This window comes from Streptomyces sp. S465, from assembly GCF_026898115.1.
Classification (GTDB): domain Bacteria; phylum Actinomycetota; class Actinomycetes; order Streptomycetales; family Streptomycetaceae; genus Streptomyces; species Streptomyces luomodiensis.
Genome location: NZ_CP114036.1, coordinates 1,483,727 through 1,541,397 on the forward strand (window position 1 = coordinate 1,483,727; position 57,671 = coordinate 1,541,397).

General features: G+C 73.8%; 38 protein-coding genes (2 of these 38 running past the window's edge). 13 read left to right on the plus strand and 25 right to left on the minus strand.

The annotated features are described in order from the left end of the window. From N6H00_RS06295 to N6H00_RS06310, 4 genes are all read left to right on the plus strand, one after another. On the plus strand, positions 1–961 hold the 3' portion of the coding sequence (locus N6H00_RS06295) for a GcvT family protein (protein WP_268970570.1). 1,505 nt of this gene lie to the left of the window's left edge; the window shows 961 of its 2,466 coding nt (coding positions 1,506–2,466); the start codon falls outside the window, past its left edge; it ends in the stop codon at positions 959–961. A gap of 68 nt (positions 962–1,029) precedes the next feature. Further along, positions 1,030–2,187 (plus strand): aromatic ring-hydroxylating oxygenase subunit alpha, encoded by a 1,158-nt coding sequence (locus N6H00_RS06300; RefSeq protein WP_268970571.1) that lies wholly within the window; start codon positions 1,030–1,032, stop codon positions 2,185–2,187. Positions 2,188–2,370: 183 nt separating this feature from the next. Beyond that, on the plus strand, positions 2,371–10,995 hold the full coding sequence (locus N6H00_RS06305; RefSeq protein ID WP_268970572.1) for an Ig-like domain repeat protein: 8,625 nt from the start codon (positions 2,371–2,373) through the stop codon (positions 10,993–10,995). 122 nt (positions 10,996–11,117) lie between these two features. Next, positions 11,118–12,014: an Ig-like domain-containing protein gene (locus tag N6H00_RS06310; protein ID WP_268970573.1), complete on the plus strand. Its 897-nt coding sequence runs from the start codon at positions 11,118–11,120 to the stop codon at positions 12,012–12,014. Positions 12,015–12,024: 10 nt separating this feature from the next. On the opposite strand, the gene N6H00_RS06315 is transcribed toward N6H00_RS06310, so the two are convergent. The 8 genes from N6H00_RS06315 to N6H00_RS06350 all read right to left on the minus strand — a co-directional run bounded on the left by N6H00_RS06315 (position 12,025) and on the right by N6H00_RS06350 (position 24,916). After that, the gene (locus N6H00_RS06315) at positions 12,025–17,805 is read right to left on the minus strand and encodes a hypothetical protein (RefSeq protein ID WP_268970574.1); all 5,781 of its coding nucleotides are present in this window, start codon (positions 17,803–17,805) and stop codon (positions 12,025–12,027) included. Between the two features lie 53 nt (positions 17,806–17,858). After that, positions 17,859–18,731, minus strand: a complete 873-nt coding sequence (locus tag N6H00_RS06320) for a hypothetical protein (RefSeq protein ID WP_268976856.1) — start codon at positions 18,729–18,731, stop codon at positions 17,859–17,861. Positions 18,732–18,984: 253 nt separating this feature from the next. Next, positions 18,985–20,526, minus strand: a complete 1,542-nt coding sequence (locus tag N6H00_RS06325; RefSeq protein ID WP_268970575.1) for a hypothetical protein — start codon at positions 20,524–20,526, stop codon at positions 18,985–18,987. 130 nt (positions 20,527–20,656) lie between these two features. Continuing rightward, positions 20,657–21,718, minus strand: a complete 1,062-nt coding sequence (locus N6H00_RS06330) for a DUF2891 domain-containing protein (RefSeq protein ID WP_268970576.1) — start codon at positions 21,716–21,718, stop codon at positions 20,657–20,659. Further along, positions 21,715–22,359: a pyroglutamyl-peptidase I gene (pcp, locus tag N6H00_RS06335; RefSeq protein WP_268970577.1), complete on the minus strand. Its 645-nt coding sequence runs from the start codon at positions 22,357–22,359 to the stop codon at positions 21,715–21,717. Before pcp ends, N6H00_RS06330 begins: the two co-directional genes overlap by 4 nt. A gap of 10 nt (positions 22,360–22,369) precedes the next feature. After that, positions 22,370–23,338, minus strand: coding sequence for a DUF979 domain-containing protein (locus tag N6H00_RS06340; RefSeq protein ID WP_268970578.1), 969 nt, complete (start codon positions 23,336–23,338; stop codon positions 22,370–22,372). Continuing rightward, a complete protein-coding gene (locus N6H00_RS06345) occupies positions 23,335–24,057 on the minus strand; it encodes a DUF969 domain-containing protein (protein ID WP_268970579.1) in 723 nt (240 codons plus the stop codon). The genes N6H00_RS06340 and N6H00_RS06345 overlap by 4 nt, the downstream gene beginning before the upstream one ends. Positions 24,058–24,196: 139 nt before the next feature. Further along, positions 24,197–24,916 carry a GntR family transcriptional regulator gene (locus N6H00_RS06350; RefSeq protein WP_268970580.1) on the minus strand — a complete coding sequence of 240 codons (720 nt, stop codon included), beginning with the start codon at positions 24,914–24,916 and terminating at the stop codon, positions 24,197–24,199. 229 nt (positions 24,917–25,145) lie between these two features. Here N6H00_RS06350 and N6H00_RS06355 point away from each other — a divergent pair, with 229 nt between their 5' ends. The 3 genes from N6H00_RS06355 to N6H00_RS06365 are packed head-to-tail and all read left to right on the plus strand — an operon-like array spanning position 25,146 to position 27,639. Then, positions 25,146–25,934 carry a LamB/YcsF family protein gene (locus tag N6H00_RS06355; RefSeq protein ID WP_268970581.1) on the plus strand — a complete coding sequence of 263 codons (789 nt, stop codon included), beginning with the start codon at positions 25,146–25,148 and terminating at the stop codon, positions 25,932–25,934. Next, complete coding sequence (locus tag N6H00_RS06360; protein ID WP_268970583.1) at positions 25,931–26,695, plus strand: 5-oxoprolinase subunit B family protein; 765 nt, start codon at positions 25,931–25,933, stop codon at positions 26,693–26,695. The genes N6H00_RS06355 and N6H00_RS06360 overlap by 4 nt, the downstream gene beginning before the upstream one ends. Continuing rightward, a complete protein-coding gene (locus N6H00_RS06365) occupies positions 26,692–27,639 on the plus strand; it encodes a biotin-dependent carboxyltransferase family protein (RefSeq protein WP_268970584.1) in 948 nt (315 codons plus the stop codon). Before N6H00_RS06360 ends, N6H00_RS06365 begins: the two co-directional genes overlap by 4 nt. On the opposite strand, the gene N6H00_RS06370 is transcribed toward N6H00_RS06365, so the two are convergent. From N6H00_RS06370 to N6H00_RS06395, 5 genes are all read right to left on the minus strand, one after another. After that, positions 27,636–27,902 carry a WhiB family transcriptional regulator gene (locus tag N6H00_RS06370; RefSeq protein ID WP_268970585.1) on the minus strand — a complete coding sequence of 89 codons (267 nt, stop codon included), beginning with the start codon at positions 27,900–27,902 and terminating at the stop codon, positions 27,636–27,638. The two genes, N6H00_RS06365 and N6H00_RS06370, sit on opposite strands and share 4 nt — an antisense overlap. 178 nt (positions 27,903–28,080) lie before the next feature. Continuing rightward, positions 28,081–31,689 (minus strand): hydantoinase B/oxoprolinase family protein, encoded by a 3,609-nt coding sequence (locus tag N6H00_RS06375; protein WP_268970586.1) that lies wholly within the window; start codon positions 31,687–31,689, stop codon positions 28,081–28,083. Between the two features lie 258 nt (positions 31,690–31,947). Then, positions 31,948–33,177: a glycosyltransferase gene (locus tag N6H00_RS06385; protein WP_268970587.1), complete on the minus strand. Its 1,230-nt coding sequence runs from the start codon at positions 33,175–33,177 to the stop codon at positions 31,948–31,950. Between the two features lie 91 nt (positions 33,178–33,268). Then, the gene (locus tag N6H00_RS06390; RefSeq protein ID WP_268970588.1) at positions 33,269–34,435 is read right to left on the minus strand and encodes a glycosyltransferase family 4 protein; all 1,167 of its coding nucleotides are present in this window, start codon (positions 34,433–34,435) and stop codon (positions 33,269–33,271) included. 262 nt (positions 34,436–34,697) lie between these two features. Then, a complete protein-coding gene (locus tag N6H00_RS06395; protein ID WP_268970589.1) occupies positions 34,698–36,122 on the minus strand; it encodes a HEAT repeat domain-containing protein in 1,425 nt (474 codons plus the stop codon). A gap of 313 nt (positions 36,123–36,435) precedes the next feature. Here N6H00_RS06395 and N6H00_RS06400 point away from each other — a divergent pair, with 313 nt between their 5' ends. Further along, positions 36,436–37,920, plus strand: a complete 1,485-nt coding sequence (locus N6H00_RS06400) for a PP2C family protein-serine/threonine phosphatase (RefSeq protein WP_268970590.1) — start codon at positions 36,436–36,438, stop codon at positions 37,918–37,920. A 115-nt stretch (positions 37,921–38,035) separates the two neighbouring features. On the opposite strand, the gene N6H00_RS06405 is transcribed toward N6H00_RS06400, so the two are convergent. Then, positions 38,036–39,541, minus strand: coding sequence for a DNA-binding protein NsdB (locus N6H00_RS06405; protein WP_268970591.1), 1,506 nt, complete (start codon positions 39,539–39,541; stop codon positions 38,036–38,038). 247 nt (positions 39,542–39,788) lie between these two features. On the opposite strand from N6H00_RS06405, the gene N6H00_RS06410 reads away from it, so the two are divergent. Beyond that, the gene (locus N6H00_RS06410; RefSeq protein ID WP_268970592.1) at positions 39,789–40,892 is read left to right on the plus strand and encodes an aminoglycoside phosphotransferase family protein; all 1,104 of its coding nucleotides are present in this window, start codon (positions 39,789–39,791) and stop codon (positions 40,890–40,892) included. Between the two features lie 163 nt (positions 40,893–41,055). Next, a complete protein-coding gene (locus tag N6H00_RS06415) occupies positions 41,056–43,095 on the plus strand; it encodes an N-acetylmuramoyl-L-alanine amidase (RefSeq protein ID WP_268970593.1) in 2,040 nt (679 codons plus the stop codon). A gap of 20 nt (positions 43,096–43,115) precedes the next feature. On the opposite strand, the gene N6H00_RS06420 is transcribed toward N6H00_RS06415, so the two are convergent. Both N6H00_RS06420 and N6H00_RS06425 read right to left on the minus strand, forming a co-directional pair. After that, positions 43,116–43,616, minus strand: coding sequence for a hypothetical protein (locus tag N6H00_RS06420; RefSeq protein WP_268970594.1), 501 nt, complete (start codon positions 43,614–43,616; stop codon positions 43,116–43,118). 50 nt (positions 43,617–43,666) lie between these two features. Further along, complete coding sequence (locus N6H00_RS06425) at positions 43,667–46,594, minus strand: ATP-binding protein (RefSeq protein WP_268970595.1); 2,928 nt, start codon at positions 46,592–46,594, stop codon at positions 43,667–43,669. 251 nt (positions 46,595–46,845) lie between these two features. On the opposite strand from N6H00_RS06425, the gene N6H00_RS06430 reads away from it, so the two are divergent. Then, the gene (locus tag N6H00_RS06430; protein ID WP_268970596.1) at positions 46,846–48,003 is read left to right on the plus strand and encodes an isoafricanol synthase; all 1,158 of its coding nucleotides are present in this window, start codon (positions 46,846–46,848) and stop codon (positions 48,001–48,003) included. 156 nt (positions 48,004–48,159) lie between these two features. Here the strand turns inward: N6H00_RS06430 and N6H00_RS06435 are convergent, their stop codons facing one another. The 5 genes from N6H00_RS06435 to N6H00_RS06455 all read right to left on the minus strand — a co-directional run bounded on the left by N6H00_RS06435 (position 48,160) and on the right by N6H00_RS06455 (position 52,573). Further along, on the minus strand, positions 48,160–48,405 hold the full coding sequence (locus tag N6H00_RS06435; RefSeq protein WP_268970597.1) for a DUF397 domain-containing protein: 246 nt from the start codon (positions 48,403–48,405) through the stop codon (positions 48,160–48,162). Positions 48,406–48,500: 95 nt separating this feature from the next. Then, positions 48,501–49,667 (minus strand): thiolase domain-containing protein, encoded by a 1,167-nt coding sequence (locus tag N6H00_RS06440; protein ID WP_268970598.1) that lies wholly within the window; start codon positions 49,665–49,667, stop codon positions 48,501–48,503. Further along, positions 49,664–50,731, minus strand: coding sequence for a thiolase domain-containing protein (locus N6H00_RS06445; RefSeq protein ID WP_268970599.1), 1,068 nt, complete (start codon positions 50,729–50,731; stop codon positions 49,664–49,666). The genes N6H00_RS06440 and N6H00_RS06445 overlap by 4 nt, the downstream gene beginning before the upstream one ends. Beyond that, positions 50,732–51,691 (minus strand): Zn-ribbon domain-containing OB-fold protein, encoded by a 960-nt coding sequence (locus N6H00_RS06450; RefSeq protein ID WP_268970600.1) that lies wholly within the window; start codon positions 51,689–51,691, stop codon positions 50,732–50,734. It lies immediately after the preceding gene. A 75-nt stretch (positions 51,692–51,766) separates the two neighbouring features. Further along, positions 51,767–52,573, minus strand: a complete 807-nt coding sequence (locus N6H00_RS06455) for a crotonase/enoyl-CoA hydratase family protein (protein ID WP_268970601.1) — start codon at positions 52,571–52,573, stop codon at positions 51,767–51,769. 162 nt (positions 52,574–52,735) lie between these two features. Here N6H00_RS06455 and N6H00_RS06460 point away from each other — a divergent pair, with 162 nt between their 5' ends. Both N6H00_RS06460 and N6H00_RS06465 read left to right on the plus strand, forming a co-directional pair. Further along, positions 52,736–54,364: an acyl-CoA synthetase gene (locus N6H00_RS06460; RefSeq protein WP_268970602.1), complete on the plus strand. Its 1,629-nt coding sequence runs from the start codon at positions 52,736–52,738 to the stop codon at positions 54,362–54,364. Between the two features lie 35 nt (positions 54,365–54,399). Continuing rightward, the gene (locus N6H00_RS06465) at positions 54,400–54,957 is read left to right on the plus strand and encodes a GNAT family N-acetyltransferase (RefSeq protein ID WP_268970603.1); all 558 of its coding nucleotides are present in this window, start codon (positions 54,400–54,402) and stop codon (positions 54,955–54,957) included. 133 nt (positions 54,958–55,090) lie between these two features. Here N6H00_RS06465 and N6H00_RS06470 read toward each other — a convergent pair whose 3' ends face one another. From N6H00_RS06470 to N6H00_RS06485, 4 genes are all read right to left on the minus strand, one after another. Beyond that, positions 55,091–55,693, minus strand: a complete 603-nt coding sequence (locus tag N6H00_RS06470) for a chorismate mutase (RefSeq protein WP_268970604.1) — start codon at positions 55,691–55,693, stop codon at positions 55,091–55,093. Between the two features lie 152 nt (positions 55,694–55,845). Beyond that, positions 55,846–56,292 carry a DUF2267 domain-containing protein gene (locus N6H00_RS06475; protein WP_268970605.1) on the minus strand — a complete coding sequence of 149 codons (447 nt, stop codon included), beginning with the start codon at positions 56,290–56,292 and terminating at the stop codon, positions 55,846–55,848. Between the two features lie 49 nt (positions 56,293–56,341). Next, on the minus strand, positions 56,342–56,767 hold the full coding sequence (locus tag N6H00_RS06480; RefSeq protein ID WP_268970606.1) for an Hsp20/alpha crystallin family protein: 426 nt from the start codon (positions 56,765–56,767) through the stop codon (positions 56,342–56,344). A gap of 87 nt (positions 56,768–56,854) precedes the next feature. Beyond that, positions 56,855–57,671, minus strand: the 3' portion of a protein-coding gene (locus N6H00_RS06485) for an acyl-CoA synthetase (RefSeq protein WP_268970607.1). The gene runs 755 nt beyond the window's last position; the window shows 817 of its 1,572 coding nt (coding positions 756–1,572); its start codon lies beyond the right edge, outside the window — the gene reads right to left on this strand; it ends in the stop codon at positions 56,855–56,857.

Below are 57,671 nucleotides of genomic sequence, written 5' to 3' on the forward strand. Positions count from 1 at the left end.
CGACATGACCCCGCTCAAGCGACTGGAGGTCACCGGGCCCGGCGCACTCGGCTTCCTCCAGCGCATGACCACCAATCAGCTCGCCAGGAAACCGGGCGCGGTCACCTACACGCTGATGCTGGACGAGGGCGGGGGCATCCGCAGCGATCTGACCGTCGCCCGGCTCTCGGAGCACCACTTCCAGGTCGGCGCCAACGGCGAACCGGACCTGGACTGGCTGCTGCGCCATGCGCCCGATGACGTGCGGATCGCCGACATCACCCCCGGCACCTGCTGTATCGGCGTCTGGGGTCCGCTCGCCCGGGACCTGGTCCAGCCGCTGACCCGCGACGACTTCTCGGCCGAGGCGTTCGGCTACTTCAAGGTCAGGCGGACCTACCTCGGCCATGTCCCGGTGACCGCGATGCGGCTGTCCTACGTCGGCGAACTCGGCTGGGAGCTGTACACCACCGCCGATATGGGTTTGCGGCTGTGGGACACGCTGTGGGAGGCGGGCCGGCGCCACGGCGTGATCGCCGCCGGGCGCTCGGCCTTGGGCAGCCTGCGGCTGGAGAAGGGCTATCGCGCCTGGGGCCATGACATGACCACCGAGCACGATCCCTACGAGGCCGGGGTCGGCTTCGCCGTCCGGATGGACAAGGGCGACTTCATCGGGCGTGCGGCGCTCGAGGGCCGGGGCGAGGAGACGGTGGCGCGCAGGCTGACCTGTCTCACCCTGGACGACCCGGCCGCGATCGTCCTGGGCAAGGAGCCGGTGTACGCCGATGGTGTCGCGGCCGGCTATGTGACCAGCGCGTCCTACGGCTACACCATCGGCCGGACCGTCGCCTACGCCTGGCTGCCCGCCGCGATCGCCGTGCCCGGCACCGCCGTCCACATCGAGTACTTCGGCGAGAAGGTCCCCGCGACCGTCGCCGCCGAGCCCCTCTTCGACCCGCGCATGGAGCGTATCCGCCGCTGACGCGAGCGCACGCCCTCGAGCTCTTCGACCCCCGCCGGCCGACCGCCGCGCCCCTTGAGGAGATTCCCATGACTGTGGCCCCCGAGTCCCCCGCCGCCACGACCCCCAGTCTGCTCACCACGCTCCCCGGCCGCTGGTACACCGCTCCCGGGGTCTTCCGGCGGGAGCAGCGGCACCTGTTCGAGGCCATGTGGTTCTGCGCGGTGCGGGCGGCCGAGCTGGACCGGCCGGGTGCGTTCCGTACCGTGCCGGTCGGCCGGGAGAGCGTGCTGATCACCCGCAACCGCGGTGGCGAGCTGCGGGCGTTCCTCAACATCTGCCGTCACCGCGGCGCCCGGCTGTGCACCGAGGAGTCCGGTGTGGTGCGGCGTTCCCTCCAGTGTCCGTACCACGCCTGGACCTACGACCTGGACGGCAGGCTCACCGCCGCCCCCAACCTGCGGAAGATGCCCGATATCGACCGGACCGAGCGCGGTCTGATCCCGGTACGGCTTCGCGAATGGCTGGGATATGTCTGGGTCTGCCTGGCCGAGGAGCCACCGTCGTTCGAGGAGACGGTCGTCGGGGCGGTGGCCGAACGGCTCGGCGACGCGGAGTCGGTGGAGCGCTACGGGGTGGCGGGGCTGGCGCTGGGCCGCCGGATCTCCTATGACGTCCGGGCCAACTGGAAGCTGATCGTCGAGAACTTCATGGAGTGCTACCACTGCGCGACCATCCATCCCGAGCTCACCGAGGTACTGCCGGAGTTCGCGGACGGTCTCGCGGCGCAGTACTTCGTCGGGCACGGCGCCGAGTTCGCCGAGGACGCCCGGGGGTTCACGGTGGACGGCAGCGAAGGGTTCGGCCGGTTCGCGGGGATCGCCGAGGAGCAGGACCGCCGCTACTACGCGATCACCGTACGGCCGCAGGTCTTCGTCAACCTGGTGCCCGACCACGTGATCATCCACCGGATGTTCCCGCTCGCCCCCGATCACACCGTGATCGAATGCGACTGGCTCTACGCTCCCGAAGTGGTGGTGTCGGAGCGGGATCTGTCGAAGTCGGTGGAGCTGTTCCACCGGGTCAACGTCCAGGACTTCGACGCCTGTGAGCGCACCCAGCCCGCGATGGACTCCCGCGCCTACCGCGCCGGCGGGGTGCTCGTCCCCAGCGAACACCACATCGGCGCCTTCCACCGATGGGTGACCGACCACGTCCCGGCTCCGGAAACGGAGGAATGCCCGTGACGGAGCTCTTCACCGGCGCGTCGGGGCCGTGCCGCGAAGGCGCGCGCTGCGCCATTCGGGTGACCTCGGGTCAGGAACATTGCCCGCCTCCCACCGGAATGGGTTACTGAATCCATCCGATTCCGGTGGGCTGCCCATCCTTATCCGGCGGAGTGGACGACGCCTTGCCAGATCGGAACCGTCATGCCCTGTCGCCCGTGCGGACTCGTCATCGTCACCGACCCCGGTGAGAACTGCATCGCCGTCATCGATCCCGAGTCGCGCAGGTTCGTGCCCACGCTCCGCGCGCCGATCCCGGTCCTGGCCCGGCGCATGACCGATCGCCTGGTGGTGCGCACCGCGGCCGACGGCCTCGACGCGCTGGCGGCCTTCCACAGCGGCGCCCTGCTGGACGCCCTCGCCGGCGCCCCGGACCGGCCGGCGCACCGCCCGGTCGCCGGGTCCGCCGCTTCCCTGGACGCCCCGGGGCTCCTCAACCAGTTCGCCGGAATCTTCCCCGACCAGGGGCCCTACAGCGGCGGCACCCTGGTGACCATCATCGGCAGCCACTTCTCGGGCGCCACGGCCGTGTTCTTCGGGCACCGCCGGGCGGCCGGCTTCTCCGTCCTCGACGACCAGACCATCCTCGCGGTGAGCCCCTCGGGGACCGGAGCGGTTCCGGTCCAGGTCACCACTCCGGGCGGTACGGCGCCCATCGGTTACTTCTTCTACATCCCCTGGCCCACCCTGACCGGTATCACGCCCCTGGCCGGTCCGATCGGCGGGGGCAACGTCGTCGAGCTCACCGGCGCCCATCTGAACACCGCGCGGCTGGTGCGCTTCGGCGATTCCGTCGCCTTCCCCACGGCCGTCTCCGACCAGCACCTCATCGTGACCGCTCCTCCGGCCGCGGGGGCCCGCACCGTTCCGGTGTACGTCATCACCGTGGGCGGAGTGAGCAACCGGCTGCTCTACACCTACGCCGCCGTCCCGGTCGTCAGCGGAGTCAGTCCGGCCACGGGGTCGGTCGCCGGCGGCGACACCGTCGTCCTGACCGGCACCGGGCTCAGCCAGGTCACCGCGGTCACCTTCGGCGGCGTCCCCGTGGCGTCCTCCCGCTCGTACTCCGACACCCTGCTCGTCGTGGTGACACCGCCGGGCGTCCCCGGGCCCGCCGACATCACCGTCACCACCGCCGGGGGCAGCGTGACGGTGCCGGGCGGCTTCGACTACAAGGCGCCGTCGACGACGGCCGTCACCTCCGCGCCCGACCCCGCCGTGGTCGGCCAGCCGGTGACCTTCACCGCCGTGGTGACGGGCGTCCCGCCCACGACGGGCACCCCCACCGGCACCGTCACCTTCGACTTCGGCGACGGCACCCCGACCGTGACCGCCCCCCTCACGGACGGCACGGCCACGGTCGGCCACGTCTATGCCGCGCCATCGGCCACCCCGTACCCCATCACCGCCGCGTACAGCGGCGATCCGTACCTCACGGCCTCCACCGGCCTGGACACCCAGACCGTCGGGGCGGCATCGACCACCACCACGGTGACCTCGGCTCCCGATCCGTCCGTGCCCGGACAGCCGGTCACCTTCACCGCCCGGGTGGCCCCCGCGCCGCCGGGGGCCGGTGCGCCGACGGGGACGGTGACGTTCGACTTCGGCGACGGCACTCCGACCGCCACCCTGCCGTTGGCGAGCGGGGCGGCGACGGCGACCCACGCCTACGCGGACGTCTCCGGGAGCCCGTACACCGCCACCGCCACCTACAGCGGCGACGCCGACTTCACCCCCTCCACGGGGACGGACAGCCAGACCGTCGGCCAGGCGGGGACGGCCACCGCCGTGGTCTCCTCACCGAATCCGTCCCTCGCCGGACAGCCGGTCACCGTCACCGCCACGGTCACGGCCGTACCTCCCGGCGCGGGCATCCCCTCCGGCACCATCACCTTCGACTTCGGCGACGGCACCCCGACCGCCACCCAACCGGTGTCCACCGGCACGGCAACGGTCATCCACACCTACCCGGACGCCGCCGGCAGCCCGTACACCATCACCGCCACCTACAGCGGCGACACTGACTTCACCCCCTCCACGGGGACGGGCACCCAGACCGTGGGACAGTCCGCGACGACGACCGCCGTGGCCACCGCGCCCGACCCGTCGGCGGTGGGCGAACCGGTCACCCTCACCGCCACGGTCACCGCCGTACCACCCGGCGCGGGCACCCCCACCGGCACCATCACCTTCGACCCCGGCGACGGCACCCCACCGGTCACCGCACCGGTCGTCGCGGGCTCCGCCACCACCACCCACACCTACCCGGACGCCGCCGGCAGCCCGTATGCGGTCACCGCCGCCTACAGCGGCGACGCCAACTTCCTGACGTCCCTCGGCACCGGCTCCCACACCGTCCAGCCCGCCGCCACCGAGACCACCGTGACCACCGCGCCCGACCCGTCGGCGGTGGGCGAACCGGTCACCCTCACCGCCACGGTCACCGCCGTACCACCCGGCGCGGGCACCCCCACCGGCACCATCACCTTCGACCCCGGCGACGGCACCCCGCCCATCACCGCACCGGTCCTCGCGGGCTCCGCCACCACCACCCACACCTACACCGACACCACCGGCAGCCCGTACACCGTCACCGCCACCTACAACGGGGACACCGACTTCACGTCGTCCAGCGGCTCCGACGCCCACACCGTCGAACCGGCCGCCACCACCCTCTCCGTCGCCTCCGTGCCCGAACCCTCCACCGTGGGCCAGGAGACCACGTTCATCGCGAAAATCATCCCCGGGACTCCGGAGGCGGGTTCACCCACGGGCACGGTGACGTTCGAGTTCAGCGACGACACGCCGCCCGTCACGGCGCCCGCCACCGGTGGCACGGCCACGGTCACGCGCACCAACCCGGACGTGGCGCAGAGCCCGTACACGGTCGTGGCCACTTACAGCGGCGACCCCAACTTCCAGCCGTCCACGGCGACGGACACCCATCAGGTCGTCCAGGCCGGGTCGACCACGCTGGTGACCGCCGCACCGGCGCCCTCGGTCACCGGCGAGCCGGTGTCCTTCACCGCCACCGTGGCGGCCGTCCCACCCGCCTCGTCCACGCCCACCGGCACGGTCACCTTCGACTTCGGCGACGGCACTCCGCCCGTGGCCGCCTCCCTCTCCGACGGTACGGCGACCACCGGCCACGCCTACACCAGCGCGGCGGGCAGCCCGTACCCGGTCACCGTCACCTACGGCGGGGACACCGACTTCTCGGCGTCGACCGGCACGGTCCTGCACGCCGTCGACCCGGCCAGGACCACCACCACGATCACCGCCACGCCCGACCCGAGCGTCACGGGCGAGGTGGTCACCGTGACCGTGACGCCGACCGCGCCCGGGGCGGGCACCCCGACGGGCCCGGTCACCTTCGACTTCGGTGACGGCACCCCGATCGTCACCGCCCAGCTCGTGGCCGGTTCGGCCACCGTCACCCACGCCTACACCAGCACGGTCGGCAGCCCCTACACCATCTCGGCCGAGTACGCCGGCGACGCCGACTTCGCCCCGTCCGAGAACACCCTCGTGCACACCGTCGCACCGGCCGCGACCACCACCACGGTGACCTCGTCGCCGAATCCGTCGGCGGTGGGCCAGAGCGTGACGCTGATCGCGCGGGTGGCACCGGTGCCGCCGGGCGCGGGCGCGCCCACCGGCACCGTCACCTTCGACTTCGGCGACGGCACCCCGACCGCCACCGCGCCGGTCGCCGGCGGGATGGCCACGACGACGCACACCTACGCCGCCACCGCGGGCAGCCCCTACACGATCACCGCCGGCTATGGCGGGGACACCGACTTCGCCGCCTCCACCGGGACCACCGTCCAGCAGGTGGAGATGAGCGTCTCCGCCACCTCGACGACGGTGAGCTCCGCTCCCGATCCGTCCGTCGTCGGTGAGCCGGTGGCCGTCTCCGCGACCGTCGCGGCCGTCCCGCCCGCCGCGGGCACCCCCACCGGCACGGTCATCTTCGACTTCGGCGACGGCACCCCGACCGTGACCGTCCCGCTCACCGGCGACACGGCGACGACCAGTCATGTGTACACCGCTGTCCGCGATCCCCACACGATCATCGCCGTCTACAGCGGGGACGCCGACTTCACCGGCTCCACCGGCACCGACACCCAGACGGTCACCCCGGCCTCGTCGTCGACGACGGTGAGCTCCGCACCGGATCCCTCCGTGACGGGCGAACCGGTCACCTTCACCGCGACCGTCACCTCGGACCAGGCCGGGGCCGGCACCCCGACCGGCACGGTGACCTTCGACTTCGGCGACGGCACCCCGGCGGTGCGGGCGCCCCTCGACGACGGGACGGCGACCGCGACCGCCGTGCACGCCTACCTCCACACCTCCGGCAGCCCGTACGCCGTCACCGCCGCCTACAACGGGGACGCGAGCTTCACCGGCTCCACGGGCACCGACACCCAGACCGTGACCCCGGCGGCCACCGCCACCACCGTCTTCTCCTCACCGGACCCATCCGCGGCCGGCCAGCCCGTGACCATCATCGCGAACGTCGCGACCACCGCCCCGGGCACGGGCACCCCCACCGGCACCGTCACCTTCGACTTCGGCGACGGCACCCCGACCGTCACCGCCCCCACGGTGGCCGGGGTGGCGACGGTCACCCATGCCTACACGGAGACCTCCGGCAGCCCGTACACCATCACCGCCGGCTTCGCCGACGACGGCGACTCCGCCCCCTCCACCGGCACCGACACCCACACCGTGCAACCGGCCACGACCGCCACCACGCTGACCGCCGGCCCCGACCCGTCGGTGGTGGGCGAGCCGGTGGCCGTCACCGCGACGGTCGCACCGGTGCCACCGGGCGCCGGAGTGCCGTCCGGTACGGTCACCGTCGACTTCGGCGACGGCACGGCACCGGTCACCGCGCCCCTGTCCGGAGGGGCCGCCCTCCTCACCCACGCGTACACCAGCAGCCTCGGCAGCCCCTACACGATCACCGCGACCTACGGCGGCGGCGACGATTTCCGGTCCTCGGTGGACACCGAGACCCAGTCGGTCCTGCAAGCGGCGACCACCACCACGGTGAGTTCCGCGCCGGACCCGTCCGTCGTGGGACAGCCGGTCACCTTCACGGCGACCGTGGCACCGGTGGCGCCGGGCGAGGGCTCGCCCACCGGCACGGTGACGTTCGACTTCGGCGACGGCAGCGCCCCGGCCCCGGTCCCGGTCACCGACGGCCTGGCGACCGCCGTGCACGCCTATACGAGCGCGGCGGGCAGCCCCTACACCGTCACCGCCGCCTACGGTGGCGCCCCCGACTTCACCGCCTCCGGCGACAGCGTCGCCCACACCGTCGGCCAGGCCCTGACCACGACGACGGTCACCGGGACGCCCGAACCGTCGGTGGCGGGCCAGCCGGTGACCGTCACCGCCACGGTGGCGGCCGTACCACCCGGCGCGGGCACCCCCACCGGCACCGTCACCCTCGACTTCGGCGACGGCGCACCGCCCGTCACCGCACCGGTCGTCGCGGGCTCCGCCACCGCCGTACACGCCTATACGAGCGCGGCGGGCAGCCCCTACACCATCACCGCCACCTACAACGGCGACACCGACTTCACCGCCACCACCGGCACCGACAGCCACACCGTCGGCCCGGCCGCCGCCCACACCACCGTGGTGTCCTCGCCCGATCCCTCGGTCACCGGCGAGCCGGTGGCCATCACCGCGACCCTCACGCCCATCGCCCCGGGCGCCGGAACGCCCACCGGCACCGTCACCTTCGACCCCGGCGACGGCGCACCGCCCGTCACCGCACCGGTCGTCGCGGGCTCCGCCACCGCCGTACACGCCTATACGAGCGCGGCGGGCAGCCCCTACACCATCACCGCCACCTACAACGGCGACACCGACTTCACCGCCACCACCGGCACCGACAGCCACACCGTCGGCCGCGCCTCGACCACCACCACCGTCAGCGCGCTGCCGCAGCTCTCGGTCACGGGCCAGCAGGTGACGTTCCTGGCGCGGGTGGCGCCGGTCGCGCCGGGCGAGGGCTCGCCCACGGGCACGGTGACGTTCGACTTCGGCGACGGCAGCGCCCCGGTCGACGTCCCGGTGGCGGACGGCGTGGCGACGGCCGCGCACGCCTACCCGAGCGCGGCCGGCAGTCCCTGTACGGTCACCGCCACCTACAGCGGGGACGACGACTTCATCGGCTCGGTGGACACCGAAACGCACACCGTCGAGCGGGCGTCGTCGGCGACGACGGTCAGCGCCTCCCCGAACCCCTCGGTGACGGGTGAGCCGGTGACCGTCACCGCCACCGTCGCGGCGGTCGCCCCGGGGGCCGGAACCCCCACCGGCACCGTGACCTTCACCTTCGGCGACGGCACCCCGACCGTCACCGTGCCCGTCACAGCCGGGGCCGCGGGCATCACGCACGCCTGGCCCATCGCCTTCGACAGCCCGTACACCATCACGGCCACCTACAACGGCGACGCGGCGGTCGCCCCGTCCACGGGCACCGCCACCCAGACCGTCTCCCCGGCCTCGACCGACACCGCCGTGACGTCCTCGCCCGATCCTTCGGTGCCGGGCCAGGCGGTGACCCTCACCGCCACCGTCTCGCCGACCGCACCTGGAGCAGGAAGCCCCACCGGAACGGTCACCTTCGACCCCGGCGACGGCACCCCGCCCGTCACCGCACCGGTCGTCGCGGGCTCCGCGACCGTCGGTCACACCTACTCCGGCACCTCCGGCAGCCCCTACCCCATCACGGCCACGTACAGCGGCGACGCCGATTTCACGCCCTCGGCGGGAACGGACAGCCAGACCGTCGGCCAGGCAGCCTCCAACACCACCCTGCTCTCTTCCCCGGACGCCTCCGTGGCGGGAGAACAGGTCACCTACACCGCCCGGGTCTCCGCCGTGTCCCCGGGCGCGGGCACCCCCACCGGCACCGTCACCTTCGACTTCGGCGACGGCACACCGACCGTCACCGCACCGGTCACCGGCGGGGTGGCGACCACCACCCACGCCTACGCCACCTCGGTGGGCAGCCCCTTCGCCGTCACCGCCACCTATGGCGGAGACGCCGACTTCACCCCCTCCGCCGCCACCGGGACGCATACGGTGCTGGCGAGCGCCGCCACCACGTCGACCACGGTGACATCCTCCCCGGACCCCTCGGTGACCGGCCAGGCGGTGACCTTCACGGCGACCGTGGCACCGACCCCGCCCGGTGGCGGAGTGCCCACCGGCACGGTCGCCTTCGGCTTCGGCGACGGCACCCCGACCGTCACCGCGCCGCTCTCCGGGGGCGTGGCGACCGTCGTGCACGCCTACCCGACCACGGCGGGCAGTCCGTACACGGTCACCGCCGCCTACAGCGGGGACGTCAACTTCCAAGCCTCCGCGGGCACGGACACCCAGACCGTCAATCGGGCGTCGACGACCACGACGGTGGCCTCCGCACCGGACCCGTCCGTGACCGGCCAGTCGGTGGCCCTCACGGCGACCGTGGCACCCGTCGCACCGGGCGCGGGCGTGCCGGCCGGCACTGTGACGTTCGACTTCGGCGACGGCACCCCGGTCGCGTCGGCGCCGCTCTCCGGCGGTGCGGCCACCATCAACCACGTCTACGCGACCTCCGGTGGCTTCACGGTGACCGCGGTCTACGACGGTGCCACCGGCTTCCTCTCCTCCAGCGGCACCGACACCCAGAGCGTGGGCCGCGCGGCCACCACGACGGCGCTGGTCTCCTCGCCGGACCCCACGGTCAGTGGCCAACCCACCACCCTCACGGCCACGGTGACACCGATGGCGCCGGGGGCGGGTGTGCCGACCGGGACGGTCACCTTCGACTTCGGCGACGGCACCCCGACCGTCACCGCTCCGCTCTCCAACGGCCTCGCCTCCACCAGCCACTCGTTCGCGGGGGCCTCCGGCAGCCCGTACGCCCTCACGGCCACCTACAACGGGGACACCAACTACACGGCCTCCAGCGGAACCGACACCCAGACCGTGGGCCGCGCGACCACCACCACCGCCGTGGTCACCACCCCCGACCCCAGCGTCACCGGCCAAACCATCACCCTCACCGCCACCGTCACACCCAACATACCCGGCACCGGCACCCCCACCGGAACCGTCACCTTCACCTTCGGCGACAACACCCCAGCCATCACCGCACCCCTGACCGGAGGCACAGCCACCACCACCCACACCTACGCCGGCGCCTCCGCCAGCCCGTACACCGTCACCGCCACCTACAACGGGGACACCAACTACACGACGTCCAGCGGTACGGACACCCAGACCGTGGGCCGCGCGACCACCACCACCGCCCTGGCCACCACCCCCGACCCCAGCGTCACCGGCCAAACCATCACCCTCACCGCCACCGTCACACCCAACACACCCGGCACCGGCACCCCCACCGGAACCGTCACCTTCACCTTCGGCGACAACACCCCAGCCATCACCGCACCCCTGACCGGAGGCACAGCCACCACCACCCACACCTACGCCGGCGCCTCCGCCAGCCCGTACGCCCTCACGGCCACCTACAACGGGGACACCAACTACACGACGTCCAGCGGAACCGACACCCAGACCGTGGGCCGCGCGACCACCACCACCGCCCTGGTCACCACCCCGGACCCCAGCGTCACCGGCCAAACCATCACCCTCACCGCCACCGTCACACCCAACACACCCGGCACCGGCACCCCCACCGGAACCGTCACCTTCACCTTCGGCGCAACACCCCAGCCGCCACCGCACCCCTGACCGGAGGCACAGCCACCACCACCCACACCTACACCACGACCACCGGCAGCCCCTACACCGTCACCGCCACCTACAACGGCGACACCAACTACACGACGTCCACCGGAACCGACACCCAGACCGTGGGCCGCGCGACCACCACCACCGCCGTGGTCTCCGCCCCGGACCCCTCGGCGGCCGGGCAGTCGGTGACCATCACCGCCACCGTGGCGTCCCTCTCCCCCGGCGCCGGAACCCCGACCGGCACCGTGACCTTCAGCTTCGGCGACGGCACCGGCAACGGCACCGTCCCCCTCTCCGGCGGGGTCGCCACGATCAACCACACCTACACCACCAGGACCGGCAGCCCCTTCACCATCACGGCCGCCTACAACGGCGACACCAACTTCAGTACGTCCAGCGGCACCGACACCCAGACCCTCAGTAGCAAGACCGCGACCACCACGGTGGTGACATCGGCCCCCGACCCCTCGGTGGTCGGCCGACCGGTGACCGTTCAGGCGACCGTCGCGTCCGGGTCCGGCACTCCGACCGGGACGGTCACCTTCTCCTTCGGCGACGGCACGGCGACCGTCACCGCACCGCTCTCCGGCGGTGTCGCCACCGTCACCCACACCTACACGACCACCACCGGCAGCCCCTTCACCATCACGGCCGGCTACAACGGGGACACCAACTTCAGTACGTCCAGTGGCATTGACACCCAGACCGTCAACAAGGCGGCCACCACGACCGCCGTGTCCTCCGCCCCGAACCCCTCGACGGTGAGTGATCCGGTGACGGTCACCGCGACCGTCACCCCCGTCGCCCCGGGCGCCGGAACGCCCACCGGGACCGTCACCCTGGCCATCACCGATCGCACCCCCCAGGTGGTGACACTGGTGAACGGCACCGCTTCCGCGACGTTCAACCCGCTGCAGAAGGGCACGCACACCGTTACCGCCAACTACAACGGCGACGTCAACTACACGTCCTCCTCGGCGTCCATCACCCAGACGGTGAACACCGGCCCGGGATAGCCCACCACGCTCACGGGCCGTCCGCCGAAACCTCGGCGGACGCGCCCGCGCCCGCGTCCGCGTCCGGCCGCCGGTACATGCGCGTCGCGGTGATCTGGCCGTGCACCTGCTGTTCCTCCTCCGGCTCCCGCACCGGGAGGCCCGGCCGCAGATGCTCCTCGACGCTGATGTACTTCAGCCCGGCCCGCAGATCCGCGTCATTGCGCAACCGGATCACCAGCGGGAACTCGGCCAGCGCCGTGGTGTCGAACAGCCCGGTCGTATAGAGCAGCTGCACACCCAGCGCGTCCGCGACCGCCCGCTGAAGCTCCAGCAGATAGGTGGCGTTGGCGCGGCCGATGGGGTTGTCGAGGAAGAGGGTGCCCGCGTGGCGGTGCTTGTCCCGGCCCCGGTCGTTGCTGCGCAGGGCCGCCATCGTGCAGTACAGCGCGATGGCGGCGGTCAGCAGCTGGCCGCCGGAGAACACATCGCCCATCTGCCCCACCGGCACCCGCTCGGCGCGCAGCACCGCGTCCGGCTTGAGGATCTCGACGGCCACCCCGCGCGGCTGGAGCGCGGCGTGGACCCCGCGCAGCAGCAGGGACATGCCGTCCCGCCGCAGGTCGGAGTTCTTCCGGACGGCGGAGCGGGTCGCCTCGTCGATGACCTCGCCGAGCCGCTCGGTGAGCGTGGCCTGGTCGGGGTCCTCGAAGCGGATCCGCAGGAACTCCTGCCCCGACCACTCGCCGAGCCCCTCCGGCAGCCGGGAGAGCCGCTGCGCCGAGCGCAGGGTGGCCAGACAGGACTCGACCAGGCCACGCAGCCGGTCCACGATGGAATCGCGGTTGCGCTCCAGCTGCTCGAGCTCGTCGGTGAGCACGCGCAGCCGGGGGGCGAACGCCTCGGCCCAGGCGGCGGCGTGCTCGGGCAGCGCGGCCGCCGGGAGTTCCCGGATCTGCTGACGGGCCGGGGTGCGCACCTGCTCGTAGCGGGTGGAGTTGGCGTGCCGTACGAGGATGTCGCCGGCCTCCCGGACCGCCGCCTCGGCCGCCGACAGGTCGGCGGCGCAGCCGCGCAGTGAGCGGCGGGCCTCGGCGGCGGCCTGACGGGCCTCGGCGAGACCGCCCGCGTACGGCTCGGGCCGTTCGCCGTCGTCCTCCGTGCCGGGGCCGTCCCGCAGCAGATCCCGCAGCAGGGCGGCGGTCTCGTCGAAGCCGCCCGCCGCGTCCTCGGCGGAGCGGTGGGCGCGCACCAGGTCGGCGTGGACGGTGCGGGCGGTGTCCAGGGCGTCGGTACGGGCGGCCAGTTCGCCGTTGGCGGTGCGCAGCAGCTCCTTCGCCTGCTCGGCGTCGGCCGGGACCAGTTCCTCCGGCAGTTCGGTGTGCGCGTCGCCCTCGGCGGGGGCGAGCCGCTCGGCCTCGCCGCGCAGCCGTCCGAGCTGCTCGCTCGCCGCCGAGGCGCGGCTCTCCAGCAACTGGACGAGCGATTCGGCGCGGGCCGCGGCGGCCTGCCGGGAGGGGGCGTCGGCGCCGTCGGTGCCCTCCAGGAGCTGGGCGGCGCGGGTGCGGACCTTGTTGGTGAGCCGGTCGAGGGAGGCGAGGGCCGCGCTTTCGTCGCTTTCGGCGCGGGCCTGTTCGGCACGGAGGTCGGCGCCGACGCCGACCTTCTCGTAGACCTGGGAGGCGGCGCGGTACGCCTCGCGGAGCGCGGGCAGCGAGGCGGAGGGCGGCTCGGAGTCCTCGCCGAGGTCATCGGGGGCGCCCGCGATCTCCGCGCGCTCGGCGCGCAGGGCGCGTGCGGTGCGGCGCGCGTCGTCGGCCGCGCGCTGGGCGGCACGCCGGTCCTCGTCGGCGGCGCGGGCCCGGTCCACGCAGCCGGCCGCGCGCTCCTCGTACTCCGCGGCCTCCTCGGCCAGTTCGCGCAGCCGGGTCTGCCAGGTGGCGCGCTCACGCAGCCGGTACGCCAGACCGGCCAGCGCGTCCGCCACCCGGCGGGCCCGCTGCGCCGCCTCCTGACGCTCGTCCCGGACCCGGGCGGCCTCGGTGGCGGCCTCATCGGCCTCCGCCCGTACCGTCCGCGCCTCCACCAGCACGCGCTGTGCGGTGTCGGCCGTCTCGCGGGCCGTCTCCGCCGCCGCCGCGAGCTCCGCGAGCCGTCCGGGTGGGCAGCCGGTGCGCCAGGAGGCGAGCCGCGCGGACAGCGCCCGGTCCCCGGCCAGCCGGGCGGCGAGCGCCCTGATCTCCTCGTCCCGCTCGGTGGCGCGGGCCCGCAGCTCGCGCCGCTCGTCGTCGGCGGCGCGCTCGTCGTGCATCGCCGGGTTCGGCGGCACCAGGAAGACTCCGCTGTCCTCGGTGCCGGGTGCGGGCGTCGGCGCGAGCAGCGCTGCGGACGTCCCGACGGCCACGGCGGACCGGGGCAGCAGCGACGCCTGGCCGAGCACCTCACGGGCGCGGGCGTGGGTGCCGGGGTCGGTGATGACGACGCCGTCCACCAGCTCCGGGCGGGCGGCGAGCACGGCGGCGTGGTCGGCGGGGTCCACGGCCTGGGCGAGGTAACGCCAGCCGGGGAGGGCGGGGATGCCGTGCTCGCCGAGGTACTCGACGGCCGCCAGCACATCGGGGCTGGGCGGCAGCAGCCCCCCGTCGCCGAGCGCGCCGAGGATCCGCGAGTCCTCGGCGGCGGCGGTCCGCAGCTCGAAGAGCTGCCGCTCGGCGGAGGCGACGCTCTCCTCGAGGAGCTCACGCAGCGCGTCGGCGTTACGGTCGAGCTCCTCGGCGGTCAGCGGCCCGTCACCGAGGGAGCGCCGGGCGGGGCGGGAGCGGCCGCTCGGTTCCCCGCCGGGGTGGCCATCGGACTCGGGGGCCCAGCAATCGGAGTCGTCGACGGCTCCGGTACGGGCGGCGGCGGGCTCCGCCTCGCCCTGGTCGCCGTCGCCGTCCTCGACCCGAGCCGACACCTCGCCGGACGGCCGGGACTCGGCCGCCACGACCCGGCCGCGGCCACGCGAGCCATCCGGGCGCGGGCCGCCCTCGCCGTCCTCGGCCTCGTCGATCCGCACCGTCACCCGCCCGGCCGGCCGCGACTCCGCCGCCAGAGGACGACGCCGCGGGGCCTGCCCCGCCTCCGCCGCCGCGTCCTGGGCAGGGGCCACTCGGTGCCGAGCGAAGCCCGGCCCCGCCGCGCCGCCCATCGGTTCGGCGTCCGGCCGTTCCGCGCCGACGGGGGCGGCGGCCTCCCCCGCCTCCCCGACATGCCCCGCCGCGTGGCCGACCGGACGCGGCTCATCCGCACCGGCCGCCGGACGAGAGACGGGAACGCCGCCGGTCGCCGGACGAGTTGCGGGTACGCCGCCGGTCGCCGGGCCGACGTCCGGCCGTCCGCCACCGACTCGCGCGGTATCGCCGACCGCGTGCCCGGCGGAGCCTTCCGCACCCGCCCGGTCGGCGTCCGACACCCCGTGCCCCTCCGAAGTGGCGTCGCCCTTCGCGCCCGCGACGCCACCCGTCGCCCGGTCCGCCTGGCTGGTCCCGGCCGAGCCGGGGGCAGCGGCCTCGTCCGTCGGTGCGGCGTCCGGCCGTCCCGCGCTCGGCCGGCCCATGTCGTCCTCGTCGTCCGCCTCGTGCGAGAGGCGTGCGCGGGCGGCGGTGGAGGGCCCCTCCGTGGCGTAGGCGTGGTCAGCGGGCTCGGGGGGTCCCTCCAGGAGGAACGCGCCGGTGGCGGGGGTCGCGCGGAAGGCGGCCGGGAGTTGGGAGAGGCCGACGTCGTCCATGTCGTCCTCGTCCGCCTCACCCACCTCGTCCACGCGGGCCGTGATCCACCCCGGCCGCTCGGAGTCGGCCGGCAGGGCGCGGGTGCTCCGCGGGCCCGGGACGTCCGGGATACGGATCGTCACCCCGCGCGTCCCGCGCGCGTCCGCCGCCGACGGGCGCGCGGCGCCGCCGCGTGGGGCGGGGACGGCGACGGGGGGCTGTGGGAGGCCCAGCAGTTCGATGAGGCGCTGCTCCGCGCCCAGCGCCTCGGCGGCGCGCCGTTCCGCGTCGTACGCGGACTCCGCGGCCCGCGCCGCGTCCACCGCCCGCGCCGCGGCCAGTTCGGCGCGGGCCTCCTCGGCGGCGGTCGACTTCGCGTGGTCGGCGGTGCGCCGGGCGGTCTCGCGGGCCTCGTCGAAGGCGGCGACCGTGGTCTTCTCGGCGTCGCTCGCGGCGAGGGCGGCGCGGGCCGGGTCGGCGTCGGGGGCGGAGTCGTCGAGCCATCCGGCGCGGACGGCCTCGGCGGTCTCCTGCTCGACCTCGACGAGCCGCTGGCGCAGATGGTCGGCCTCGCTGCGGGCGCGCTGGGCCGCCGTGGCGGCGGAGGTGGCGTCGCGGTGGGCGGCCTCGCCGGCCTCCTGGAGGGCGGCGGAGCGCTCCTCCTCCTCGTTGGCGACCCGCTCGCCGTCCTCCGCCGCCGCGTGCAGGGCGCGGACGAGGTCGGCGGCGGCCTTGGCGCGGGCGGCGAGCGCGGGGGCCGCGTCCCGCTCGGCCTCACGGATGGCGGCGGCGACGCGCGCCGAGCGGTCGGCGGCGGCCCGGTGGCGCAGCACCGTCTCGGCGGCCTGCCAGGCCGAGTGCAGGGTGCGGGCGTCGTTGAGCTCCCGGCGCTGCGCCGCGGCGCCCTTCTCGGCGGCGGCGAGCGCCAAGGAGGCGTGGCGGTAGGCGAGTTCGGCGGCCACGAGGCCGCTGCGGCCGCGCGCCCCCTCGGCGTCGGTCACGGCCTGTGCGGCGGCGGCGACCTGTTCGGCGAGCTCGGCGGCGCGCGCCCGCTCCTCCGCGCCGCGCGCGGACAGCCGCCGGGCGAGCGTACGGGTGCGGCGCTCGGCGCCCGCGTGCACCCCGCGGGCCTGCTCACGCCGCTCCGCGGCGTCCGCGATGCGCTGGAGCAGATCGAGCGAACCGGCGGTGAAGTCGCGCTCGGCGGTCAGCTCGGCGCGGCGGCCGAGCTTGTGGGCGAAGCCGTGGACGAGGTCGGCGAGCCCGTCGGTGTCACGGGTGTCGGTGACGGCGCGCAGCAGGAGGTCGGTGAAGTCGGAGTCGTTCTTCACCGCGAAGAGTCCGGCGGCCTCGCCCTCGTCGGCGTTCATCTCCCGCTGGTAGCGGAAGAGTTCGGGGTCGAGGCCGAGTTCGCCGAGGTGTTCGTTCCAGCGTTCGTGGATCTCCACCCAGACCACGTCGAGATGGGGGTACGCCTTGCCGGCCTCCGTAAGGGCGTCACGGAAGCCCTTCATGGTGCGGCGGCGGCCACGTGCGGTGGAGGCGCCCTCGACGGCGGGCCGCACCGCCGCGGACTCGGCGACCGGCAGCGAGTCCAGGCTCAGCCCGGGGCCGGGCCGGAAGGAGTACCACGCCTCGGCGAACTTCCGCGGGTCGTTGGAGACCTGACGGCCGCGCCATTCGCTGACCTTGCCGACGACGACCGTCTCGCCGGTGACGGTGTGCTGCCACTCCAACGCGACATGCCCGCAGTCGTCGGCGAGCAGGAACTTGCGCAGCACACCGGAGCTGGCGCCGCCCAGGGTGTTGCGATGGCCGGGCAGCATCACCGAGAAGATCAGCTTGAGCAGGACGGACTTGCCGCCGCCGTTCTCCAGGAAGAGCACACCGGCGGGGGCGGGGCGGCGCGGCGGGCCGACCGGCTCCTCCTCGAAGAACTCCGCCTGGGTGGGTGCGGGGCTGGGCACCGGCTCGCCGACTCCGCGCAGGTCCAGCACGGTGTCGGCATACCGCGCACCGGCCGGCCCGATGGAGTAGAGGCGGATCCGGGACAGCTCGTACATGGCGGCGGACTCTCGTTGTCGAAAGGGGGTGGGGGTGTCGGGCGGGGCGGGGTTCAGGAGTGGAAGGGGAGACCGGCGTCGGCCACCAGATCGAGGTCGTCGCTGTCGTCCGGCGGCAGCAGGGTCGCGCTGCCGTCGCCGACCGGGACGACCCCGAGCTCCAGCAGCTCGGCCATGGCGGCGGAGGCCGCCATGTCGCGCACCTGGAGCTGATAGCGGGCGGTCGTGCGGTAGGTGCCGCCGGAGTCGTCGCCGGTGCGCTGGAGGAAGCCGGAGTCGACCAGGAAGGCGACGGCCTTGCCGATGATGCCGGTGGTGGAACCGGCGAGCCTGCGCGCGTCCTTGGTGGCGCCGGTGGCGCTGCGCCGGGCGTAGACCCGCCAGGCCGCTTCCAGACCCGGCGCACCGGTGACGGGGTCGCTGTTCTCCCCCTGCTCCTCGGCCCGCTCCTCCAGCCGCCGGCACGCCTGGCGGACGAAGGCGTCGACGCCGTTGACGGTGACCCGGCCGATATAGCCGTCGTCGGCGAGGTCCTCGGGGCGCGGGAACGCCAGGGCGGCGACGGCGAGATGGGCCAGGCCGTGCAGGAAGCGGTCGGCGGAGTCGGTGGCGGCCCGGCGGGCGTAATCGCCCATGCGGACGGCGAAGACGGAGTCCTCGGCGGCCGTCACCGCCATTCCGGCGCGGGTGGACACCTCCAGCACGATGAGTCCGAGCCCGGCGGCGATGGCGTCGGTGAGGCGCGCGAACGCCGGTTCGTCGCGGTGCCGGCGCAGCAGCTCGGCGTATTCGACGTCCCGCGCGGGCAGCAGCTTGGGCTGGAGTCCGAAGGCCACCAGCCGTGCGGCGTCGGCCGCGTCGGCGGGTGTCATCCCGGGGGCTGCGCCGGGTGCCGCCGGGGCGGGTGCCGGGTCCGGCGGTGCCATCTCGTCGACGTCGTACTCGGTCACGGCCGAACCTCCTCGCACGGGGCGGTCACACGGTGGGCTGGGGCTGATGCGGCACCGTCGCCCCCGCCGAGGCGGGCGGCGGGACGCACCGGCCCGGCCGCTCGCGCCGGGCACGGCACGGGCTCCCCTCCGCGACGGCGGGAGCCCCCGCGGCAACCCCCGTGGCAGAGCCGGGCGCTCCCGGGACCGCCGCCGAGGCGGCGTTCGCTCCACGTCGTCCACGTCGGCATCACGCCACCTCCGCCCGGTCGGCCGCCATACCGGCCGCGTCCAGCAGGGCGGTGCCCACGATCAGATCGGCGCCGCCGAACTCCGGGTCGTCCAGCTCGGTGCCGTCGTCCACGGCGAACAGCAGCCGCTGCTCGCCCTGGCGGTAGGCGGTGCCGACCGGGGGGCTGGCGGCGTGGACCGCGAGGAGGGCGATCAGATAGGGCAGATCGGGGTCGCGGCGGCGGGCGTCGGCGAGCAGCCCGGACAGACGGCGCGGGGCGTCGGCGGGCAGCTCCAGCAACTCCATGGCCATCGCCAGCTGCTCCTCGCTGAAGCGGCTGTCGTCGGGGGTGGCGATGAGGTCCGGCTCGGGCATCTCCGCGCCGAGGTGCTCCCGCTCCACGGGCGGGGTGAGCAGCATCTCGACCAGGTCGCCCATCCGCACCGAGGTGGGGGTGCGCAGGCCCGTGCCGCGGGCGAAGAACGCGTCGGTGACCCGGCCCGCGCGCTCGACGGGGAGCGGGAGGACGGGGGCCAGCAGCTGGCCGTACAGGTCGTATCCGGAGCGCGGGGCGGGGGGTGCGAACGCTTGGCGGTCCTGCTCGGCGCGGAACAGCGGACCGGCCTCCAGCAGCCGGGACTGTAGCTGGGTGTGGCGCCGGATGCAGTCCTTGACTATGTCGACGAGCTCGGCGGCGCGCCGCTTGGGCTCGGGGTCCCCTGCGGAAGCGGCCTCGTCGCGCACCTTGCGGATGTTGGTGAGGATCGCGTTCTCATGGCGGTAGCGGTCGGCGACGTGGTCGAGCGCCTCGCTGATCAGATCGGGCACGGTGCTCAGCCAGTCGACGGCGCGGACGTTGCGCCGGGTGGCGTCGAGGGTGCGGCGCAGCGTCTCCGAGTACTGCACGGTGCGGTAGCGGGCCTGCTCGGCGGCGAGTTGGGCATCGGCCAGCCGGCCCCGGCTGATCAGGACCTCCAGCTTGACCTCGGCGGCGATCTGGGCGCTGGTGACATCCGTGTCGAGGGCGCCGACCAGGACGTTGACGGCCTCGTCGGTGGTGCGCAGATAGACGCTGCCGCCGGGGCCGGGCACCTCCTCGATCAGCTTGAAGTCGTAATCCCTGCGGACATACACCCCATCAGGTCCGAAAGTGCCGTAAACGGCACGGAAGCCGCGGTCCACACTGCCGACGTTGATCAGGTTCTCCAGCACCCAGCGGGCGACCCGGTCGTGCTCGGCGGCGGGGCGCCCGGGGGCCTGGGCCGCCACCCGGGGCAGCAGCCTGGCCACTATCTGCTCGTGGTCGGCGCCGGTGTCGAAGTCCATGTGGAGCGTGACGAGGTCGATGGCGGCCAGGGCGACCTCCGCCATCGCATAGACCCCGTACTCCCCCGCGAGGTTGGCCTTGCGCGCGTCCAGGTCGTGCAGCGGCGCGGTGCACGCGAGCGCGCGCAGCCGCCGGGCCAGACCCTCGTCGGCGGCCGGGCCGGGGGCCGGCCGGGCAGCCCCTTCGGCGGTGTTGAGCTGGGGCGCGGCGGCCCCCGGGGGTGGAGATGTCACGTCGCACAGAGTAGGCGCTCGCACCGACAACGTACGAAACGGCACGGAGATCCCGCTATGACACACCAGATCCCCCGCGCGCACACGCGCGTACACCGGCGCGTCCCCCGCACCTCACCGATCCGTCAGTCTACGGCTCACCGGCAGGTGGTCCGTCCAGGGCGAGCGCGGCGAAGGTGGCGAGCCAGTGGTCGCCGGTGAAGTCGCCGGAAACGGTGGCCGGGAGCCCGGCGGCCAGATGGTCACGTGCCGCCGTCCGCAGCACGTCCGCCCGCGGATCGCCGGGCGGCAGGGCGGCGGCCAGGCGGCGCAGCGCGGCGGCCCGGCTGAGGGTGAGGCCCAGGAGATGACCGATCTGCGGATCGCCGGGGTCGGAGACGACGGGCGGGGTGAGCACGGTGGCCGGCACACCCCATTCCAGGCCGGGGAGGAAGCGTTCCAGCCAGCGCGCGAACTCCTGCTCCGGCAGCACCCGGCACACCGCCTCGGCCTCGGTGAGCGCGGGCGAGAGGAAGTCCTGCCCGGAGGGCTCCCAGTGGACGGGGGCGTCGTGGTCGTCCGCGAACCAGCCGAGGACGGCCTCGGTGACCGGTTCGACGACCGTCTCGACGCCCGCGGCGGCCGCGCTGTCCAGGACCAGGCCGAGGGCGAAGGCGCTGTTGGTGTGGACACCGTGGCGCACCGGGTAGGTGGCACGTTCCAGCCATCCGCACAGCAGTGCGCGGACGGCGTCGGCGGCCGGTTCCAGGGCCTTCGCCCAGCGCTCGCCCGCGGGCCCCGGGAGGCTCCGGCATTCGGCGGTCAGCGCGAGCAGCCAGGCCCAGCCGTAAGGGCGCTCGAAGGAGGGACGGGCCCGCAGATACTCCGCCTCGACGGCGAGGGCATCGGCCGTGAGGTGCCCGTCCAGGACGGCGGTGACCTCGTCGGCGCGGACCCGGTCGGGGCAGCGGCCCAGCAGCCGGACCAGCAGCCAGTGCATATGGACCGAGGAGTGCCAGTCGTAGGAGCCGTAGAAGGCGGGGTGGCGTTGGCGCGGCTCCACCAGGTCCTCGGGTCCGCGCAGCAAATAGGCCGGGGCGTTGGGGTAGGCCCGGGTGACGTTGGCGGTGGCGAGGGCGGCGAACCGGGCCGCGTACCGGCCCAGTTCGCTCCGGCCCTCGTCCGGGCCGTTCGGCTCGTTCGGCTCGTTCAATGCGTTGCCCCCTCGGCGATGCGCGGATCGTTCCGGGTACTCAGGGCCGCCCCGATGATCGCCCGCAGCGCCTCGGCCGACACGGCGGCGGGCAGCGAGGGTTCGGCCCCGTCCACGACCTGTTCGGGAGCGTACGGGAGATGGATGAACCCGCCGCGCAGAGCGGGCCGCTCGGTGGCGATGAGATGGGCCAGGCCATAGAAGACGTGGTTGCACACGAAGGTTCCGGCCGTCTGGGAGACGGCGGCCGGGATCCCGGCCGCGCGGACGGCCGCGACGCACGCCTTGATGGGCAGGGGGGCGAAGTAGGCGGCCGGGCCGCCCTCCACGACCGGTTCGTCGATGGGCCGGCGCCCGGCGTTGTCGGGTATGCGGGCGTCGTCCACGTTGATCGCCACCCGCTCGACGGTGACACCGGGACGGCCGCCGGCCTGGCCCACGCACAGCACCAGTTCGGGGTCGGCCGCCGCCACCGCGGCGGCCAGCTCCTCGAGCGCGGTGCCGAAGACGCAGGCGAGCCGTACGGCCGTCACCTCGGTGCCGGGCGGCGGGTCGGCGGCGACGAGGGAGACGGCCTGCCACGACGGATTGACGGCCGAGTCCGCGAAGGGCTCGAAACCGGTGAGCAGCACTCGGGTCACAGCGGTCCCCTCAGAAGGCGAAGAGCGAGATGATGACGATGTTGCAGACCAGCAGCGCCCCGGCGGTGGGGAGCTGCGCCTTGATGGGGCCGTACTGGTCCTTGAGTTCGAGCAGGGCGGCGGGCACCAGGTTGAAGTTGGCGGCCATGGGGGTCACGAGCGTGCCGCAGAAACCGGCCAGCATGCCGACGGCGAGGACGAGGGGCGGGTCGCCGTGCATCTGCTGGATGAGCACGGGCCAGCCGATGGCGGCGGTCATCACCGGGAAGGCGGCGAAGGCGTTGCCCATGATGACGGTGAACAGGGCCATTCCGACGCAGTAGACCGCTACGGCGACGTACTTCTGGCCGTCCGGCAGCATCTGTTCGGTGATCTTGCCGACCTGTTCGCCGACCCCGGCCACCTGGAAGATGGAGCCGAGCACGGCGAGCAGCTGGGGCAGCAGCAGCGCCCAGCCCATGGACTCCAGCAGGTTCCGGCCGGCGTGCAGGGGCACGGCGGGACGCCGCTCGCGGACCACGGCCATGGCGACCGCCAGCCCGGCGATCGCGCCGAAGCCGAGGCCGAGGATGGTCTCGCTACCGGCCTCCAGGACCGGTTCGCCCCCGATGCGCCAGTGCTTGACGGCCGAGGCGCAGACGACCGCGACCAGCGGAATGGTGAGCGCCGGGACGAACAGCCTGCTGCCGAGCCGGGCCGCCGAGGCGGTCCGCTGCTCGGGGGTGGTGGTGCGCGGCACACCGCGCCCGGTGAGCTGGAAGCCGCCCAGGCAGACCATGGCGAGGACGGCGACTCCCAGCGGCTCGGCCGGGGCCTTCTTCTCCACCACCCAGCTGCTGTAGAAGAAGCATGCGCCGAGCAGCCCCCAGAAGGCGGCCGAGCCATGGCGCTTGGGGTTGCTGCGGTCGACGGCCATCTGTGCGGCCATGGCGAGGAAGACGGCGCCGACGAGCCAGTAGAACCACTCCGCCTTGATCATTTGGCTGCCTCCGCGGTGTGGCTGCCGTCGGCGGCGGACCGGCCGCCCGGGGCGGCGAGGTCGCGGTCCAGGGAGCGGTCCAGGCGCAGCAGCCGGAAGCCGTGGATGAGGAACGCGCAGACGGCGGTGGGGATGGCCCACAGCGCCAGCTGAAGCGGCTCCAGGTGGGTGTGGTAGGTGCTGTTGACGAATCCGGTGATCAGCAGGATCGAGCCGATGGCCAGGAAGCAGTCCTCGCCGAAGAACAGTCCGACCGTGTCGGCGCTGGAGGAGTACGAGCGGATCCGCTCCCGGATCCGCTCGGGCAGCGGGCCGTGGCGGCGCTCCGCGGCGCCCTCGGCCATCGGCGCGACCATGGGCCGCACGCTCTGGGCCGGGCCGCCGATGCTGGTGAGGCCGAGGGCGGCGGTGAGCTGGCGCAGCAGCAGGTAGAGGGCGAGGAACCGGCCGGTGGTGAGCTTGCCGAGCCGGCCGATGAGGGTACGGGCCTGTTCCTGGAGGCCGTTGCGCTCCAGGAGGCCGATGACGGGCAGGGTGATGACGAAGATCGTCACCGAGCGGCTGGAGGCGAAGCCGTCGCCGAAGGCCGCCAGGATCTGCTGGGGCGAGAGCTTGGCCAGCAGCCCGGTGGCGATGCCGGCGACCCCCACCACCAGCAACGGGTTGCGTCGTGTGGCGAATCCGACGATCACCACGAGGACGCCAAGGAGAACGATCATGCGTCCCGCCTTCCGCGCACAGGACCTCACAGGGGTGTGAGGAGGGTGCACCGGAGGCTAGGCGTTCGTTCAACGATCCGACAAGAGCTTGAAACCAACTTGTGTCCGCCCCGCCGGATCGTTTACCGCTGTGAAACCCCTACCGGCGGGACATCTTCCGCCCATAGGCGTCGGCCAACTGCCCCTGGGAATCGTCCAGATAGGAGGCGAGCAGCCGCTCCGCCTCCACCGCGTCCCCGCTCTGCAGCACTTCCAGGATCTGTCGGTTGCGCACCAGATAGGGGGCGTGGAAGCGGCGGGGGTCGGCCATGATGTGGAAGACCAGTCGCAGCTCGGCCAGCACTCCGCGCATCAGCTCGTCGGCGCGGGGGCTTCCGGCGAGGGAGACGATCGCCTGGTGGAAGCGGATATTGGCGGTGGACAGGTCCTGCCAGGCCCGGTCCTGGGCGGCGCGCTCGCCCGCCAGGACCGCCGCCTCGACCGCCTCCACCGCATGGGGCGGCTCCCCCAGGCCGCGCACCGCGGCGCATTCGACGAGCCGGCGCACGCGGTAGATGTCGTTGAGATCGTCGACGGTCAGGACGCGGACGAACACCCCGCGGTTGAGCTCGTGCACCAGCAGCCGCTCATGGGTGAGCAGGCGGAACGCCTCCCGGAGGGTGTTGCGCGAGACACCGAGCGCGCCGCCCACGCTGTCCTCGGACAGCCGGGTGCCGGGCGGGAAGAACCCCTCGGCGATACGGTCGCGCAGGATGTCCGCGACGCGCTCCGCCGTACTGGTGCGCCCCAGGAGTGCCCGGTCGGCCTCGAGCCCGGCGGCGAGGCCGGAGCCCCGGGGGTACTCCGCCGCGTCCGTCACCTCCGCCTCCCCGGCCCGATCCGACGGCCCGCCGGATCGGCGCTTCGCACCTTTTGCCCCGTTTGCCACATCAGCCCCTATTCGATGTCTCGTTCGTCCCGTATAGCGAGAAGTGAAGCCCAGAAACGGTCACCGGACAACATGCTTCTTGTCGGATCGTTCAACGATCGCTTACCTTGTGGTGCCATCCACAGCGCACCACCTGTCCCCCACGCCCGAACGGACGGATATGACCGCACCCTTGGCGAACCTGTCCATCGACACCATCGATCTCAACGCCGACCTCGGCGAGGGGTTCGGCCGCTGGCGGCTCACCGACGACGAGGCCCTGCTGTCCATCGTCACCAGCGCCAATGTCGCCTGCGGATTCCACGCCGGGGACCCCTCGACCATGCGCCGGGTGTGCGAGCTGGCCGCCGGGCGCGGGGTGCGCATCGGGGCCCAGGTCTCCTACCGGGACCTGGCCGGTTTCGGACGGCGCAGCATGGACGTCCCGCCGCGCGAGCTGACCGACGAGATCGCCTACCAGATCGGCGCGTTGGAGGTCTTCGCGCGTGCCGCCGGGGCGCGGGTGGACTACGTCAAACCGCACGGCGCCCTCTACAACCGCAGCGTGCACGACGAGGCCCAGGCCGCCGCCGTGGTCGAGGGCATACGGCTGGCGGCCGGCGGCCCGCTGCCGGTACTGGGGCTGCCCGGGTCCCGGCTGCACGAGGCGGCCCGCGCGGCCGGGCTGCCGGTGGTCGCCGAGGCGTTCGCCGACCGCGCCTACACCGCCGCCGGGACCCTCGTCCCGCGCGGTGAGCCCGGCGCCGTGGTCTCCGATCCGGACACGGTGGTCAAGCGGGCCCTCGGCTTCGCCCGTGACCGCGCGGTGACCTCGATCGACGGACAGCGGATCGAGGTGGACGTGCGCTCGCTGTGCGTCCACGGTGACACCCCCGGCGCCGCCGACCTCGCCCGCCGGGTGCGGGCCGAGCTGACCGCGGCCGGGGTGCGCGTGGCGGCGTTCGCATGACCATGAGGAGCCTGCCGGTGGGCGAGCACGGGCTGCTCGTCGAGCTCGACAGCGGCGAGGCGGCCGAGGCGCTCCACGCCGAACTGCTGCGCCGCGCCGCCGCGCGCCGGCTCCCCGCCGTACGGGAGATCGTGCCCGCCGCCCGCACCGTCTTCCTCGACGGGCTCGCCGACCCCGGGCGGCTCGCCGCCGAGCTGCCCGGCTGGCGGATACCGCCTCTGGACCGCGACGACAGCACCACCGTCGAGGTGCCCGTACGCTACGACGGGCCCGATCTGGCCGGGGTCGCGGAGCGGTGGGGGGTGACGCCCGAGGAGGCCGTACGGATTCACTCCGGCACCGAGTTCCGGGTGGCCTTCTGCGGCTTCGCGCCCGGTTTCGGCTATCTGACCGGGCTGCCCGAGCGGTTCCACGTGCCGCGCCACGCGACGCCGCGGACCCGGGTGCCGGTCGGCTCGGTGGCCCTCGCGGGGGCGTACACGGGCGTCTATCCGCGCTCGTCCCCCGGCGGCTGGCAGCTCATCGGCACCACGGACACCGTGCTGTGGGACACCGCACGGGAGCCGGCGGCGCTCTTCACCCCCGGCACCCGCGTCCGCTTCGTCCCGGAACCGGAACCAGGCCAGGCAGACGCGGTGGGCCAGGCGACCGCGGTGGGCCCGGCGGCCGCGGACCGGGGCACGGACACGGACCGGGGCACGGGTACGGCCCGGGACACGGACACGGCCCCGCGCTCGGCGTCGGAAGGGGCCGCACCATGACCGACAGCGCCTTCGTGGTCGTACGGCCGGGAGCCCTGACCACCGTCCAGGACCTGGGCCGCTTCGGCCACGCCCATCTCGGGGTGCCCCGCTCCGGGGCGCTCGACCAGCCCGCCCACCGGCTCGCCAACCGCCTGGTGGGCAACGCCGAAGGGGCCGCCACCCTGGAGACCACGCTGACCGGCTGTGCGGTGCGGCTGCGCCGGACGGCGACGGTCGCGGTCACCGGCGCGCCCTGCCCGGTGACGGTCGACGGCCGCCCCGCCGCGTGGGGCGCGGCCGTACGGGTACCCGCGGGCGCGCTCCTGGAGGCCGGGGCCGCCGCCCACGGGGTGCGCAGCTATGTGGCCTTCGACGGTGGTGTGGAGGCCGAGACGGTGCTCGGCAGCCGGTCCACGGACGTGCTCTCCGGGCTGGGTCCGGCACCGCTCGCGCACGACGCGGTGCTGCGGCTCGGCCCGCCGCGCGGTCCCGCGCCCGGTGTGGACGGGGTGCCGCATCGGGGCGCGGCCCGGGAGCTGGTGCTGCCCGTGGTGCTCGGCCCGCGCGACGACTGGTTCACCACGGCGGGCCTGCGCACCCTGGCCACCGGGGAGTTCCGGGTCTCGGCCGCGAGCAACCGGATCGGGCTGCGGACCGAGGGCCCCGCGCTGGAGCGGGCGAAGGACGGTGAGCTGGCCAGTGAGGGAATGGCGCTCGGCGCGCTCCAAGTGCCGCCGGACGGACGGCCCGTGCTCTTCCTGGCCGACCATCCGACGACCGGCGGCTACCCCGTCGTGGGGGTCGTACCGGAGCCGTATCTGGCCGCCGCCGCGCAGGCCGTCCCCGGCACCCCGGTGCGGTTCACCCCGCTGGGCCGGGTCTCCTGGCCGCCGTCTGCCCGGCGGGACGTCCCGGGCGACAGCACGGAGGGCGTCGCGGAGGGCGTCGCGGACCGGGGCTAGCGGGCGCGCCGGGCGCCGACCCGCTCCGTGCGCTGCGCCTTGCGGCGCAGTGCGCGGCGCTCCTCCTCACCGGTGCCGCCCCAGACCCCGTGGGTCACACCGGCCTCCAGCGCGTACTCCAGGCACTCCTGGATCACCGGACAACTGCGGCAGACCTCCTTGGCCCGCGCCTCCTGACGCTGGGCGGCCGGGCCCGCCACCCCGACCGGGAAGAACAACTCCGGGTCCTCGTGCGTGCATGCGGCCTTCTGCCACCAGGCCATGGCTGCCCCTTCCATGAACGACTGCCGTCAACGACGGCGCTGACGCCGCCCGCCGTCGGGCTCACCGCGCAGGGTTCGCGGGCGGGCGCCCAGGACCGAGCGGGCGCGTGCGTGCGGGCTGTGACAGGGGTCGGGTTACCGATCGCGGCGGCGGCAAACGACCCGAACGCGCCACGCCTCAGCCGGACTTCCCCGGCGGGCCGTAACCGCCGCCGCCCGGCGTGTGGACGACCAGGACGTCGCCCACCCCGACGTCCGCCGCGTCGCGGCCCGCCAGGTGGTCCACCGAACCGTCGGCGCGCTCGATCGCGTTCGCGCCCAGGGCGCCCGGTGCGCCGCCCGCCATGCCGTACGGGGCCACCCGGCGGTGGCCGGTCAGGAGGGCGACGGTCATCGGCTCCAGGAAGCGGATGCGGCGGGTGACGCCGTGGCCGCCGCGCCAGCGGCCGCGGCCGCCGCTGCCCCGGCGGATCGCGAAGCTCTCCACCCGCACCGGATAGCGCCACTCCAGCACCTCGGGGTCGGTCAGCCGCGAGTTGGTCATATGGGTCTGCACGGCGTCGGCGCCGTCGAAGCCGTCACCCGCGCCGGAACCGCTGGCGACCGTCTCGTAGTACTGGACGCGGTCATTGCCGAAGGTCACGTTGTTCATCGTGCCGGAGCCCTCGGCCTGGACGCCCAGGGCCGCGTACAGGGCGCCCGTGACGGCCTGGGAGGTCTCCACGTTCCCGGCGACCGTGGCGGCCGGGAAGACGGGCGCCAGCATGGAGCCCTCGGGGATGCGGACCTCAAGGGGCTTCAGGCAGCCGCTGTTGAGCGGGATGTCCTCGGCCACCAGCGTCCGGAAGACGTAGAGCACGGCCGCCATCACCACCGAGCTGGGCGCGTTGTCGTTGCCGGGGCGCTGGGGCGAGGTGCCGGTGAAGTCCAGTACGGCGCCGCGCGCCGCGCGGTCCACCGTAAGGGTGACGCGGATGACCGCCCCGCCGTCGGTCTCGTAGCGGTAGGAGCCGTCCCGGAGGCCCGCGACGATACGGCGCACCGACTCCTCCGCGTTGTCCTGGACGTGGCCCATATAGGCGTGCACCACGTCGAGCCCGAACTGCCCGATCATCCGCCGCAGTTCCTGGATGCCCTTCTCGTTGGCGGCGATCTGGGCGCGCAGATCGGCGAGGTTGGCGTCCGGGGCGCGGGACGGATACGGCCCGCCGGTCAGCAGTTCCCGCGTCTCGCGCTCGCGCAGCGCCCCGTCCCGCACCAGCAGCCAGTTGTCGAAGAGGACGCCCTCCTCCTGGACGGTGCGGCTGAAGGCGGGCATGGAGCCGGGGGTGATGCCGCCGATCTCGGCGTGGTGGCCGCGCGAGGCGACGAGGAAGAGCAGTTCGGTCCCCGTCTCGTCGAAGACCGGGGTGACGACGGTGACGTCCGGCAGATGGGTGCCTCCGTGGTACGGGTCGTTGATCGCGTACACATCGCCGGGCCGCATCGCGTCCCCGTTGCGCCGCAGTACCTCCTTGATGGACTCGCCCATGGAGCCCAGGTGCACCGGGATGTGCGGGGCGTTGGCGATCAGATTGCCCTCGGCGTCGAAGAGCGCGCAGGAGAAGTCGAGCCGCTCCTTGATGTTGACGGAGTGGGCGGTGTGCTCCAGGCGTACGCCCATCTGTTCGGCGATGGCCATGAAGAGGCTGTTGAAGACCTCCAGCATCACGGGGTCCACCTCGGTGCCGACCGCCGTGGTGCGCGGCCGGGGGCGGACCCGGGTGAGCAGCAGATGGCCGCGTTCGCCCATGGTGGCCCGCCAGCCGGGGTCGACCACCGTGGTGGCGTCCTCCTCGGCGATGATCGCGGGGCCGGTGACCTGGTCCGAGGGGTCCATACGGTCGCGTTCGTACAGCGCCGTACGGTGTCGGCGCCCTTCCGCGAACATCCTTACGGTCGTCACGGGGGTCAGCTCGCCCTCCCTGGGCGGCCGTTCCACGGCGTGGCCGCCGGTGGGACCCGACGCGCCCACCGCCTCGACCGACACCGCCTCGACGACGAGCGGCTTGTCCATGGTGAAGGCATAGCGCGTACGGTGCGCCCGGACGAACTCCTCGGCCATCGCGGGGGCGGAGTCCAGCGGGACGGGGAGGGCGGAATCGGTGCCCGCGTACCGCAGATGGACCCGGGCGACGGTGTCCAGGGTGTGCTCCGGGACGCCGTCCGCGAGCAGTTCGCCGCGGGCCCGGTCGGCCAGCCGCGCGCATACCTCACGCACCCGCGGCAGCGTCTCCTCGTTCAGCTCCGCCTCGACGGCCTGCTCGCGCATGGCGGTGGCGTCGGCCACGCCGATGCCGTACGCGGAGAGCACCCCCGCGAGCGGCGGCACGATCACCGTGTCGATGCCGAGCGCGTCGGCGACCGCGCAGGCGTGCTGGCCGCCCGCGCCGCCGAAGCTGGTGAGCGCGTAGCGGGTGACGTCGCGGCCGCGCTGCACGGAGATCTTCTTGACCGCGTTGGCCATGTTGAGCACCGCGATGTCCAGGAAGCCCGCCGCGACCTCCTCCGGTCCGCGCCGGTCGCCGGTCGCCGCCGCGATCTCCTCGGCGAGCGCGGCGAAGCGCTCCCGGACCGTCGCCGCGTCCAGGGGCTGGTCGGCGTGCGGGCCGAAGACCGCCGGGAAGTGGTCCGGCTGGATCCGGCCGAGCATCACATTGGCGTCGGTCACGGTCAGCGGGCCGCCGCGCCGGTAGCAGGCGGGGCCGGGCACGGCACCGGCCGAGTCCGGCCCCACGCGGTAGCGCCGGCCGTCGAAGTGGAGCACCGAACCGCCGCCCGCCGCCACGGTGTGGATGTTCATCATCGGGGCGCGCATCCGCACCCCGGCCACCTCGGTGCCGAAGACCCGCTCGAACTCGCCCGCGTAGTGCGAGACATCGGTCGAGGTGCCGCCCATGTCGAAGCCGATGACGCGGTCGTGGCCGGCCTCGCCCGAGGAGCGCGCCATGCCCACCACACCACCGGCCGGGCCGGACAGCACCGCGTCCTTGCCCCGGAAGTGCGTGGCCTCCCGCAGCCCGCCGTTGGACTGCATGAACATCAGCCGGATACCGCGCAGTTCGGCCGCCACGTCCTCCACATAGCGGCGCAGGATCGGCGAGAGATACGCGTCGACCACAGTGGTGTCGCCGCGTGACACCAGCTTCATCAGCGGGCTGACCTCGTGCGAGCAGCTCACCTGCGGAAAGCCGAGGTCGCGCGCCACCGCGGCGACCTCCTGTTCGTGCCCGGCGTGCCGATAGCCGTGCAGCAGGACGACGGCGGCGCTGCGGAAGCCGTCGCGGTGCGCGGTGCGCAGCGCCTCGGCGGCGGCGTCGAGGTCCAGGGGGCGCACGACGTCGCCATGGGCGTCCACCCGCTCGGGGATCTCCACGACCCGGTCGTACAGCGCCTCGGGCAGCAGGATCCGGCGGTCGAAGAGGCGGGGGCGGTTCTGGTACGCGATGCGCAGCGCGTCCCGGAAACCCTCGGTGACAACGAGGACGGTCGGCTCGCCCTTGCGTTCCAGCAGGGCGTTCGTGGCGACCGTGGTACCCATCTTGACGACGGCGATCCGCTCGGCCGGAACCGGTTCGCCGGGGCCGAGCCCCAGCGTCTGCCGGATCCCGGCGACGGCGGCGTCGGTATAGCGCTCGGGGTGGTGGGACAGCAGTTTACGGGTGACCAGGCGGCCGTCCGGACGTTTGCCGACCACGTCCGTGAAGGTTCCGCCCCGGTCGATCCAGAACTCCCAGCGACCCGTCACTCCGCCATTGTCGCAGCGTGCGGCGCACGTATCCGGCGCCCCAGCGGACGCGCAAGCGCGGACGGCAAGCCCAGCATCCGCCCGGGGTCGGGCAGGCAGGCGGTGAGCACCACAGCGCCATCGGCACGCAGCGCGCCGATCGTGCGGTCGAAAGCCTCGGCGACCCGGTGGATGTCGGAACGACACGCTGCGCGATTGGGCCGCCACACCAGCCGGTTCCGTACCAGCGCGGTCCCCCCGTGTGAGCGTCGGGTGCGCTCACCGCGCGCCGCCGGCCGTCTGGTGGGCGGAGGCCGCCGGGGCGGACGGGAGGGCGGTGGCCGGGGCCCGGCCACCGTCGGCGGACCGGACGCCCTCGGCGGACGCGTCATGGGCGGCCAGGAAGGAGGCCACCGCCGCGGGCCAGCCGTAGCGCTCGGCACGTGCCCGCGCCGCCGCGCGGCGGAGGGACTCCGAGCGGTCGAGGACGCGCTCGACGGCGTCCGCGAAGGCCGGTCCGCTGTCGGCGGCGGTCTCGCCCGCCGGGCCGACGATGTCCGGCAGCGCGGAGAGCGCGCTGACGACGACGGGCGAACCGCAGGCCAGAGCCTCCAGCGCCGCGAGGCCGAAGGTCTCCGCGGGGCCCGGCGCCAGTACGACATCGGCGCTCGCCTGGAGGGCGGCGAGCCGCGCCCGGTCCGCCACATGGCCGAGGAAGGCCGCCGGAAGCCCCTCGGCGCGGGCGCGGTCCTCCAGACGCGACCGCAGCGGACCGTCCCCCGCGACCACGAGCGCCGCCGAAACCCCCCGCCGCCGCAGCTCGGCGAGCGCGTCGAGCGCCCGGCCGGGCCGCTTCTCCGGCGAGAGCCGCGAGCACATGGCCAGGAGCACGGTGGCCTCGCCACGGTGGTGGTCCCGCAGCGCGGCATCGTGGTGGGACGGGTGGAAGTGGCCGAGATCCACGCCCAGAGGGGCGCGTACGACATTCCGTGCGCCGATCCGTACAAACTCGCGCGCCGCCCATTCGGTGGTGCAGACGATCCGCGAGTACGCCCGCGCGGTACGGCGGTTGAGCCGGTCCGCGGCTCCCCTGGCCGCCGCGTCCGGCACACCCCAGGTGCGCAGTACGGCGTCCGCGCTCTCGTGGGAGACCATCACGGCCGGTACGCGGGCGCGCCGCGCCCACTCCCCGGTCCAGCGGAGGGTGGTGCGGTCGGACACCTCGAGCCGGTCCGGTGCCAGGCCGTCGAGCAGCCGGGCCAGCCGCCGCCGGTCGGTCAGGACGCGATAGCCGCCGGTGCCGGGGATGGTCGGTCCGGGCAGCGTGATCACCCGTCCCTGGCGGGCGTGCTCGTCCGAGGCCCGTTCGCCCGGCACCACCAGCACGGCCTCGTGCCCGGCCGCCTGATAGCCGGCCCCGAGTTCGCGCAGCGCGGTGCGGAGGCCGCCGGAGGCGGGGGTGACGAAGTTGGCGAGCCGGACGATGCGCAGCCCCTGGTCGTCCCTCATGCTGTGTCCCCTTCACTCGCTTCTGCGCCCGCGCGGCGCAGCAGCGCGGGCATCGTCACCAACCGCGGCCCGGCGGCCGCCCGTGCGGCGCTCATGCCGCGACCGCCGTACGGGCCGCCAGCACCTCGCCGTAGTGGTCGATCAGCTGGTCGCCGATCGCCTCCCAGGTGCGGTCCTCGACCGCTTCCCGGCCGGCCCGTCCCAGCGTCGCGCGCAGTCTCGCGTCGGCCGCGAGGAGCGATACCGCGTCGCTCACCTCGGTCGCGTCCCCGGGCGGCACCAGCAGTCCGGTGCGTCCGTGGTCGACGAGGTCGAGCGGGCCGCCCGCCGCGGGGGCGACCACCGGGACGCCGCTGGCCTGGGCCTCCTGCACCGTCTGGCAGAAGGTCTCCTGCGGCCCGGTGTGGGCGAAGACGTCCAGGGACGCGAAGACGCGGGCCAGGTCGTCGCCGGTCCGGCGGCCGAGGAAGCGGGCCCTGGGCATCGCCGACCGCAGCGCGGGTTCGCTCGGTCCGTCCCCGACCACGACCACCTGGATGCCGGGGAGCTCGCTCAGCGGCGCGAGCAGTTCGACGCTCTTCTCCGGGGCGAGGCGGCCGATGTATCCGACGATCAGCTCACCGCCGGGGGCGAGGGAGCGGCGCAGCTCCGGGTCGCGGCGCGACGGGTGGAAGCGCTCGGTGTCGACCCCGCGCGGCCACAGCCGGACCCGCGGCACGCCGTGCTCGTCGAGGTCGCGGGCGGCGGCGGTGGAGGGGGCGAGGGTGCGGTCGGCGGCGGTGTGCACGGCGCGGATGCGCCGCCAGGCCGCGCTCTCGCCCGCGCCCAGGTACGTACGGGCGTAAGCGCCCAGGTCGGTCTGGTAGACGGCCACCGCCGGTATGCGCAGCCGGAGCGCGGCCGTCATCCCGCGCGCGCCCAGGACGAAGGGGCTGGCGAGGTGGACGACGTCGCTGTGGTGGGAGGTGATCGCGGCCGCGAGCCGCCGGCTGGGCAGCGCGACCCGCACCTGGGGATAGCCGGGCAGCGGGAGGGACGGGATGCGGACGACGGGGTACGGATGCGACCGGTCGAGCGCCCCTTGGCTCTCGGGTGGCCCGCCGGCCGGGGCGGGCGGTGGGCCTCCGGGAGGGCCTGCCGGGGCGATGACCAGGGGGTGATGGCCCCGGCGGTGCAGGTGGTCGGCGGTCTGCAGGGTGCAGTGGGCAACGCCGTTGATGTCGGGCGGGAAGGATTCAGTCACGATGGCGACACGCATACCGGTGTTGTCGGCGTCCGAAGGGTGGCCCCGGCATCGAGCACGTTTCGCGCCGTGGAACGTCCCATGAGCGTTGACCCTCGCGCTCCCCGGATGCCGCCCCGGAGCGCCGGCGAGGCCCCATCGAACCCGGACGAATCCCTCCGAAGCGGCGATCGGTCACACTGCGTTGACCCGCGATCGCGATAATGTCCCGTTCGAGCGAATCGTGGATACGGAAAGTGACGTGCCGCTCACTCCGCGGAGGGGGTGGCCGGCCGGGTCAGAAGCCCGGGGCCTCGGGGCCGATGCGGCTGCGGACCGCCGTTTGGACCTCGGCCTCCTCGGCCGGGTCGGCGGCCAGCCGGCGGAGTTGTTCGACGACGCGGGCGTCGGCGGTGGCGGCGTGCCGGGCGGCGAGTTCGCGGGTGCTCTCCTCGCAGTCCCAGAGGCATTCGACCGCGAAGCCCGCCGCGAAGGACGGATCAGTGGCGGCCAGTGCGCGGGCGGCGCGGCCGCGGAGGTGGGAGGAGGCCGTCTCCCGGTAGATGTGGCGCAGTACGGGCGCGGCGCAGGAGATGGCCAGGCGCCCGGCGCCGTCGACGAGCGTCCACAGGGTCTGGGCGTCCGGACCCTCGGCCCGGACCGTGCGGCGGAGGGCGGCGAGCACGAGCGGGGTGTCGTACTGTCCGCCGCGGCAGGCGAGCATCGCGGCCGCCGCGTCGCCGAGGGCGTCGGGGCGGTGGGCCCAGAGGCGGGCCCGGTCGAGGGCGGAGATACTGCGCATGCGTTCGAAGGCGGAGAGGGCCGTCTGGGAGACCAGCTCCGAGGCGTCCGGCTCGGTCACGGCCGCCTCGATCAGGTCGAGCACCTCCGGGTCGCCGGTCTCGGCGAGGTGCCGCAGCGCCGCGGCGCGGGCGGCGCCGGGGGCGGAGGCGGCGGCGGTGAGGAGCTCGGGCCGGTCCTCGGGGCCGGCGACAGCGGCCAGACAGCGGGCGGCCGCGTCGGGGCGGCGGGCGGCCGGCTTCAGATCGTGCTCCCGCTGGGCCCACAGCAGGATGTCGCGGACGCTCCAACCGGGCCGCGGCCCCGAGGGCCGCAGCTGCCGCTGCCAGCGGTCGAAGGCGCCCTGTTCCGCCGCCGCGCGCACCCGCGGCCCGTGGTGCGGATCGTCGGCCCACAGCCGCCAGGGGCGGGGCTCATAGGCGCCGCGTACGACGGCGGCCAGTGCGGCGTCGCCGTCGGGGGTCTCGGGGAAGTGGGCGAGGACGGCGGGGGCGAGGCCGCGCAGCCCGGTGTCGTCGTCGCGCAGGGCCAGCTCGTCCAGGGCCCATTCCCAGTTGCTGCCGGCCGCGGCGTAGCGGCGCAGCAGCCGCAGGGCGTCGGCCCGGCCGTAGGCGGCCAGGTGGCCGAGGACGGAGAGGGCGAGCCCGGTGCGCTCCTCGTCGTCGTTGATCAGGTCGTCGGGGTGGAACAGATGCTGTTCGATTTCGTCGAGTCCGGCGTCGAGGTCCAGACAGAGCCTGGCGTAATAGAGCGAACGATTCTCGACCTGCCAGTCGCGGCGGGGGTCGCGCAGCACACAGTGGTGCAGTGCCGCGAGCGCCTCGGCCCGCGGCGCGGCGAGGGCGTGCAGGGTCCCGTCGCCGCGGCCTCGCTGGAGGAGGCCGAGCAGGGTGCCGCTGGGCGCTATGTCTGGATCGAACATGAGGTCAGCATCCGGTGCGGGAGGTTCGCTGGCAACGGGATTTCCGTCGATCGGCATTCTTGCCGATGTCCTGGCGCCGTATGTCCGATGAACGGCGTGGGACTGAGGGATTCCCGAGCGCCGCAGCCTACCCGGAATCTCGCCTTCCGCCGACTCCCGGCCGATCCACCCCCGGAAGGCCATCGGCATATGCCATAAGCACCACCGGATCGGGTATTGCCAAACCGCTTACGGGATGTCGCAGCCTGTGCAAGAGTCGTAACCGGTCCCTCCCTCAAGACCCGGCCGCGCCGCGCCCGTATCGGAGAACGTCATGCCGTCCCCCCGCTCCGCGGACCATCCCGCCGTATCGCCTCCCCAGCGTGACACGGTGGACGCCCTGATCTCCCAGACGCGGCGGCTCCGCGGGGGGCTCGACGCCGTCCGCCGCGACACCGTGGCCGACCCGGGCGGTGCGGACGGCGCGCAGCTGCGCTGGCAGCGCGCGCTGTGCGAGCTGGCCGTCCACCAGCTGGACGATCTGGGCCGGCATCTGGGCGAGCTGCGCGAGGGACTGCCCGCCGATCACCCGGAGGCGGACCCGGGGACCGGAGCCGATGCGACGGCGGAGAACGCGGCCAAGGCCCCCGGTTCGCTGCTGAGCCGGGTCGGCAGCGCCGAGTGGAACCTGCTCACCGACGAGGTGACCTGGTCCGACGAGCTCTGCCGGATCTTCGGCCGCGACCCCGGGGACGGCGGGCTCACCCTCGACGAGCTGCCCTCCTGGGTCTTCGCCGAGGACCAGCCGATCCTGACCGCGATGGTCACCGACTGCCTCGTGGACGGAAAGCCGATCGACGGGGAATTCCGCGTCGTGCGCGCGGACGAGGTGGTGCGCACCATCCATATGGCGGGCGAGCCGGTGCTCGCCGCCGACGGCAGCACCGCCTCCATGTGGGCCGTGCTCCGGGACGTGAGCGAGCTGCGCCGCAGCGAGCGCGCGGTGCGCGAGAGCCGGGACACGCTGCGGCACCAGCAGCGGATCGCGCGGACCGAGCGCCGGCTGGCGGTGGAGGTGCAGGAGGCCGTGCTGCCGCCCTGGCGGGGGTCGCTCCGGCTGCCGGCCGGTGCCGGCTTCCCGGGCACCGGCCCGGCGGCCGACGGCGCCGCCCTCGACCTCGCCGCCCACTACCTCCCCTCCGAGTCCAGCGCCCAGATCGGCGGCGACTGGTACGACGCGCTCGAGCTGCCGGACGGGCGGACCCTGCTGAGCGTCGGCGGCCTCACCGGCCATGGGGTGAGCGCGACCTGCGGTATGGCGATGCTGCTGGGCGCGGTGCGCGGCATGGCGGTGGCCGGGATCGAACCGGGCCCGCTGATGGGGCGGCTCAATCAGCTGCTCGCCGTCTCCTCCCAGCCCGCACTGGTCGGCGCCGTCTGCGGACAGTACGACCCGCGCACCCGCACCCTGGTGTGGGCGCAGGCCGGACACCCCGCCCCGCTGCTCTTCCGCGACGGGACGGGGCGCCCGCTGCGCTCGCCCGGCGGCGTGCTGCTCGGCGCCACGACGGGCGCCGCGTACACCCAGGCCGAGGAGCGGCTGGAGCCGGGCGATCTGCTGGTGCTGCACACCGGCCGGCTGGCCAGGGACGCCGAGGGCGCCACCGAGCGGCTGCTCGCGCTCGCGCCACGGCTGACCGCCGCCCGTGGCACCCAGGAGTGCGTACGGACCGTGGCCGAGGCGTTCGGCGACGAGCCGCGCCGGAACGACGCCTGTGTGCTGGTCGCCAGGGTCACCGGAACCGGCTCGCCCGCATAGGGACGGACCGCGGCCGTCGAGTGCCCGTACCGTGTCGTCGCGTCCTCGTGAGGCGTGGCCGGGCCGCCGGCCCCGGTCCGGCGGGCCTTCCCGGCGGACCTCCGCCTGCCGGGGCCTAGACGGCCGCGCTCGTGGCGATGGAACCGGCACCTTTCAGCCCCGCGCCCCCCTTTCCCGCCCCCTTCGGCATCGTCTGCTGGATCTCCTCACGCAGCTCCCGGATCGCCGATGACGTGGCGTACCGCTCGGTGAGCCGGTACATCTCGCGCAGCCGGTCCCAGGTGCGGTGCGAGGAGTTCTGGTCGATCGTCAGCAGGGCCTGCCGGGCGTGGTGGTCGGCCTGCTCCGGATCGCCGCCGATGAAACAGGCCGAGGCGATGGAGATGTGGTCGAAGATCTGGGACCGCTGGCGCCCGCCCTCGCGCATCCGCAGCGCCTGCTTGGCATGGCTCTGGGCGATGGCCGCGACCCCCGGCTCGTGCTCGGCCAGGGTGCGGTAGACCAGCCCCTGCATTCCGTGCAGATCCGCCTCGTTGAACAGCTGCATCCAGCTCGGCGCCGGCTCGTCACCGCTGTCGGCGGCGAACAGCTCCTCCGCCTCGCCCAGGGCGCGGCGCACCGCCTGGCCCTGGCCCATCGACGCCCGCGCCCACGCCTCGATGGTGCGGAACATGGCCCGGGTGCGCGGCAGCGCCTCCTCCCCCGCACCGGACGTGGCCAGCTTCATCAGCTCCAGGGCGTCGTCCGGGCGGCCCAGGTGCACCATCTGCCGGGCGGCCCGGGAGAGCGCCTCGCTCGCCCGGGGCCGGTCGCCGCCCTCGCGGGCCGCGTGTGCCGCGATGACGAAGTACTTCTGGGCGGTCGGCTCCAGGCCGACGTCATGGGACATCCACCCCGCGAGCACCGCCAGATTGGCCGCCACCCCCCACAGTCTGCGCTGGAGACGCTCGGGGTGGCGGTAGGCGAGCATGCCGCCCACCTCGTTGAGCTGGCCGACCACGGCCTTGCGCTGGAGCCCGCCGCCGCGGGCCGCGTCCCAGGCGCGGAAGACTTCGACCGATGTCTCCAGGGCATCGATCTCCTGGGAGCCCACGGGGGCGGCCTCGTAGCGGTCGAAGCCCACGGGCTCGGCGGACAGGGGGTCGTCGGTACGGGGCGCGTCGATGGCGAGGGTGGGGTCGGAGAGCAGCCAGTCGCTCATGGCACCGGTGATGGCGGATCCTGCGGCGAGCGCGGCGCCCGCACCCACCAAGCCGCGTCGGTTGAACATAAGGTCCATTCCCGTGAATTCGGTGAGGACCTCGGCCGTGGACTCGGGCGGCCAGAACAGCCCGTCGGCGGACTGCCCCTTTCCGGCGCGTCCCCCTCGTCCGAACCCGAGATCCTCGATGGTCACGACTCGACCGAGGCGCTCGGTGAACAGGACCGCCAGCACCTTGGGCACGGGATCGCGCGGCGTCTCGCCGGTGTCGATCCAACGCCGCACCCGCGAGGTGTCGGTCGCCAGCTGCGGATGGCCCATGGCCGCCGCCTTCCGGTTCACGAGCCTCGCGAGTTCCCCCTTGGACCATCCGGCGAGGCCGAACAGGTCCGCAAGACGGGTGTTGGGTTCCCTCGTCACGTCAAGCCCCCAGGTTCCTCGGCTGACTTGACAGTAACGGTCCCGTCACGGGCCGTGCGACTATTCGCCAGGGTTCGCCAGGGTGCGCCAGATGGTGTGCCACCCGCGCGTGGGTGTGATGTAGGAGCGCGTTACCCGGCCCGGTGGCGACTCGAGCTGTACCGGCCGCATTCCCCAGGGTGCGGTCCCGTCCCCGGGGCCGGGTGCGTACGCAACTCGTCGGCACACGAAGGGATCTGTCTCGCCCATGTACGCAGCGTCGTCCTCCGTGTCCGCCCCGCCCCGGCCGTACCGGCGGCAGCTGCCCGGCACTGGGCCGTACCTCGATCCCGCCCCCGGCGGCCGGGCCCGGCGGACCGCCGCCAGCGGCCCCGTGCCGCCTCGCGGGAGACTCGACTTGTCCGGTCCACAGGGGGCGCAGCTGCGCACCGCGATCACCTCGGTCCACCGCATCTGTCCGGAGTTCAACCCGGTGCAGGTGCTGCGGCGCAGCGGACGGTCCGTGCTCCTGGTCGGCACCGCCGGGCGCGGCACCGCGGTGGCCAAGTGCCTGCTGGACCACTCCTCCGCGTGGGCCGAGCGGTTCCGCCGGGAGATAGCGATGTACCGGGCGTTCGTCCGTCAGCGCCCGCCGGTGCGGGTGCCCCGGCTGATCGCCGCCGACCCGGACAACTGCGCGCTGGTCATCGAGCGGATGCCCGGACGGATCGCGTCCGCGCAGCGCCATCCCACCGAGCCCCCGCCGCGCGCCGACCTGGGGGCGGTGCTGGGCGCGATGCACCGTGTCAACCAATGGCGGCCGCCCGCCGACGTGTTCGACGCCCCCATCGACTACGCCGCCCGGCTGGTCCGCTATCACGAGCTGGGCCTGCTGACCGACCGGGACATGGGCGATCTCCAGAAGCTGCTGCGCGGTGTCTCGCACGGCTCGGGGCGGCAGGCCCCGGCGCAGTTCTGCCATGGCGACGCCTTGTTGAGCAATGTCCTGCTGTCCCCCGCGGGCCCGGTGCTCCTCGACTGGGACCACGCGGGCTGGTATCTGCCCGGCTATGACCTGGCCACGCTGTGGACGGTGCTCGGCGACGCCCCCGTCACCCGGCGTCAGATCAGCCAGCTGGCACAGGCCGCGGGCCCGGCCGCGCGGGACTCCTTCCTGGTGAATCTGATGCTGGTGCTGACGCGGGAGATCCGCCAGTACGAGATGGCGGTGCAGCGCACCATGCGGGACCCCGCCCCCGTGGTGCCGGGCGCGGTCCCGGCCGGTGAGGAGCAGCGGCTGCTGCTGCGCCGGCTGCATGACGACTGCGCGCTGGCCCGGCGCGCGGTGCGGGCCGCGGTCGGCACCCGCTAGGCCGGGTGGCGGCCCGAGGGGCGCGTCACCGGTCTGGACCAGTGACGCGCCGCAGGCGGGCTGACATGCGAACATCCGTCTGGGTGACGGCGATTGACGCGGCGCCTGGCAGCGCATATCTCTAAGTGGCTCGGGTCGGCCCGGCCCGCTTGAGGAGGCTGCCATGCCAGGATCCGCACAGGACAGCGCCCACGACGCGAACGGAAACGCGTCCGGCCCCAGCCGGAGAGCCACTCTGCGGACCGCGGGAGCCGCGGCGTCCGCCGCCCTTCTGCTGCCGCTGGTCTCCGCGACGCCCGCCGCCCATGCCGACCAGCCGCGGGCCGACGGCGCTCCTGCCGGTGGTACTCCTGCCGACGGCGGCGCCCTCCAGCGGGCCTTCGCGGCCGCGGCCGCCGAGTATGCGGTTCCGCTCAGCGTGCTCCTGGGCGTCTCGTATCTTCAGTCGCGCTGGGACGGCCACCGCGGCGCGCCCAGCGTCACCGGCGGCTACGGCCCCATGCATCTCACCGACGCCCACACCGCCCTGCTCACCGCCCCGCACCACAGCCAGGGCACCGAGGACGCGCGTGGCGACCTCGCCCGGCCCCTGAAGGTCCCCGAGGCCACCGTCGCCGAGCCCCGGCAGCTGCCCGCCCGGCTGCGCACCCTCGGCCGGGCCGCGCAGCTCACCGGGCTGTCCGCGGAGGCGCTGCGCGGCGACGCGAGCGCCAATGTGCGCGGTGGCGCGGCCCTGCTGGCCGCCACGCAGAAGCGGCTGGGGCTGCCGCCGAGCGAGGACCCCGCCGACTGGTACGCGGCGGTGGCGGCCTACTGCGGCGCCGATGACGCCAGGGCCGCGGCCGTCTTCGCGGATGAGGTGTACGAGGTGATCCGCGGCGGTGCCGCGCGGACGACCGGGGACGGGGAGCGGGTCGCCCTCGACGCGGTGCCCGGTGTCACGCCGGACACCCGGCAGCTGCGGGCGCTCGGTCTGCCGTCCCGTGCGCGGGACCCGCGTGTCGAGGCCCCCGAGAACGTGTCCTGTGCGTGGATGCCGGCGCCCTACCAGGAGCTCGGCGACGGCGACTACGGCAATCACGACCTGGGCGACCGGCCCGCCTCGCAGTCCATCGACTACATCGTCATCCATGACACCGAAGGCTCCTGGGACACCACCATCAAGCTGGTCCAGGACCCCACCTATGTGTCCTGGCAGTACACCCTCCGCTCCTCCGACGGGCATATCGCCCAGCACGTGCCGCTCAAGGACGTCGCCTGGCACGCGGGCAACTGGTACGTCAACGCCAAGTCCATCGGTCTGGAGCACGAGGGCTTCGTGACCGCCCCGGACGCCTGGTACACGGAGGCGATGTACCGCTCCTCGGCGCGGCTGGTGCGCTATCTCGCCCAGCGGTTCGACATTCCGCTGGACCGCCAGCACATCCTGGGCCATGACAATGTGCCCGGCACCACCACCTCCACCATCAAGGGCATGCACACCGACCCCGGCCCCTACTGGGACTGGGCGCACTACTTCACCCTGCTCGGCGCGCCCTTCCGGCGCACCGCGGGCGCCTCGGGCGGCCTGGTCACCATCCGCCCCGACTACGACACCCACCAGCCCGTCTACACCGGCTGCGAGACGGCGGGCGAGCCGTGTGCCCCGCACGGCTCGGCCGCGGTGCGGCTGCACACCGCGCCGAGCGCGGACGCCCCGCTGGTCAAGGACATCGGGCTGCGCCCCGACGGCACCGACTCGACCACCGGGGTCAACGACACCGGCGCCCGCGCCAGCACCGGGCAGCAGTTCGCCCTCGCGGGGCGCGAGGGCGACTGGACGGCGATCTGGTACCTCGGCCGGCGGGCCTGGTTCCACAACCCCAAGCGGCGGCCCACGGCGGTGAGCGCCAAGGGGCTGGTGGTGACGCCCAGGGACGGGGTGGCGGAGGTTCCGGTGTACGGCCGCGCCTACCCGGAGAAGGAGGCGTATCCGGAGGGGGTGCCGGTGCAGTCGGTCTCGCCGCTGCCGTACAAGCTGCTGTCCGGGCAGTCCTATCCCCTGGGGCTGCGGACGCGGGGCGAGTATCTGTGGGCGATCACCTTCGACCAGGCCGGTCACAAGGTGGTGCGCGGCCAGGACGTGTACTACCAGATCCAGTTCGGGCACCGGGTGGCGTTCGTCCGGGCCGCGGATGTGACGGTCCGGCCATCCGGGACGTGACCCTGACGGGCCGTCGCCCCTCAGCGCTGCTGGAACATCTCCGCGGGCAGCGGCTTGAGCAGCCGGTACAGATCGTCGGTGATCGGCCGGTCCCAGCTGGCGATGGTGACGAGCACACCGTCGCTGCGGTCGAACTGGGAGCAGGAGATCCGGCCCTCGGAGAGCTTGATCCGGCGGACGATGAGGAGGTTGTCCTCGTGCATGACCGGGCTGTCCTCGGTGTCCACCACATGGACCGGTTCGTCGTTCCCGAGCGCCGCCAGCAGCTGTGTCACCTCGAACGGCGGCTGGCCCTCGGCCACCTCCCGGGCCGGGGATCCCTCCGGCAGATTGCCGATGATCATCGCCGGTCCGCGTCCGCCGAACAGGTCGTAGCGCAGGAAGACGCCCTGGCAGGTGCCGTCCGGAGCGGGCAGCAGCCCCGCCCCGAGATCGCCGGGCCAGTCTCCCGGGTCCATGGCGAGGACATCGAAGTCCGGCCCGGTGGGCGTGGCGGCGCTGCGGCGGCGGAGGAAGGACATGCGGACATGGTACGTGGCCGCGCGCCGGTTGCCGTGCCGGGCCGCACCTCTCAGCCGGGGTCGGACCCGGGGCGCCGGGGCAGACCCGCGGTGGGGGTGATCAGCAGCTTCGCCAGCCCGGCCCGGTCGGTGCCGACCTTACGGTAGACATCGGACAGCAGCCGGGCCACCTCGCGCTCCGCCAGCCCCGTCGCCTCGGCGATCCGGGCGTCCGCCCAGCCCTCCGCGGCCCGCTCGGCGACGGCCTGTTCCTGCGCGGTCAGCGGGCTGGTGTGATCGACCCGCAGCTGCATCGGGCGCAGCCCGGCCGCGGACAGCTCGTCGCGGGCCCGGACCGCGAGCGCGTCGGCGCCGCACTGCACCGCTCCCTCCAGACCGCGGTAGAGCCGGTCGCCGGCCTCCTGGGGCAGGCCGATACGGCGCAGCGCGGCGCCGTGGTCGACCAGCGCCACGGCCAGGTCGTAGGCGGACGGTGACCGCATCAGATGGCTGACGGCCTCGGCCAGCAGCTTGATCCGGTCCGGCCCCTGGGTGACGGTGGCCGCGGTGTGCAGCGCCTTGCCGATCGCGGAGTGGGTGCCGAACTGACGGGCGCGGCGCACCGCGTCGTCGGCGACCTCGGCGGCCTGCCGGGGATCGGTCAGCGCGAGGGCCTGGGCGAGGTGGAGCTGCCAGGGGCACCAGGCGGGATTGCGCATACCGCGCCCGTCCATGCGGCGGCCGGCCTCGGTGAGCCGGTGCCGGGCCTCGCGGTGCAAATTGGCGGCCAGCAGCAGCTCACCGCGGACCGCCGGCACATCGGGGCAGAGCGTGGCCTGCGGCAGGGTCTCACCGGCGTGTCCGGCCGCGAACTCCTGCGCCTGCTGGACCCGGCCCCGGCAGATCAGGGTTTCGATGAGGGTGCCGACCGCGGTCCAGTGCGCGGGGGTCGAGGAGCCCACCAGATCGGCGATCCGCATCCCCTCGCGGGCCAGCTCCTCCGCCTCGCCGAGCGCGCCGCGGCGGAGCCGGGCGTAGCCGAGGAGGGTGAAGCCGAACGCCAGGTGGGAGCCGCGCCAGCCCTTGCGCTCGCATTCGGCGATGCCTCTGTTGAACAGTTCCTCGGCCCGTCCGGGCTGGTCGCAGTGGAGGAAGACCAGGGCGACCAGGATGGGCACCTCGAAGCCCCAGTCGTCGTCGGTCCAGCTGAGGCCGTCGCCGAGGGCCTCCTCGGCGTAGTGCAGTGCGGTGGCGGCCGGTTCTCCGCGCGTCATCGCGTCGAAGGCGCGCAGTCCCAGCAGATAGCGCTCGGCCATGCCACGGCCGGTGAGGTGGTCCGCGAGCCGGGCCAGCCGCCGGGAGCGGGCGGGTGACTCCTTCTCGTCGGCCCGGAACATGTTCCACATCAGCTGCTCGGCCTGCATCCGCAGCCGGGTGCGGGCGCTGGTGGCGCGCCCGGCCTCGACGGCGAAGACCTGGGCGGCCTCCTCCATACGGCCGCTGTGGCCGTACGCCTGGGCGAGCCGGTAGGTGATCGCCTCGCGCAGTTCGGGGCCGAGCTCGGGCTCCTCGAGCGCGGCCCGCAGATGGTTGACGGTGACCCCGGGCTCGGTGAGCTGTGCGGCGCAGCCCAGCTCGTACAGCACGGCGGCGCGCTCCTCCGGGGCGGGTGGTTCGCGCAGGGCGCGGGCGAGACAGCGGCGCCCGGCGTCGGGGGCTCCGGCGCGCAGATACTCCTGGGCGGCCGCTCGCAGATGGCGCACCACCCAGGGGTCGCCCTCGGGGTGCATCTCCAGCAGGTGCCGGCCGGCGGCCGCGGAGCCCAGGCCCGCGGCGAGCACCACGGTGGCGGCCTGGCCGTGCATGGCCACCCGCAGGGCGCCGGGGATGGCCTGGTAGACGGCGGTGGCGATGAGCGGGTGGAGGTACTCGAGGGGCCGGGTGCCGTTTCCGGGGCGCGGCGGGGCCAGGATCCGCGCCTCGACGAGCCGCGCCACCACATCGGCGGCCTCGGTCTCGCTGAGCCCGGCGACATTGGCGGTGAGCGCCGGGGTGGCCTCGATGCCGAGGACGGCGACGGCCCAGGCGAAGCGGACGGCGGCGGTGCCGAGGCGGGTCAGCCGGTCGTTGAGCCCGCTGTCCTTGGCCGAGGAGACCAGTTGGCGCAGGGCGGGCAGGTTCTCCGACTGCGGTTTCAGCTCCCGGTCGCGGATCTTGGCGGTGAGCTCGGTGACCTCCCAGGGGTTGCCGCCGGTCATCGCCCAGCACTCGCGGCAGAACGCGTCGTCGGCGTCTTCGCCCAGGATCTCCCGGACGATACTGCCGACTCCGCTCGGGGTGAGCGGCGCCAGCACATGCGGCCGTGATCCCTGGCGTTCGACCAGGCGGCGTATCGCGGCGACGTCGGCGGTCAGGTCCTCCGGGCGGTAGCCGACGGCCAGCAGCAGGGGCAGGTCCGCGGTGCGGGAGGCGAACCGGGTGAGCCAGTCCAGCGATTCGGGGTCGGCCCAGTGGACGTCGTCGAGGATCATGACGACCGGGGCGTGTTCCATGGCGAAGCGGGTCACCAGCCAGTCGAGGCCGTCGCGGACGCCCTGCGGATCGGGTGCGCCGCCGCTGCCCGAGACCACCAGGCCGACCGCGGGCGCGACGATGTCGTACCAGGCGCCGAGGATTCTGCGGTGCTCGTCCTCGCCGGTCGCCGCGAGCACCGGCTGGAAGAGCTGACGCACCACGTGGAAGGCCGCGCCCTGTTCGTGCTCACCGCCGCGGGCCCGGAGCACGGTGCAGCCGCGGGCGGCGGCCCGCCGGCGCGCCTCGCCGAGCAGCGCGGTCTTGCCCACGCCGCCGGGCCCCTCGAAGGCGATCACGCCACCGCCGCGGATCTCGGTCCGGTTCCCGGGGTCCGTGCCGCACAGTTCGGTCAACGCGCCGTCCACGGCGCTCAGTTCGCGCTCCCTCTCCAGCAGTGTCCGGCGCGTCCGGTTCTGTTGGCTCATGTACTCCGCCACGTTCTTCCCCTCCGGCAAGTGCCGCCGAGGGTAGCGCGGATGGCACGCTGCGTAGCTCTCGATGGAGGGATTTCCGCCTGTCATTGCCAGTGGCACACGCCACTTCACTGTGCCCTCTATCGATGACATGGTTCGCACGCGAGGATGACCGGATTCATCGGGTCGGCCGGCTGCCGCGTATGCCTCCGGTATACGCGGCACTCGGGCCGCCCGGACGACGAAGGGGGCCGACACGACTCATGCACACACAGACTTCGCGACCACATGCCCGGCGGAGGGCACTGCTGCGCCGGGCGGCGCTGTTCGACTTCCCGGCCTCCGCCGACCTCAGTCCCGACACCGAGGCGGCCAGGCAGCACACCATCCGATGGCTTTCACGGTACGGCGTCTTCCAGGACCACGCGTCCGCCGCGGAGTACGACGCGCTCCGCTTCGACGTGCTGACGGGACTGTTCTACCCCCGGGCGAGCGGCGCCGAGCTGGATTTAGGCAATGACCTCGTGGGCTGGTACTTCGTCTTCGACGATCAGTTCGACGGGGAGCTGGGCCACCGTCCGGAGGCGGTGGCGCGGCTGGTGGCGGACGTCATACGGATCACCGAGGAGGACGAGACACACGGCGGGGCGCGGGGCGGCGAAGGGCCGCTCCTGGAGAGCTTCCGCGACCTGTGGCGCCGGATCAACTCCGGCCGGCCGCCGGTGTGGCGGGACCGCTTCCGCCACCACTGGCTGGAGTATCTGCACTCCTACCACCGCGAGGCCCTGGAGCGGACCGGCGACCTGCCCGGACCCGGCGGCGCGGGCGCCCCGCGCTCGGTGGAGGCCGTGCTCGCGCTGCGCCGCCATTCGATCGGGGTACAGCCGTGTCTCGATCTGAACGAGCCGTTCGGCGGGTACACCCTGCCGCCCGCGCTGCACGGCGGCTTTCCGCTGGCCCGTATGCGGGAGGCCACGGACGATGTGGTGGTCTTCACCAATGACATCGCCTCCCTGGACAAGGAGTTGGCCGTCGGCGACGTCCACAACAGCGTCATCGTCCAGTGGCAGCGCACGGGTGGTGACCTGGAGGACGCGGTACGCCATATCGCCGGTCTCGCCAACGCGCGCTACCGCTGGTTCGAGGAGACCGCGGCGAGGCTGCCGGCGCTGCTCGCCGAGGCGGGGGCGGCCCCGGACACGCACGCCGCCGTGGCGCGCTATGTGGACGGGATGCGGCATGTGATGACCGGCAATCTCGGCTGGTCGCTGCGGACGGCCCGGTACGACGAGCGGGGCACCGAGGCGGTCAGCGACGGCCGGCAGCGGCCCTGGGCGCAGCTGGCCGGTGCGGAGGAGCTGATCCGCGCGGGGCGGGACGCCTCGCTGCCGTCACCCACCGGCGGCCCGCCTCACCGGTAGGCACCCGCGGTAGCCGGCGCGCGAGCCGAGCGCGCTGAAGGCGGGTCTTTCGGCCATACGAGATCGGCGGGAATGCGCCGCCGGTCACGGGGCCGATCCAGGGGGCGGGCCGTCCGGTGTGGCCGGATCCGCCCGCCCCTGATCGGCGGCCCGGGTTCAGGTGAGGTCGAACTCGCCGTCGCGCGCGCCCAGGACGAAGGCGCGCCACTCGGCCGGGGTGAAGATCAGCGCCGGGCCTTCGGGACGACGGCCGTGGCGCATCGCGATGAAGCCCTCGACGAAGGCGATCTCCACATCGCCCACACCCTGGCTGCTCGACTGCCACTGGGCTTGGGAGAGGTCGAGTTCGGGCTGCTCGCCGGTCCCTGTCAGTGGCTGTGCGGTGGTGGTGGTGTCGGCCACGTCGGCTCATCCTCCCTGATCGTCGTCCCGGCCCCACCTTAAGCTTTCGTGGCCGGTGCCGGACAGGCCACGAAAGGAGTACGGAGCACCGGGCCTCAACCGGTCGGCGGCGTGTCCGCGACCACCCACATCGAGAAGAACTGCGAGCCTCCGCCATAGGCGTGGCCGAGCGCCTTACGGACGCCGTCGACCTGGTGCTCGCCCGCCCGCCCGCGCACCTGGAGCGCGGCCTCGGCGAACCGCAGCATGCCGGAGGCCCCGATGGGGTTGGTGGACAGCACCCCGCCGGAGGGGTTGACCGGGAGCTCGCCGTCGATCTCGGTGATCCCGGACTCGGTGAGCTTCCAGCCCTCTCCCTCGTCCGCGAAACCGAGGTTCTCCAGCCACATGGGTTCGTACCAGCTGAAGGGCACGTACATCTCCACCGCGTCGATCTCCCGGCGCGGATCGGTGATCCCGGCCTGCCGGTAGACATCGGCCGCGCAGTCCCGGCCGGCCCGCGGCGAGACGAAGTCCTTGCCCGCGAAGAGCGTCGGCTCGCTGCGCATCGCGCCGCCGTGCATCCAGGCGGGCGGATACGGGGCGCGGTCCGCGCCGGCGCGGTCGGTGAGCACCATGGCGCAGGCGCCGTCCGAGGAGGGGCAGGTCTCCGAGTAGCGGATGGGATCCCACAGCATCGGGGACGACCGCACCTTGTCCAGCGTCAGATCGTGTTCGTGGAGGTGCGCGTAGGGGTTGCGCAGGGCGTTGCGACGGTCCTTGTAGGCCACGAGGGCGCCGATTCCGGGCGGCGCGCCGGTGCGCCGCAGGTACGCCCGCACGTGCGGGGCGAAGAAGCCGCCCGCCCCGGCCAGCAGCGGCTGCTGGAAGGGGATGGGCAGGGACAGGCCCCACATGGCGTTCGACTCCGACTGCTTCTCGAAGGCGAGGGTGAGGACGGTCCGGTGGACGCGGGCGGCGACGAGGCCGGCGGCGACCAGCGCGGTGGAGCCGCCGACCGAGCCCGCGGTGTGCACGCGCAGCATCGGCTTGCCGACCGCGCCGAGCGCGTCGGCGAGGTAGAGCTCGGGCATCATGACGCCCTCGAAGAAGTCGGGGGCCTTGCCGATGACGACGGCGTCGATGTCCGCCCAGCCCAGCCCGGCGTCGGTGAGGGCCCGTACGGCGGCCTCCCGGACCAGCCCGGCGATGGAGACGTCGCGGCGGGCGGCGGTGTGCTTGGTCTGGCCGATCCCGACGACGGCCACCGGCTCCTTCGTCACAGGACATCCCCTTCCAGGACGGCCACCAGGTTCTGCTGGAGACAGGGGCCCGAGGTGGCATGGGCGAGGGCGCGGCCGGCGGCGCCGCGGTGGATGGCGGCGGCCGCCTCGCCGAGCCGGATCAGCCCGGCGGCCATCATGGGGTTGGCGGCCAGCGCCCCGCCGGACGGGTTGACGCGCACCGCGTCCGCCAGCCGCAGTTCACGGCGGAGGATCAGCTCCTGGGAGGTGAACGGCGCATGCAGTTCGGCCAGGTCGACGGGGGCCTGGAAGGCGCCCGCGCGCTCGGCGGCGAGCCGGGTGGACGGGGAGCGGGTGAGGTCCCGGACACCGAGGCTGTGCGCCTCCGTCCGGTGGTCCATGCCGCGGATCCAGGCGGGGCGGGGGCAGAGCCGGCGCGCGGTGTCCCCGGCCGCGAGGACGACGGCGGCCGCGCCGTCACCGATGGGCGGGCAGTCGTGGCGGCGCAGCGGCCGCACCAGATAGGGCTCGTCCAGGAGCGCCTCGGGCGGCGGTGAGCCGGTCAGCTGGGCATGCGGGTTGGTCTCGGCCGCGGTCCGGCTGCGCGCCGCGACCCCGGCCAGCGCCCGCTCGTCGGCGCCGGTGTCCGCCGCGTCGATGAGCGCCTGGGCCTGGAGGGCGGCCAGGGAGACCGAGTCGGGCCACAGGGGCGCCATGTAGTACGGGTCGAGCTGGCGGGTCAGGACCTCCCGCAGATCGCCGGGGGAGGACTTGCCGTAGGCGTAGACGAGCGCGGTGTCCGCCTCGCCCGTCAGCAGCCGCGTCCACGCCTCGTACAGCGCCCAGGCGCCGTCCATCTCCACATGCGACTCCGAGATGGGCGGCCAGGCGCCGACGCCGTCGAGGGCCATGGTGAAGGAGAAGGCGCGGCCCGCCAGGTAGTCGGAGGAACCGGAGCAGGTGAAGTCGATCTCACCGGCCCGCAGACCGACGGTGTCCAGCACCTGGTGCAGGACCGGCATCACCATCTCCACCTCGGAGGTCTCCGCGCTGTCGGGCCGGTGGTCGCTCTGGCCGAAGGCGACGATGGCAACCTGGCGCATCTACAACAGCTCCTTGTAGGTGTCGTAGTCGGCGTCGGGTTCGCCGGTGGGGCGGTAGTGGTCGGGGTAGCGCCCGTCCGCACTCCATACGGGCTCCACGCGCAGCCCCATGCGCACCTGGTCGTAGGGGATGCCGCCGATGCGTCCGTGGAGGGCCAGGTCGGCGCCGTCCAGGGCGATGTGGGCGTAGACGTACGGCACCTCGATGTCGAGGTTACGGGCCTTGATGTTCACGATGCAGAAGGTGGTGACCGTGCCGCGCGGACCCACCTCCACCTGCTCGTCGGTGGCGACACCGCAGGTGGGGCAGGCCCCCCTGGGCGGGACGTACACCTTGCGGCAGGACGGGCAGCGCTCCCCGTAGATGGTCCGGCCGGCGAGGGCCTTCAGATAGCGCGACTGGGCGCGGCCGGGTGCGTAGGTGTAGTCGAGGCGGGCGGGGGCCACGATGCCGCTGACGGGGTCGGCGAACTCGCCGCTGTGCGGCACGGCTTCACCGGCCCCGGCGCCGTCGTACGGCTCGAAGCAGGCGATGTCGGTGATGGCGCCCACGCGCTCGCCGGCCCAGCGGATCCGTACCCGCATACCGGTGCGCACCGCGTCGGGACCGGGGGCGTCCAGGGCGTGGAGGAGCGCGGTGTCCGCGCCGTCCAGCCGCACCAGCACCCAGGCGAAGGGGGTGCGCAGGGGCTGGCCGCGGCGCGGCGCGGGGTTCCAGGCCCAGGTGGTGACGGTGCCGGTGGGGGCGACCTCGACGAGGTCGGCCAGTTCGTCGGCGGTGACCGGGTCGTATTCGACGGGCGGCACCAGCACCCGGCCGTCGGTGGTGCGCACGCCGAGCACGGTGCGGGTCCGCAGTCCGGTGAGGAAGGCGCTCTGGACCGGGCCGAGGGAGCGGGTGAACGGGAACTCGACGACCAAAGGCGCCTGGAGCACCTCGGGCGAGGGGGCCGGTGTCATGGGGTGGGTCTCCTTCCGCGCGGCCGGCGGGGTGGGGCGGGGACCTGGGGGTGCGGCGCCCCGGGAGTGCGGGGATCAGGCCCGGCGGTAGACCGGCGGCCGTTTCTCCGCGAAGGCTTTCGAGCCCTCTTTCGCGTCGGCGGTGTCGAAGATCGGCCAGCCGCGGCTCAGTTCCGACGTCAGGCCGTCGGCCTCGGTCATCTCGGCGGTCTCGTAGACGGACGCCTTGACCGCCTCGACGGCGAGCGGCCCGTTGGCGTTGATCAGCTCGGCGATCTCCAGGGCCTTCTCCAGCGCCGTGCCGTCCGGGACGACATGGCCGATCAGCCCGATCCGCGCCGCCTCCTCCGCCGGATAGGGACGCCCCGTCAGCAGCATCTCCAGGGCGTGGGTGCGGGGCAGCTGGCGGGCCAGCCGCACGGTGGAGCCGCCGATGGGGAACAGCCCGCGCCGGACCTCGAAGAGCCCGAAGGTGGCGCCGCGGCCCGCGACCCGGATGTCGGTGCCCTGGAGGATCTCGGTACCGCCCGCGACACAGGGGCCCTCGACGGCGGCGATCACCGGTTTGCGCGGCCGGTGGTGGCGCAGCATCGCCTTCCAGTGCAGATCGGGGTCGGCTTCGAGGCGGGCGCGCAGATGCTGTCCGTCCAGCCGGCCGCCGCCCGCGAGCGCCTTGAGGTCCATTCCGGCGCAGAAGGCGCCGCCGGCGCCGGTGAGCACCACCGACCGTACGGCGTCGTCCTCGTCGGCCTCGGTCCAGCCGTCGTACAGCCCGACCAGCATCGGCAGCGAGAGCGCGTTCCTGGCCTCGGGCCGGTTCAGGGTGAGCACCAAGGTCGCGCCGACGCGCTCGGCGATGAGGTGTTCGGTCCCGCTCGTCACGGCGTCCTCCCGTCTCGACGAGAACAGGTTGCAGCAGCCGTGGGCCGACTTCAAGAGAAATCTGATGGACAGTCAGATTTTCTGGCCGTGGGCCTTCCCACCTCATCCGGGCGCGGCTCTAATGAGCGCCGAGCCCGCCGGATCGAGGGATCAGGAGGAGCCGTGGAGTACAACCTTGCCGACCTGTTCGAGTCGATCGTCGACACGGTGCCCGGCAGAGAGGCGCTGGTGTACCTCGACCACCCCGGCACCGGGGCCGAGCGGCGGCTGACCTACGCCCAGCTCGACGCGGCCGCCAACCGGCTCGCACACCATCTGCGGGACAGCGGGGTCGCCCCGGGCGAGCATGTCGGACTGCATCTGTGCAACGGCGTCGAGTACCTCCAGACGGCCCTGGCCTGTCTGAAGATCCGGGCCGTGCCGGTGAACGTCAACTACCGCTATGTGGAAGACGAGCTGGTCTACCTCTACCGCGACGCGGACCTGGCCGCCCTGGTCTACGACGCCGAGTTCGGCGAGCGGGTGGCGGCCGCGCTGCCACGCGCCGGCTCCTTGCGCCATCTGGTGCGGGTCGGCACCGGCGACGGTCCCCCTGGGGCGGTGGCGTTCACCGAGGCCGAGGCGTCCGGGTCGCCCGAGCGCGGCTTCCCGGCGCGATCCGCCGACGACCGGTTCATCATCTACACCGGCGGCACCACCGGGATGCCCAAGGGCGTGCTGTGGCGGCAGGAGGACCTCTTCTTCGCCGGGCTGGGCGGCGGCGCGCCGACCGGTGTGCCCGTCGGGCGCCCGGAGGAGCTGGCCGAGCGGGTGGCGACGGGCGGCGAGGGGCTGGTCTTCTTCCCCACCCCGCCGCTGATGCACGGCACCTCCACCCTTACGGCCTTCATCGCGTTCAACTTCGGCCAGAAGGTGGTCCTGCACCGGAAGTTCGTGCCCGAGGAGGTGCTGAGGACGGTCGAGAGGGAGGAGGTCACCGCCGTGTCGCTGGTCGGCGACGCGATGCTGCGGCCACTGGTGGACGCCCTGACCGGCCCTCTCAAGGGCACCGACCTCTCCTCGCTGCTCAGCGTCAGCAGCTCGGGCGCGATCCTGTCGGAGACCGTACGCGCCCAGTTCGCCGAACTCGCCCCGCACACCCTGCTGCTCAACAACTTCGGCTCCTCGGAGTCCGGGTTCAACGGCACGGCCACCGCCGACTCCGGCCCCGAGAAGGGCTTCCGGCTGCGGGTCAACGCCCGTACGACGGTGGTGGACCCGGCGACCCGCGCCCCCGTGGCGCCCGGTGAGCCGGGCCGTATCGCCCAGCGCGGCCATGTGCCACTGGGCTACTACAACGATCCGGGGAAATCCGCCGAGACGTTCTTCGAGGCGGACGGGGAGCGCTGGGTGCTGCTCGGCGACATGGCGACCGTCGACGAGGACGGTGTGATCACCGTCCTCGGGCGCGGTTCGCAGTGCATCAACACCGGTGGCGAGAAGGTCTATCCGGAAGAGGTGGAACAGGCCCTGAAGGCCCATCCGGGGGTGTACGACGCACTGGTGGCGGGCGTCCCGGACACCCGCTGGGGCCATCGTGTCGCGGCCGTCGTCCAGCCGCGGGCGGACGCGTCCGGGCTCACCGCCGACGCGGTCCGCGAGCACTGCCGGGAGCGGCTCGCGGGCTACAAGATCCCCCGTACGGTCGTTTTCACCGACCGCGTCCGGCGCTCCCCCAGCGGCAAGGCCGACTACCGCTGGGCGCGCGCGGTGGCGCAGGAGGCGGACCCGGGGCCGTGGTCGGCCGGCTGAGCCGCCCGGAAGACCGGGCAGACTAAGCTGACCGGATGATCATTCCTCCGGTGACCCTGGCCGACGGCATCGTCATGCGGCCCGCCGTCCAGACCGACGCCGAGGCGCTCGCGGACGCGTACGTCCGTAACCGTGAGCATCTGGCGCCCACCAGCCCGCACCGCGACGAGAGCTTCTTCACCGCCGAGGGCCAGGACGCCCGGCTGCGGGATGAGCTGGCGCAGTGGGAGGCCGGCCGGCTGGTGCCCTGGGTGCTGGCCGGGGACGGGCGGATCCTGGGGACGGTCACGCTGTCGCAGATCGTCCTCGGCCCGTGGCGCAACGCGAATCTGGGCTACTGGATCGACGCCGGGCACCTCGGGCGCGGGCTGGCCACCCGAGCGGCCCGGTCCGCCTGCCGGGCGGCCGATGAACACCTCGGACTGCACCGGGTGGCGGCGGGCACGCTGACGGATAACGTGGCTTCCCAGCGCGTCCTGCTCGGCAGCGGGTTCACGTGGATCGGCAGGGCGCCCGACTATCTGTACATCGCCGGCGCCTGGCGGGAGCATCTGATCTTCCAGCGCATCCTCAACGAGCGTCCCGCGGTGTGACCCGCCACCTCGGGCCCTGCCCGGCGGTCACACCAACGGCTGATGCGGGGGCGCCTCCCAGCGGTAGCCGGGCGCGCGGTGCCAGGCGTCCCGAGCACGGCGGGATGTGACGGCGGGATGTGTCGGACAGGCCCTAGGGCTCCGCACGCTCGCACACCGACGGCAGCGAGCGGCCCAGCGCCACGGTGTGCAGCGCGTCCAGGTGCCGCCCGTGGATCACCGCGGCGGCCCCGGCGGTGAGCCGTCCCGCGCAGGAGCGGGTCTCGCGCACGGCCGCCGAGTCCGCGATGGCGCGCACGAGTTCGCCGTTGATCCGGTTGATCTCCAGCCGGATCCGCCCGAGGTCGGGGCGTTCGGTGGGCGCCTGGGAGGGGTCGGCGTCCCAGCGGCGGTAGAGACCGCGCTGGACGACCTTGCTGGCCTCGATCTGGTCGCGGAAGATCCTCGCCGTCGCCTCCGGGTCGGCGCCCAGCTCCTCGGCCTGCCGCGCCACCGCGTCCAGCACCTCCCGCTCCCGCGCCGGGTCGTCGATCGGGCTGTCCGTGCCCCACTTCGCGGCGGCGACCTCATCGGCCACCAGCACCCGCTCCGCGGCCAGGTCGACCAGCGGCCGCAGGGAGGCGTGCGCGGGAGCGGGGCCGGCCGGAGCGGCGGCGGCGGTCGTGGCTCCCGTGGCCAGCACGGCGGTGGCCAGCACGGCGATCAGCGCATGACGCGCGGACAGATGCGGTCGCATGAACGGGCGTTCCTCTCTCGGCGGTACGGCGGCCCGGGGCGTCGTCCGGGCGCGCGACGGGCCCTGGCACGATAGGCCGCCGCCCCGGCTCGACGCCACGGGGCCGGTCCCGCTGGACGCGCGGAACCGGCCCCGTGGCGCGATGGCCGGGATCAGGCGGGCTGTGGCGGCCGGGCGAGCTCGGCCTGGCCGAACAGCAGGGCGTACCCCTCGGGAAGGTGGTCCAGGACGCGGCGCCGCAGCTCGGGGCCTGCCAGCCGGCCGATGACACCCAGCACCGATCCGGCATCCCAGCGGGCGGTCGCCCGGGTGGATCCGGGGATGTGCGCGGCGATGTCCTTGACGAACCCCCAGCCGGTCAGCCGCTCGGAGGCGGGGATCTCGGCGGCGAGCACCCGCGCCGCCCTCCTGGGCAGCGCCCCGGCGAGGGCGACCCGCTCATCGCCGGTGAGCTGACGCCCCAGGGCGGCCAGCACGGTACGGGTCACCTCCTCGGCCCGCTCCCGGGTGGGGTAGAGACCCTCGTACCGCACCGCCTCGATCAGCTCGTCGTACGTCATACCGGGTTCTGGCCGCCCCGGGCGACGCTGCTGGAACATGGCTGTGGTAGCGCCTTTCTCGTGAACTCGTGACGGGGTGGGAGCTGTGTCAGGCGGTCAACTGGCGGGGAGAGCCCGCCCCGTCGCTGATCTTGATCTTGCGCGGCCTGGCCTTCTCCGAGATCGGCAGCCGGAGGGTGAGGACGCCCGCGTCGTAGGTGGCGTCGATCCGCTCGGTGTCGAGGGTGTCCCCCAGGATGAGCTGGCGGGTGTGGACGCCGGAGGGGCGCTCCGAGGCGATCAGTTCGGCGCCCTCGGGGGCCGGGGAGCGGCGCTCGGCGCGGACGGTCAGCACATTGCGCTCGACGTCGAGGTCGATGGTGTCGGGGTCGATGCCCGGGAGGTCGAAGTGGACGACGAACTCGTCCCCGGCGCGGTAGGCGTCCATCGGCATCGCGGCCGGCCGTGCGGCGGTGCCCAGAAGCTGCTGGGAGAGCCGGTCGAGTTCCCGGAACGCGTCGGTGCGCATGAGCATCACAGATCACTCCTTTTCGTATCGCTGCGTGCGATGCCCTATGTCTTTTTATATAGCGCGGCCGACACAAAGTTGACAACCCCACGCTCAAGGGTGGCCGTGACCTGCGCCTTCCGCTCCTCCTCCGTACGACTCACGCAGCCGCCGCTTGTAGAGCTTGCCGTTGGGATCCCGTGGCATCTCCGCGATGAAATCCACCGACTTGGGACATTTGTACCCCGCCAACCGGGTGGCGCAGTGGTCGAGGATCCCGGCGGCCAGATCGGGCCCCGGCGCATATTCCTCGGCGGGCTCCACGACCGCGACGACCTGCTCGCCCCAGTCCTCGTGGGGCACCCCGAAGGCGGCGGCGTCGGCGACGGCCGGATGGGTGAGCAGCGCGGCCTCGATCTCGGCGGGGTAGATGTTGACCCCGCCCGAGATGATCAGGTCGATCTTGCGGTCGCGGAGGTAGAGATAGCCGTCCTCGTCCAGCAGGCCGAGGTCGCCGACGGTGAAGAAGTCACCGATGCGGTTCTTCTCGGTCTTGCTCTTGTCCTTGTGGTAGGCGAAGCCCCCGGTGCTCATCTTCAGGTAGACGGTGCCCAGTTCACCGGCCGGGAGCCGGGTGCCCTCGTCGTCGAGGACGGCGATCTCGCTGATGGGCCAGGGGCGGCCGACGGTCCCCGGCTTCTTCAGCCACTCCTCGGCGGTGGCGAAGGTGCCGCCGCCCTCGCTGGCCGCGTAGTACTCCTCGACGCAGCCGCCCCACCAGTCGATCATCGCGCGTTTGACGTGGTCGGGGCAGGGCGCTGCCCCGTGGATCGCGTGGCGCATCGACGAGACGTCATAGGACCGCTTGACCTCGTCGGGGAGGGCGAGCAGCCGGTGGAACTGGGTCGGCACCATATGGGTGTGCGTACAG

What these genes read in the sequence shown, in the direction of transcription:
- N6H00_RS06300 (WP_268970571.1), top strand. Translation starts at nt 1,030, where the DNA reads ATGACTGTGGCCCCCGAGTCCCCCGCCGCCACGACCCCCAGTCTGCTC.
- N6H00_RS06305 (WP_268970572.1), top strand. Translation starts at nt 2,371, where the DNA reads ATGCCCTGTCGCCCGTGCGGACTCGTCATCGTCACCGACCCCGGTGAG.
- N6H00_RS06315 (WP_268970574.1), bottom strand. Translation starts at nt 17,805, where the DNA reads ATGTACGAGCTGTCCCGGATCCGCCTCTACTCCATCGGGCCGGCCGGT.
- N6H00_RS06320 (WP_268976856.1), bottom strand. Translation starts at nt 18,731, where the DNA reads ATGGCACCGCCGGACCCGGCACCCGCCCCGGCGGCACCCGGCGCAGCC.
- N6H00_RS06340 (WP_268970578.1), bottom strand. Translation starts at nt 23,338, where the DNA reads ATGATCAAGGCGGAGTGGTTCTACTGGCTCGTCGGCGCCGTCTTCCTC.
- N6H00_RS06345 (WP_268970579.1), bottom strand. Translation starts at nt 24,057, where the DNA reads ATGATCGTTCTCCTTGGCGTCCTCGTGGTGATCGTCGGATTCGCCACA.
- N6H00_RS06355 (WP_268970581.1), top strand. Translation starts at nt 25,146, where the DNA reads ATGACCGCACCCTTGGCGAACCTGTCCATCGACACCATCGATCTCAAC.
- N6H00_RS06360 (WP_268970583.1), top strand. Translation starts at nt 25,931, where the DNA reads ATGACCATGAGGAGCCTGCCGGTGGGCGAGCACGGGCTGCTCGTCGAG.
- N6H00_RS06365 (WP_268970584.1), top strand. Translation starts at nt 26,692, where the DNA reads ATGACCGACAGCGCCTTCGTGGTCGTACGGCCGGGAGCCCTGACCACC.
- N6H00_RS06370 (WP_268970585.1), bottom strand. Translation starts at nt 27,902, where the DNA reads ATGGCCTGGTGGCAGAAGGCCGCATGCACGCACGAGGACCCGGAGTTG.
- N6H00_RS06385 (WP_268970587.1), bottom strand. Translation starts at nt 33,177, where the DNA reads ATGAGGGACGACCAGGGGCTGCGCATCGTCCGGCTCGCCAACTTCGTC.
- N6H00_RS06390 (WP_268970588.1), bottom strand. Translation starts at nt 34,435, where the DNA reads ATGCGTGTCGCCATCGTGACTGAATCCTTCCCGCCCGACATCAACGGC.
- N6H00_RS06395 (WP_268970589.1), bottom strand. Translation starts at nt 36,122, where the DNA reads ATGTTCGATCCAGACATAGCGCCCAGCGGCACCCTGCTCGGCCTCCTC.
- N6H00_RS06400 (WP_268970590.1), top strand. Translation starts at nt 36,436, where the DNA reads ATGCCGTCCCCCCGCTCCGCGGACCATCCCGCCGTATCGCCTCCCCAG.
- N6H00_RS06410 (WP_268970592.1), top strand. Translation starts at nt 39,789, where the DNA reads ATGTACGCAGCGTCGTCCTCCGTGTCCGCCCCGCCCCGGCCGTACCGG.
- N6H00_RS06415 (WP_268970593.1), top strand. Translation starts at nt 41,056, where the DNA reads ATGCCAGGATCCGCACAGGACAGCGCCCACGACGCGAACGGAAACGCG.
- N6H00_RS06420 (WP_268970594.1), bottom strand. Translation starts at nt 43,616, where the DNA reads ATGTCCTTCCTCCGCCGCCGCAGCGCCGCCACGCCCACCGGGCCGGAC.
- N6H00_RS06425 (WP_268970595.1), bottom strand. Translation starts at nt 46,594, where the DNA reads ATGAGCCAACAGAACCGGACGCGCCGGACACTGCTGGAGAGGGAGCGC.
- N6H00_RS06430 (WP_268970596.1), top strand. Translation starts at nt 46,846, where the DNA reads ATGCACACACAGACTTCGCGACCACATGCCCGGCGGAGGGCACTGCTG.
- N6H00_RS06445 (WP_268970599.1), bottom strand. Translation starts at nt 50,731, where the DNA reads ATGCGCCAGGTTGCCATCGTCGCCTTCGGCCAGAGCGACCACCGGCCC.
- N6H00_RS06450 (WP_268970600.1), bottom strand. Translation starts at nt 51,691, where the DNA reads ATGACACCGGCCCCCTCGCCCGAGGTGCTCCAGGCGCCTTTGGTCGTC.
- N6H00_RS06465 (WP_268970603.1), top strand. Translation starts at nt 54,400, where the DNA reads ATGATCATTCCTCCGGTGACCCTGGCCGACGGCATCGTCATGCGGCCC.
- N6H00_RS06470 (WP_268970604.1), bottom strand. Translation starts at nt 55,693, where the DNA reads ATGCGACCGCATCTGTCCGCGCGTCATGCGCTGATCGCCGTGCTGGCC.
- N6H00_RS06475 (WP_268970605.1), bottom strand. Translation starts at nt 56,292, where the DNA reads ATGTTCCAGCAGCGTCGCCCGGGGCGGCCAGAACCCGGTATGACGTAC.
- N6H00_RS06480 (WP_268970606.1), bottom strand. Translation starts at nt 56,767, where the DNA reads ATGCTCATGCGCACCGACGCGTTCCGGGAACTCGACCGGCTCTCCCAG.